Origin of the sequence: Streptomyces sp. NBC_01003 (genome assembly GCF_045162695.1) — a bacterium.
In the GTDB taxonomy this organism is placed as follows: Bacteria; Actinomycetota; Actinomycetes; order Streptomycetales; family Streptomycetaceae; genus Streptomyces.
Map to the genome: position 1 here is coordinate 1,536,913 of NZ_CP108707.1, position 56,618 is coordinate 1,593,530.

Annotated in this window: 49 protein-coding genes and 1 pseudogene (2 of these 50 only partly in view); 23 read left to right on the top strand and 27 right to left on the bottom strand. The window is 70.7% G+C overall.

The features are described 5' to 3' along the window. The 6 genes and pseudogenes from OG698_RS07185 to OG698_RS07210 all read right to left on the bottom strand — a co-directional run. A protein-coding gene (locus OG698_RS07185) for a peptidoglycan-binding protein (RefSeq protein ID WP_406102131.1) crosses the window boundary here: on the bottom strand, window positions 1-227 show its beginning. Its footprint begins 1,357 nt before the window's first position; 227 of the gene's 1,584 nt are visible here — the first part of the coding sequence; it begins with the start codon at window positions 225-227; the stop codon falls past the left edge of the window. Between the two features lie 11 nt (window positions 228-238). Beyond that, window positions 239-610 (bottom strand): hypothetical protein, encoded by a 372-nt coding sequence (locus tag OG698_RS07190; RefSeq protein WP_406102132.1) that lies wholly within the window; start codon window positions 608-610, stop codon window positions 239-241. A 67-nt stretch (window positions 611-677) separates the two neighbouring features. Further along, entirely contained in the window at window positions 678-830 is a 153-nt protein-coding gene (locus OG698_RS07195; RefSeq protein WP_406102134.1) for a hypothetical protein, read from the bottom strand. A 230-nt stretch (window positions 831-1,060) separates the two neighbouring features. After that, window positions 1,061-2,284, bottom strand: coding sequence for a cytochrome P450 (locus tag OG698_RS07200; RefSeq protein WP_406102135.1), 1,224 nt, complete (start codon window positions 2,282-2,284; stop codon window positions 1,061-1,063). Beyond that, window positions 2,281-2,541, bottom strand: a pseudogene (locus OG698_RS07205) (ferredoxin); the annotation flags it as partial. The pseudogene OG698_RS07205 and the gene OG698_RS07200, both read right to left, overlap by 4 nt. 204 nt (window positions 2,542-2,745) lie before the next feature. Then, on the bottom strand, window positions 2,746-5,175 hold the full coding sequence (locus tag OG698_RS07210) for a SpoIIE family protein phosphatase (RefSeq protein ID WP_406102136.1): 2,430 nt from the start codon (window positions 5,173-5,175) through the stop codon (window positions 2,746-2,748). 113 nt (window positions 5,176-5,288) lie between these two features. On the opposite strand from OG698_RS07210, the gene OG698_RS07215 reads away from it, so the two are divergent. Next, complete coding sequence (locus OG698_RS07215; RefSeq protein ID WP_406102137.1) at window positions 5,289-5,861, top strand: acyl-CoA dehydrogenase family protein; 573 nt, start codon at window positions 5,289-5,291, stop codon at window positions 5,859-5,861. 48 nt (window positions 5,862-5,909) lie between these two features. Here OG698_RS07215 and OG698_RS07220 read toward each other — a convergent pair whose 3' ends face one another. Then, on the bottom strand, window positions 5,910-6,875 hold the full coding sequence (locus OG698_RS07220; protein ID WP_406102138.1) for an antibiotic biosynthesis monooxygenase: 966 nt from the start codon (window positions 6,873-6,875) through the stop codon (window positions 5,910-5,912). Between the two features lie 120 nt (window positions 6,876-6,995). Here OG698_RS07220 and OG698_RS07225 point away from each other — a divergent pair, with 120 nt between their 5' ends. Together OG698_RS07225 and OG698_RS07230 are read left to right on the top strand one after the other, a co-directional pair. Further along, window positions 6,996-7,823 carry an FAD binding domain-containing protein gene (locus tag OG698_RS07225; protein ID WP_406102140.1) on the top strand — a complete coding sequence of 276 codons (828 nt, stop codon included), beginning with the start codon at window positions 6,996-6,998 and terminating at the stop codon, window positions 7,821-7,823. Next, window positions 7,820-10,537, top strand: coding sequence for a molybdopterin-dependent oxidoreductase (locus tag OG698_RS07230; protein WP_406102141.1), 2,718 nt, complete (start codon window positions 7,820-7,822; stop codon window positions 10,535-10,537). The genes OG698_RS07225 and OG698_RS07230 overlap by 4 nt, the downstream gene beginning before the upstream one ends. Window positions 10,538-10,596: 59 nt before the next feature. On the opposite strand, the gene OG698_RS07235 is transcribed toward OG698_RS07230, so the two are convergent. Beyond that, window positions 10,597-11,883 (bottom strand): MFS transporter, encoded by a 1,287-nt coding sequence (locus OG698_RS07235; protein ID WP_406110890.1) that lies wholly within the window; start codon window positions 11,881-11,883, stop codon window positions 10,597-10,599. 332 nt (window positions 11,884-12,215) lie between these two features. On the opposite strand from OG698_RS07235, the gene OG698_RS07240 reads away from it, so the two are divergent. Continuing rightward, window positions 12,216-12,821 (top strand): dihydrofolate reductase family protein, encoded by a 606-nt coding sequence (locus tag OG698_RS07240; protein WP_406102142.1) that lies wholly within the window; start codon window positions 12,216-12,218, stop codon window positions 12,819-12,821. Window positions 12,822-12,901: 80 nt separating this feature from the next. Beyond that, on the top strand, window positions 12,902-14,350 hold the full coding sequence (gene argG / locus OG698_RS07245) for an argininosuccinate synthase (RefSeq protein ID WP_116506170.1): 1,449 nt from the start codon (window positions 12,902-12,904) through the stop codon (window positions 14,348-14,350). Window positions 14,351-14,433: 83 nt separating this feature from the next. Here argG and OG698_RS07250 read toward each other — a convergent pair whose 3' ends face one another. Next, window positions 14,434-16,311: an ABC transporter ATP-binding protein gene (locus tag OG698_RS07250; protein WP_406110892.1), complete on the bottom strand. Its 1,878-nt coding sequence runs from the start codon at window positions 16,309-16,311 to the stop codon at window positions 14,434-14,436. Between the two features lie 143 nt (window positions 16,312-16,454). Here OG698_RS07250 and OG698_RS07255 point away from each other — a divergent pair, with 143 nt between their 5' ends. Then, entirely contained in the window at window positions 16,455-17,219 is a 765-nt protein-coding gene (locus OG698_RS07255; RefSeq protein ID WP_406102143.1) for a crotonase/enoyl-CoA hydratase family protein, read from the top strand. A 30-nt stretch (window positions 17,220-17,249) separates the two neighbouring features. Here the strand turns inward: OG698_RS07255 and OG698_RS07260 are convergent, their stop codons facing one another. Then, complete coding sequence (locus OG698_RS07260) at window positions 17,250-18,305, bottom strand: metallophosphoesterase family protein (protein WP_406102144.1); 1,056 nt, start codon at window positions 18,303-18,305, stop codon at window positions 17,250-17,252. 167 nt (window positions 18,306-18,472) lie between these two features. After that, the gene (locus OG698_RS07265) at window positions 18,473-19,393 is read right to left on the bottom strand and encodes a GNAT family N-acetyltransferase (RefSeq protein ID WP_406110894.1); all 921 of its coding nucleotides are present in this window, start codon (window positions 19,391-19,393) and stop codon (window positions 18,473-18,475) included. Window positions 19,394-19,556: 163 nt separating this feature from the next. Here OG698_RS07265 and OG698_RS07270 point away from each other — a divergent pair, with 163 nt between their 5' ends. From OG698_RS07270 to OG698_RS07280, 3 genes are all read left to right on the top strand, one after another. Next, a complete protein-coding gene (locus OG698_RS07270) occupies window positions 19,557-20,360 on the top strand; it encodes an SAM-dependent methyltransferase (protein ID WP_406110896.1) in 804 nt (267 codons plus the stop codon). Window positions 20,361-20,480: 120 nt separating this feature from the next. Beyond that, the gene (locus OG698_RS07275) at window positions 20,481-21,491 is read left to right on the top strand and encodes an SPFH domain-containing protein (RefSeq protein ID WP_406102145.1); all 1,011 of its coding nucleotides are present in this window, start codon (window positions 20,481-20,483) and stop codon (window positions 21,489-21,491) included. Continuing rightward, window positions 21,488-22,387, top strand: a complete 900-nt coding sequence (locus OG698_RS07280) for a hypothetical protein (RefSeq protein WP_406102146.1) — start codon at window positions 21,488-21,490, stop codon at window positions 22,385-22,387. Before OG698_RS07275 ends, OG698_RS07280 begins: the two co-directional genes overlap by 4 nt. A gap of 33 nt (window positions 22,388-22,420) precedes the next feature. On the opposite strand, the gene OG698_RS07285 is transcribed toward OG698_RS07280, so the two are convergent. Then, complete coding sequence (locus tag OG698_RS07285; RefSeq protein WP_406102147.1) at window positions 22,421-23,332, bottom strand: YceI family protein; 912 nt, start codon at window positions 23,330-23,332, stop codon at window positions 22,421-22,423. A 360-nt stretch (window positions 23,333-23,692) separates the two neighbouring features. Between OG698_RS07285 and OG698_RS07290 the strand changes: the two genes are divergently transcribed. Then, entirely contained in the window at window positions 23,693-24,883 is a 1,191-nt protein-coding gene (locus OG698_RS07290; RefSeq protein ID WP_406102148.1) for a hypothetical protein, read from the top strand. Further along, window positions 24,880-26,133, top strand: a complete 1,254-nt coding sequence (locus OG698_RS07295; protein WP_406102149.1) for a hypothetical protein — start codon at window positions 24,880-24,882, stop codon at window positions 26,131-26,133. Before OG698_RS07290 ends, OG698_RS07295 begins: the two co-directional genes overlap by 4 nt. Before the next feature lie 15 nt (window positions 26,134-26,148). Here OG698_RS07295 and OG698_RS07300 read toward each other — a convergent pair whose 3' ends face one another. Beyond that, the gene (locus OG698_RS07300) at window positions 26,149-27,624 is read right to left on the bottom strand and encodes an NAD-dependent succinate-semialdehyde dehydrogenase (RefSeq protein ID WP_406102150.1); all 1,476 of its coding nucleotides are present in this window, start codon (window positions 27,622-27,624) and stop codon (window positions 26,149-26,151) included. 20 nt (window positions 27,625-27,644) lie between these two features. Beyond that, on the bottom strand, window positions 27,645-28,904 hold the full coding sequence (locus tag OG698_RS07305; protein WP_399974640.1) for an aspartate aminotransferase family protein: 1,260 nt from the start codon (window positions 28,902-28,904) through the stop codon (window positions 27,645-27,647). 235 nt (window positions 28,905-29,139) lie between these two features. Between OG698_RS07305 and OG698_RS07310 the strand changes: the two genes are divergently transcribed. The 8 genes from OG698_RS07310 to OG698_RS07345 all read left to right on the top strand — a co-directional run bounded on the left by OG698_RS07310 (window position 29,140) and on the right by OG698_RS07345 (window position 37,304). Then, a complete protein-coding gene (locus tag OG698_RS07310; protein ID WP_406102151.1) occupies window positions 29,140-30,291 on the top strand; it encodes an ROK family transcriptional regulator in 1,152 nt (383 codons plus the stop codon). Between the two features lie 37 nt (window positions 30,292-30,328). Then, window positions 30,329-31,600 carry an ABC transporter substrate-binding protein gene (locus tag OG698_RS07315; protein ID WP_406102152.1) on the top strand — a complete coding sequence of 424 codons (1,272 nt, stop codon included), beginning with the start codon at window positions 30,329-30,331 and terminating at the stop codon, window positions 31,598-31,600. Further along, entirely contained in the window at window positions 31,600-32,568 is a 969-nt protein-coding gene (locus tag OG698_RS07320; protein WP_406102153.1) for a carbohydrate ABC transporter permease, read from the top strand. The genes OG698_RS07315 and OG698_RS07320 overlap by 1 nt, the downstream gene beginning before the upstream one ends. Then, window positions 32,561-33,394: a carbohydrate ABC transporter permease gene (locus OG698_RS07325; protein ID WP_406102154.1), complete on the top strand. Its 834-nt coding sequence runs from the start codon at window positions 32,561-32,563 to the stop codon at window positions 33,392-33,394. Before OG698_RS07320 ends, OG698_RS07325 begins: the two co-directional genes overlap by 8 nt. Before the next feature lie 42 nt (window positions 33,395-33,436). Beyond that, window positions 33,437-34,453 (top strand): Gfo/Idh/MocA family protein, encoded by a 1,017-nt coding sequence (locus tag OG698_RS07330; protein ID WP_406102155.1) that lies wholly within the window; start codon window positions 33,437-33,439, stop codon window positions 34,451-34,453. Beyond that, entirely contained in the window at window positions 34,450-35,460 is a 1,011-nt protein-coding gene (locus tag OG698_RS07335; protein WP_406102156.1) for a Gfo/Idh/MocA family protein, read from the top strand. Before OG698_RS07330 ends, OG698_RS07335 begins: the two co-directional genes overlap by 4 nt. 29 nt (window positions 35,461-35,489) lie before the next feature. After that, window positions 35,490-36,005 (top strand): NUDIX hydrolase, encoded by a 516-nt coding sequence (locus tag OG698_RS07340; RefSeq protein WP_383089773.1) that lies wholly within the window; start codon window positions 35,490-35,492, stop codon window positions 36,003-36,005. 225 nt (window positions 36,006-36,230) lie between these two features. Beyond that, on the top strand, window positions 36,231-37,304 hold the full coding sequence (locus tag OG698_RS07345) for a mechanosensitive ion channel family protein (RefSeq protein WP_406102158.1): 1,074 nt from the start codon (window positions 36,231-36,233) through the stop codon (window positions 37,302-37,304). A 77-nt stretch (window positions 37,305-37,381) separates the two neighbouring features. Here OG698_RS07345 and OG698_RS07350 read toward each other — a convergent pair whose 3' ends face one another. The 5 genes from OG698_RS07350 to OG698_RS07370 all read right to left on the bottom strand — a co-directional run bounded on the left by OG698_RS07350 (window position 37,382) and on the right by OG698_RS07370 (window position 45,215). Then, on the bottom strand, window positions 37,382-39,505 hold the full coding sequence (locus tag OG698_RS07350) for a PQQ-dependent sugar dehydrogenase (RefSeq protein ID WP_406102159.1): 2,124 nt from the start codon (window positions 39,503-39,505) through the stop codon (window positions 37,382-37,384). A gap of 53 nt (window positions 39,506-39,558) precedes the next feature. Continuing rightward, on the bottom strand, window positions 39,559-40,632 hold the full coding sequence (locus OG698_RS07355) for a LamG-like jellyroll fold domain-containing protein (RefSeq protein ID WP_406102160.1): 1,074 nt from the start codon (window positions 40,630-40,632) through the stop codon (window positions 39,559-39,561). Between the two features lie 418 nt (window positions 40,633-41,050). Beyond that, window positions 41,051-42,310: an NAD(P)/FAD-dependent oxidoreductase gene (locus tag OG698_RS07360; RefSeq protein WP_406102161.1), complete on the bottom strand. Its 1,260-nt coding sequence runs from the start codon at window positions 42,308-42,310 to the stop codon at window positions 41,051-41,053. Next, window positions 42,307-43,704 carry an FAD-dependent oxidoreductase gene (locus OG698_RS07365; protein WP_406110898.1) on the bottom strand — a complete coding sequence of 466 codons (1,398 nt, stop codon included), beginning with the start codon at window positions 43,702-43,704 and terminating at the stop codon, window positions 42,307-42,309. Before OG698_RS07365 ends, OG698_RS07360 begins: the two co-directional genes overlap by 4 nt. Before the next feature lie 38 nt (window positions 43,705-43,742). Further along, window positions 43,743-45,215: an FGGY family carbohydrate kinase gene (locus OG698_RS07370; RefSeq protein WP_406102162.1), complete on the bottom strand. Its 1,473-nt coding sequence runs from the start codon at window positions 45,213-45,215 to the stop codon at window positions 43,743-43,745. A 129-nt stretch (window positions 45,216-45,344) separates the two neighbouring features. Between OG698_RS07370 and OG698_RS07375 the strand changes: the two genes are divergently transcribed. Further along, window positions 45,345-46,883 (top strand): amino acid permease, encoded by a 1,539-nt coding sequence (locus OG698_RS07375; RefSeq protein WP_406102164.1) that lies wholly within the window; start codon window positions 45,345-45,347, stop codon window positions 46,881-46,883. An 88-nt stretch (window positions 46,884-46,971) separates the two neighbouring features. Here the strand turns inward: OG698_RS07375 and OG698_RS07380 are convergent, their stop codons facing one another. Further along, on the bottom strand, window positions 46,972-47,634 hold the full coding sequence (locus tag OG698_RS07380; protein ID WP_406102165.1) for a TetR/AcrR family transcriptional regulator: 663 nt from the start codon (window positions 47,632-47,634) through the stop codon (window positions 46,972-46,974). A 151-nt stretch (window positions 47,635-47,785) separates the two neighbouring features. Between OG698_RS07380 and OG698_RS07385 the strand changes: the two genes are divergently transcribed. From OG698_RS07385 to OG698_RS07395, 3 genes are all read left to right on the top strand, one after another. Continuing rightward, a complete protein-coding gene (locus OG698_RS07385; RefSeq protein WP_406102166.1) occupies window positions 47,786-48,991 on the top strand; it encodes an acyl-CoA dehydrogenase family protein in 1,206 nt (401 codons plus the stop codon). Beyond that, a complete protein-coding gene (locus tag OG698_RS07390) occupies window positions 48,988-50,016 on the top strand; it encodes a phosphotransferase family protein (protein ID WP_406102168.1) in 1,029 nt (342 codons plus the stop codon). The genes OG698_RS07385 and OG698_RS07390 overlap by 4 nt, the downstream gene beginning before the upstream one ends. A gap of 74 nt (window positions 50,017-50,090) precedes the next feature. Further along, window positions 50,091-50,849 (top strand): SDR family NAD(P)-dependent oxidoreductase, encoded by a 759-nt coding sequence (locus tag OG698_RS07395; RefSeq protein ID WP_406110900.1) that lies wholly within the window; start codon window positions 50,091-50,093, stop codon window positions 50,847-50,849. 62 nt (window positions 50,850-50,911) lie between these two features. Here OG698_RS07395 and OG698_RS07400 read toward each other — a convergent pair whose 3' ends face one another. The 7 genes from OG698_RS07400 to OG698_RS07430 form a co-directional block, all read right to left on the bottom strand. Next, a complete protein-coding gene (locus tag OG698_RS07400) occupies window positions 50,912-51,952 on the bottom strand; it encodes an MBL fold metallo-hydrolase (protein ID WP_406102170.1) in 1,041 nt (346 codons plus the stop codon). Between the two features lie 111 nt (window positions 51,953-52,063). Continuing rightward, window positions 52,064-53,554 carry a class I adenylate-forming enzyme family protein gene (locus OG698_RS07405; protein ID WP_406102171.1) on the bottom strand — a complete coding sequence of 497 codons (1,491 nt, stop codon included), beginning with the start codon at window positions 53,552-53,554 and terminating at the stop codon, window positions 52,064-52,066. 66 nt (window positions 53,555-53,620) lie between these two features. Next, a complete protein-coding gene (locus tag OG698_RS07410; protein WP_329566866.1) occupies window positions 53,621-53,941 on the bottom strand; it encodes an EthD family reductase in 321 nt (106 codons plus the stop codon). 45 nt (window positions 53,942-53,986) lie between these two features. Then, a complete protein-coding gene (locus OG698_RS07415) occupies window positions 53,987-54,385 on the bottom strand; it encodes a hypothetical protein (protein ID WP_406102172.1) in 399 nt (132 codons plus the stop codon). 24 nt (window positions 54,386-54,409) lie between these two features. Beyond that, window positions 54,410-54,769, bottom strand: a complete 360-nt coding sequence (locus OG698_RS07420) for a nuclear transport factor 2 family protein (protein ID WP_399974585.1) — start codon at window positions 54,767-54,769, stop codon at window positions 54,410-54,412. Window positions 54,770-54,824: 55 nt separating this feature from the next. Beyond that, window positions 54,825-56,015, bottom strand: a complete 1,191-nt coding sequence (locus OG698_RS07425) for an ABC transporter substrate-binding protein (protein ID WP_406102174.1) — start codon at window positions 56,013-56,015, stop codon at window positions 54,825-54,827. 177 nt (window positions 56,016-56,192) lie between these two features. Continuing rightward, window positions 56,193-56,618: the 3' portion of a TetR/AcrR family transcriptional regulator gene (locus OG698_RS07430; protein ID WP_356281419.1), read on the bottom strand. The gene runs 195 nt beyond the window's last position; the window shows 426 of its 621 coding nt (coding positions 196-621); its start codon lies beyond the right edge, outside the window — the gene reads right to left on this strand; it ends in the stop codon at window positions 56,193-56,195.

A 56,618-nucleotide genomic window follows, 5' to 3' on the forward strand; every position in this document is an offset into this window, starting at 1 on the left:
TCGACCTGGTCGAAGACGCTGCCGACGTGGTCGAGCTGGCCACGGTAGAGACTTGCCAGGCCCTCCAGCACGCCCTGGTCGCCGCCCGGTTCAGGCACCGAGAGGGCGTCGTCGATCAGGTCGAGGACCTCGTTCTTGCTTCCGGCACCGAGCATCTTCTTGGACAGCCCGGCGAGCCACGCGAGGCGGAAGGAAGGGGAGTTGAGGGGAGAGGAGAAGAAAGACACCGGCCCGTTCCTCAGTAGCTCGACAGGGCCGAGGCGCGCCCGCCCTGCGTCGATGTGTCGGTGAGGTTGCTCGTGCCGCCGACGGGAACGCTGTCCGCGTGCGTCTTCACCAGGCCGTCGGTGCCGTGGTAGGTCTTCTTGGCCAACTGCACCTTGCCACCGAGCTCGTGCAACGCCGATGCCAGTGTCTTGGTCTCCGCCTCCCACGCCTTGACGAACGCGTTCAGCGCCGACGCGGCGTCATCGCCGCCGACATCGCCGTACGAGTAACTCGTACGGGACTTGACGGCCGAGCTGACGCCGTCCATCTCCGTGCCGGCGTCGTCGAGTTGCTGGGCCTGGCCGGTCATTCCTGCCTTGACCTGGTAGCCATCCGAGCCCATCGCGCCTCCCCCGTGTGCATTCGATCGCGACCGCGGGCAGGCTAACACGCACTGTTTATATGAAGGATCACACGTCGTCCGCCACACACACCTCCTCCACATCGCCCGCGCCACGGCGCGCCTGGGCGCTCATCCCGGCCCAGGCGATCGGTTGCAACTCGCCGTAGCGCGCACCGCGTACGAGGAAGGACCCCATCCCACGGGCGAGCTGTCGAGCCACGCATCGAACCTTCCGAGCGGGCGCAGGGCGGCACGGCAGGCCCCTGGCAGACGCAAGTCAGCAACGCGGGCCAACGCCCGGTCCGACGCTGACCGCTTGCCGAGTCTGCTGATGCCGTGTCAGTCCGGGACTGAAGACTGTTTCAAGGGTCTGTGACAGTGTGGTCCGCCGGCAGGCGATGGCCTGAAGGGCCGCAGGGCGTACGGCGCCGAGGCGTTGCCGCAGTGGCGTCAGGTGGTGAGGCCGTCGATCGCCACGGGAAGGTGGCGGGGGCCGCGCAGGACGGGGTTGGCGCGGTAGGGCGGCGGGTCCGCCAGTAGCCGTGGGTTTCTGATCCGGCGGAAGAGCTCGGGCAGGGCGAGCTGCGCCTCGATCCGGGCCAGCGGGGCGCCGAAGCAGTAGTGGATGCCGGTGTAGAACCCGAGGTGCTGGTTGTCCTCACGGTCGGGATCGAACCGGTCGGGGTCCTCGAAGCGCTTCGGGTCGCGGTTGGCCGACGCCAGCAGCAGCCGGACCGACGAACCCTTGGGGATGGTGGTGCCGGCGACGTCGATGTCGGCCAGGGCGGTGGTCCACGGTATGAACTGGACCGGCGGCTCGTATCGCAGCACCTCCTCAATGAGCGGATCGACCAGGTCCGGTTCTGTCCGGAACCGTTCGAGGATGTCGGGGTGGCGCAGCAGTGTGAGCGTCGCGTTGCTGATCAGGTTGACGGTTGTCTCATGGCCTGCGATCAGGAGCAGTATCGAGGTGGCCACCAGCTCCGCGGTCGACATGCTGCCGCCGGGGCCCGTTTCGCGGGCGAGGGGGCCCAGGATCCCGGTGCCCGGGTGGTGGCGCTTGATGTCGATCAGGTCGGACAAGTAGGCGCCCAGCTCGCCGCGTGCCTTGTGTGCCTTTTCCAGGCCGCTTTCCCCGACGCTGGGATCGATCCCCGACGCCACGGTGTCGGCCCAGCCGTGGAAGCGTGCTTCGTCCTCGCGCGGCACTCCCAGAACCTTGCAGATGGCCGTGACGGGAAGGGGGTAGGCGAAGTCGTCGACGACGTCGATCTCGTCCTTGCCTTCGAGCGCGTCGACCAGGTCGGCGACGACCGCGGCCAGCTCTCCGCGCATGTCGTGGAGGAACCTGGGGCTGTGCGGGGGTCCGAAAGGCCGCATCGCCGCATTGCGCAGCCGGTCGTGTGCGGGCGGGTCCAGAAGCAGGAAGCTGGGCGGCAGACCGGGGTCCTCCTCGGTCACGGCGGGGTCGTCGGCGCCGGGGGTGCGCTTGCGCGGGTCGTTGCTGAGCCGCGGGTCGATGGCCAGGCTGCGCACCTCGTAATAGGTGCTGACCAGGTACGATCCGTCGTCCTGAAGGGTTACCGGCGACTCGCGCAGCGCGGCGTAGAGCGGGTACGGATCGGCGCGATTCGCATAGTCGGTGATCTGCGCGAGCATGGTGCCCAGAGTCATGGTGTCTCCTGAGGGGCCGGCGGTCGGGGGCGATGGTCAGGCGCGTGCCGCGACGAACTGGCGTCGGGTTCGTCGGAGAAGTCGACGAGAACGGCCTGGACCGGACAAGCGGCCGCAGCCTGTTCCACCTGCTCACGTAGTGCCTCGGCGAAACGGGAGGTGAGGAGCAGCGCCTCCCCGCCGTGCAGAGCGGAGACGTCCGGGGCGAGAAAGGCGCACTGCGCGAAGCCCCGACACCGGTTGAGATCGACGACGAGCCCTCATCTGGAACCCCGCTCCTTGCTGGGGTTGCGATGACCGCCGGCCCCGCAGCCCCTGTGGGTTCGGTCCGCTCGATCGGCTGGTATGCCTTCTCTCCAGGATCAGCTCGGCGGGATGGCCTCGCAACGTGAGAGCCGTGCAGTGGCGGCCCTGCGGACGTCCGTCCCGACTCGGGTTCGAAGATGGCAACGGCAGCGGCGTCAGACGTAGTCCTTGCGCTGCACGATGCCCACGGCCGGGGCGCCCAGTGGGATGGTCGGGCTCACCGAACAGGCGTCGGGGCTGCACCACGTATGGGACTGCGGACTCCTGGCCGGGCCGGGGATCGAACTCACGGCTCCAGGAGCAGGTCCAGTGGTACTTCCTGCCCCAGCCCGATCTCGGCCCAGATCGTCTTGCCCTGGCGGTCGTAGCGCGTGCCCCACATGGTGGTCAGCTGCGCCACCAGGAAGAGGCCCCGCCCTCCTTCGTCCTCGTCGCCGGCGTGGCGGAGATGCGGAGAGGTGTGGCCCCCGTCCGAAACCTCGCATATCAGTGTGCGGTCGACGTCCCGAAGCAGGGCGCAGAGAGACAGGGGGGCGGCCGTATCGGATGGCGTTGGTGACGAGTTCACTCACGACCAGTTCTGAGACGAACGCCGCCTCGTCCAGCCCCCAGTCCTCCAGTTTCTCTCGGACGAGTGCACGGACGCCGGCCACCTGGGCCGGATCGGAGGCGACGTGCCACGAGGCCACGCTGTCCACGGGGAAGGCGTGGACGCGCACCAGCAGCAGCGCGGCATCGTCATCGGCGGACCCCTGGGCAGACAGGGAGATGACCTCATCGCACGCTTTCTGCAGGGACCCGGCCGAGGCGTCCAGGGCGCCGCACAAGTCCTTCACTCCCTCGTCCACGTCCCGGCTGCGCGCCTTGACGATTCCGTCGGTGAACAGGGCGAGCACAGCACCCTCGGCGAACTCGAATTCCACGCTCTCGAAAGGCAGTCCACCGATGCCCAGCGGGGGACCTGTGGGCAGGTCGAGCGGTTCGGCCTGCCGGGTGCCTGTCCCACGGCCGGTGGCGACCGGTGGGAGGTGGCCCGCGCTGGCCATGGCGCACGTGCGGGAGGTGGGGTCGTACACGGCGTACAGACAGGTCGCCCCGAGCGCCCTGTCCGTCCCCTCGTCGCCCGGCGTCCGGTGTATTCCAACTCGTGCCTGACCCACCAAGTCGTCGAGCCGGGTCAGGAGTTCGTCCGGCGGCAGGTCCAGGGCGGCCAGTGCCCTCACGCTCGTGCGCAACCGTCCCATGGTGGCCGCGGCGTCCACCCCGTGCCCCACCACGTCACCAACCACCAACCCGACGCGGGCGCCCGACAGCGGAATCACGTCGTACCAGTCGCCCCCGACACCGAGCGGACCAGTAGTGGGGATGTAGCGGTGCGCAAACTCGATGCCACTCGGTTGCGGCAGTTCTCGCGGGAGGAGGTCACGCTGCAGTTTCAGCGCCGTGGCGTGCTCGCGGACATAGCGGCGAGCGTTGTCCACGCACACCGCGGTGCGCGACGCCAGTTCCTCGGCGAGGGCGCGGTCCTCCTCGGTGAACGGAGCACGGGGCGGCTGCCGCAGGAGCGTGACCGTGCCGAGCGTGGTGCCCCCGAGGAGCAGGGGCACGGCCAGCAGGCGTTGGTCCGCGGTCATCGGCCGACTGCCGATGACACCCAGCAGCGCATCACTTTGCGCAACGGACGGGGCGCTCCTGGTCCGCTCTGCCATGAGCCGTAGCCCCGTCGGTGCACCGGAGACCGAGGACGGGGCTTCTTCTCCGGCCAGGACCGACTCCGCGACCTCGATCCGTACGGAGTCGGCGAGATCCGGAACCATGAGCCCCGCGAGTTCCTCCGCCGTTTGCCAGACGTCGAGCGTGGTACCGATCCCGCTGGCTCGGCTGAGCAGCGCCAGGCGAGTCTGTGCCTCGTAGCGATCGGTGACATCGACGGACGCCTCGCAGACGCCCAGGGGGTGGCCCGCGTCGTCCTGCAGGCGGAAGTACGAGCACGAGTAGACCCGGTGGTACGCGCAGACCGCGGGGGTGGGCCCGCGCCAGTGGACGTCGAGCACGGCTTCGCCGGTGCGCAACACTTCCTCCAGTACCTCCTCCGTCTCGTGGTAACGCGGAGGGGACAGGATGGTGCCGTGCGGATAGAGCACGCTGTTGGCTTGGCCCTCCCATTCACCGGCGCGCCAGCCCATGACCTGCTGCACGACGTCGTTGGCCCAATTGAGGTGGGCGTCAGGGCCGTAGATGCTGAGCCCCACGGGAGCCTGAGTGAAGAGCCCGGACAGCATCGACTGGTCGGTCACCCACTCCTGATAGCGGTCGCTTGCCGCCGCCATCACGACCCAGGCGGGCCTCCCCCGGTCCTGCTCCACCGGAAAGATGCGCAGGGCCGTCTCCACCAGCGCCCCGTCCGGGCGTCGAACGGTACGTCTCTCGGTCCGGGCGTCCTCGGGTGCCCCCACTGCCCCGAAGCCCTGCAGCGTGTCACGCCGGGCGCGAACATCGCGCAGAACCTCGCTCGCCGAGCGACCGAGCACATCTCGGGTGTCGGCCCCGTAGAGATTGCGGGCTCCAGGACTCCAGCCAGTCACTCTCCCCTGCGCATCCAGCACGATCATCGCTGCTGTGGTCGTGTCGAAAGGGTTCTGATGACCGGTCTCGCATGATGCATGCATCGTGGCCATGCGACCTGCCCAGTACTGGAATGTCTGAATTCAAGGCTACGCCTGGCCCCCGCGGCACGGCGTGGCCCCAGGTCACCGCCACTGCGACCGCAGGACATCGAGCATCCCCTTGCCGGCCGGGGGAAACGGCGTCTTCGGATGACGCCCTGTGCGGTCACGGCCTGTGCCACTCGCAGGAACCCGGCCAGATCGGCGCCGAGCACGTAGTCGTCGAGGTCGCCGCCGTACGCCTCGGCAGTGGCGCGGCACCGGGTGTGTTCCTGATGGCGGAACGGGCCGCCGTGATCGAGAACGCTCGCACGCTGTACCTCAAGGCTGCGCTACGTCGCGACGCCGGAGAGATCTTCTCGGAGCCCGAGGCAGCGATGGCGAAGCACTACGGGATCCGACTGGCGGTCGACATGGCCCGCCGTGCCGTCCGGGCCTTCGGCGGCCTCGGCTTCCCTCGCGAGCCCAGCGCGGACGGTACGCCGGGACCTGTCGAGGCGATCTACCGCGACAGCAAGATCGGCGAGAATCCACGAGGGAACCAAGGAGATCCAGAAGTGGATCACTGCCCGGAACATCGTCTCGGCAAGGAGATCACCGGATGAGCGTGGCAGGCCGCACCCTGCCCCTGTCCGCGGGAAGGAACGCGGGCGTCAGCCCGTCGTCAGGCCGAAGATGAGGACGGTGAGGGCCCAGCACAGGGCCACGAGCGCCGCGCCCGCCACGTCGACGCGGACGGTGCGGGTCCGGCCGGGGCGGAGCCAGAAGGCCAGGACGCGGTTCACCAGGGGCATGAGCAGCCAGGTCAGAATGCTGACGCTCAGTATGTTGCCCAAGAACAGGCCGAGGTATCCGGGGACGCCCAGGACGTCGAATTCATGACCCACGGTCAGATTCAGGACCATGACGGTGGGATAGAGGGCCAGCACCACGGTCATCGCTTGTTTCCAGCTGGGAGGGACCCGCTCCTCCTCGTCCGAGCCGAACCTGAACCAGCCGCCGAACGCCGTCCCCACCTTGCGGACGTCGTAGGACGCGAAGTAGTCCCGCCCTTCCTTGAGGAGGTGCTCCCTGCTGCTGGAGTCCAGCCAGGCATCGAGATGTTCATGGGTGTCGTACCGGAAAACGATCACCCAATTGTCCTGGATCCCCTCGACGGGCCGGAAGAATTCGGTCCCCATGAAGCCCGGATACTTCTCCTGCTCTCTCAGAATCTTCTCCTGCCAGCGCTCGAAGTCCTCTTCCCGGCCCGGCCGTACGTCGTGCGAGACAACTGCCGTGACACCCTCCACCCGGTCCGGTACCTCGATGTGGCCACCGGCAAGGACTTCCTGGGTAGGGCTTCCGTCCAGCAGCCAACGGCCTTCGGCGAGCAACTCCCGGCGGGCGGTCGAGTCCAGCCACGCGGTGAGCTGGTCCGTGCCGGCGAAGCGGAACACCACGACCCATTCGCGTTCCTCGCCGAATCCTGGGGGATAGGTCTCCGTGGCCTCGAATCCGTCGAAGTCCCGAACGGCCCGGTTCACCTTCCCCTGCCAGCGGTCGTACTCCTCGTCGAGCCCTTCCCGCACCTTCTGGGAGGTCACCACGGTCGCACTGCCGCTTGCACGGATACCCATACGGCGTAGTCTAGTTCACAGGGAATTATGACGGCATTCGAATTCACCGGGAATTCGGGGAACATCCGCCGCACGAATTATCGCGCGAGAGAATCAGCCTCCCGCGAGAGATCAGTCTCCATGGACCTCAACACCGTCACGGAAGTCGTCCGGCGTCCGCTCGATCCGCCCGGCGCGGACTGGCGCGAAGGTGATGCGTGGCTTGCGGGTGGTACGTGGCTGTTCTCCGTGGAACAGCCGAGCCTGCGGCGCCTGGTCGACCTTACGGCGCTACGCTGGGATCCCCTCGTCCCGGGCCGCGCGGGACTCGAAATCGGTGCCACGTGCACGATTCGCGATCTCCATTCCTTTGCTTTTCCGGGCGACTGGATCGCGGGCACCCTTTTGGCGAAAAGCTGCGATGCCTTCCTGTCCTCTTTCAAGGTATGGAATTCAGCGACCGTCGGCGGCAATATCTGTCTGTCCCTGCCCGCCGGACCCATGATCACGCTGACGGTCGCCCTGGAGGCCCGGTACGAGCTGTGGGCTTCCGACGGGTCCACGCGCACCGTCGATGCCGTCGACTTCGTGACCGGCGACCATCAGAACGTTCTCGGCCCCGGGGAAGTCCTGCGGCGCATCGACATTCCGGCCCATGCCCTGAGGAAACGCGCCGCGCACCGCCGCTTCACGCTGACCCGCCTCGGCCGCTCGACGGTCTTCCTCATCGGCACTCGAACACCGGGCACGAACGACCTGTTGCTCACTGTCACGGCAGGCACGACACGCCCCGTACGCATTGCTTTTGACGCCCTGCCCGATGCCTCGACTCTGCGGCGGAGCATCGACGCCGTCCCCGCCGGCCTCTGGTTCTCGGATCCCAATGGGACCCCGGATCACCGTCGCCATCTGACGAAGCACTTCGCCGAAGAGATTCGTCGCGAGCTGTCGGCCGGTGACCTGCCATGACGTACGTCGTGAACGGCAGGAGTTTCGAGGAGGAGCCTGGCCCCGGCCAGTGCCTGCGGACCTTCCTGCGGTCGCTCGGGCACCACGGCGTCAAGAAGGGGTGCGACGCGGGCGATTGTGGTGCGTGCACGGTGTGGCTCGACGGCGATCCGGTGCACAGCTGCATCACCCCCGCGTTCCGCGCGGAGGGCCATGAGGTGACCACGATCGAAGGGCTCGGATCTCCCGGCCAACTGCACCCGATGCAGCAGCAGTTCCGTGATGCGCCGGGGTTCCAGTGCGGCTTCTGCACCGCAGGGATGATCATGACCTCGGCGACCTTCACCGAGGCCCAGAAGGCGGACCTGCCTCGCGCCCTGAAGGGCAACCTCTGCCGCTGCACCGGCTACCGGGCGATCGAGGACGCCGTGAAGGGCGTCGTCGGCGTCGAGACCGCCGCGCCGGGAAAAGCCGTCGGGACGAGCGCCGGCGCCCCGGCGGCCGACGAAGTGGTGACCGGGCGCGCCGAGTTCACGATGGACACCGATGTCGACGGCCTGCTCCACCTCAAGGTGCTGCACTCCCCGCACCCGCACGCCCGGATCGTGTCGGTCGACAAGACCGCGGCGCTCGCGGTGCCGGGCGTGCATCGCGTCTACACCTGGGAGGACGTGCCGCGCAGGCGGTTCTCCACGGCGATCCACACCGACCACCTCGTCGATCCGGACGACACATACATCCTCGACGACACGGTCCGCTTCGTCGGCCAGCGCGTCGCCGCCGTCGTGGCCGACACGGTCGGCGCGGCGGAGGAGGGCTGCCGAAGGGTCGAGGTGGAGTACGAGGAGCTGCCGGCGGTGTTCGATCCTGAGGCCGCGATGGCCGAAGGGGCTCCCCAACTGCACCGTACGGACGACCCGTTCGTCCGCGATGCCGTCCACAACATCCTGCTGGAGATCCATTCGCACATCGGCGATGTCGACGCGGGGTTCGCCGAGGCGGACGTGATCCATGAAGGAACGTACTCGTCCCCCCGGGTGCAGCACGCGCATCTCGAGACCCACGGATCCATCGCCTGGGTCGAGAACGGCCGGTTGAACGTGCGGACCAGTTCGCAGTCGCCGTCGATCGCGAAGGTCAAGCTCGCGCATCTCTTCGCGCTGCGCCCGGACCAGCTCCGCGTGTTCTGCAAGCGGGTCGGTGGCGGCTTCGGCGGCAAGCAGGAGGTCATCTCGGAGGATCTGGCCGCGCTCGCCGCCCTGGACACCGGGCGGCCCGTCTGCTTCGAGTACACCCGCGAGGAGGAGTTCACGACGGCCTCGCCGCGGCACCCGATGACGCTGACGGTCAGGCTCGGCGCGAAGGCGGACGGCACCCTGACGGCATTTCAGGTCCGCAATGTGTCGAACACGGGCGCCTACGGCAATCACGGCGGCGAGACCCTGTACGCAGGCGGCGCGGCCGTCATGATCTACCGCTGCCGCAACAAGAAGTACGACGGGTTCTCCGTCTACACGAACACTGTGCCGAGCGGGGCGTTGCGCGGCTACGGAATGACGCAGCCGGCGTACGCCGTCGAATCCGCGATGGACGAACTGGCCCGCGCCCTGCACCTAGATCCGCTCGAACTGCGACGCCGCAACATCGTGCGGCCTGGCGATCCGCTCGTCGCCATGCACGACGGCCCCGACGACGTGATGTTCAACGAGAACGGGCTCGGCAAGTGCATCGATCTCGTGGATCACGCCATGGCTCGCGCTGTCGACGAGCCGCCGCCCGGGCCCGGTTGGCTGGTGGGGTCCGGGGTCGCGAGTTCCCTGCACGAGACCGCGCCCCCGACCGAGCACCTCTCCGAGGCCTGGGTCACGCTCGGCGACGACCTCGTGTACGAACTGGCCGTCGGTACCGTCGAGTTCGGCGAGGGCACGTCGACCGCGCACGTCCAGATCGCGGCCAACCAGCTGAGTACGACGCCCTCACGCATTCGCCTGGTGCAGTCGGACACGGACCGCACGGGATTCGACACCGGCGCCTTCGCGAGCGCGGGCCTCTTCGTGGCGGGCAACGCCGTGCTCCGAGCGTCCAATGCCGTACGCGACCGCATCCTCGAATTCGCCGCCGCGCACACAGGCGTCCACATGGTCATGTGCTCGCTGGGCGACGGGGAAGTCGTCTGCGGGGACCGGCGCGTGCCGCTGGCCGAACTCGTCTCGCTGGCCCGGGCGCGCGGAATCCGGTTCACCGCCGCACGCAAGGCCTACGGCTCGCCACGAAGCGTCGTGTCCAACACGCACGGATTCAAGATCGCGGTCCATCAGGTGACGGGCGAGATCCGCATCCTCTACAGCGTTCACGCCACGGACGCGGCCGTCGTCATCAACCCCGCGCAGGTCCGGGGTCAGGTGGAAGGCGGGGTCGCCCAGGGCATCGGCTTCACGCTGACCGAGAACTACCAGGTCGACGCGGGCGGAGCCATGGCCAACCCGAACCTGCGCAACTACCGCATCCCCACCTACGCCGACGTCCCCCGCACCGAACTACTTCTGGTGAAGTCGGCTGACTCCTTCGGGCCCATGGGGTCGAAGGGCATGGCGGAATGCTGCATCAACCCGGTGGCCCCCGCGCTGGCGAACGCGCTCCACGACGCCACGGGCGTCCGCTGTCGCGCACTGCCCCTGACGCCGGAGCGCATCTACAGCCGACTCAGGGAGAACCGGTCCATACGGACGGCCTGAGCCCCGCTCGCATCCAGGAATCGGGTCGGCGCCCCGCCCATGGATACCTGACGGCAGCATCAGTCCCGGAGAACCCCCCGGGCCGGAAGCGTCCGTCCCAGGCGGGCCAGCGGGGACAGCGCCATCAGCAACGGGGACAGCAGCATCCCTGCCGCCGTCACCGCAATGCTGAGGCGCAGCCCCCACTCGTCCGCGAGAAGACCGCCGAGCAGCGAGCCGAGCGGGGTCAGGCCCATGCCGACGAACGTGACGGTCGCCGCCGCGCGGCCTTGCATCCCGTCCGGGGTCAGGGCCTGCCGGACGCCCATCACCGTGACGTTCACCAGCTGGCCGAAGGTCCCGAACACGAGACTGACCGCGACGAGGGCGAGAACCGTTCCCGTTGAGGAGCCGTGCAGCGCGGGCACGAACAGGAACGCGCCGTCGCCGAGGGCCGCCGCGGACACGAGCACCACGCCGTGCCCGAACCGGCCCGGCAGGCGCGCGGCCAGCAGCGAGCCGAGGAGCGCGCCCGGCCCCGTGGCCGCGAGCGCGAGACCGATCTCCGTGCCGGACAGCTGCAGTTCCCGCGGCAGGAAGAGCAGGTAGACGGTCATCATGGCCGCCAGCGAGAACTGGAAGGCGGCCGAGGCCAGGCACACGGCCCGCAGCGAGGTGTCGCCGACGACGAAGCGGAGGCCCTCGCCGATCCGCCGCCAGACCCGCGGGGGACGCCGCTGGGGGTCTTTCGTGGGCTCCGGGGGACGCCGCGAGCGCTCTTGCCTGGACTCGGGGATCGACTCACTGCGGCGGATCCGTCGGATCGACAGGAACGACATCGCGAAGAGGAGGGCGCCGGACGCGGCAGCGATCGGTGCTGCCAGGACCGAGACCAGCGCCCCGCCGAGTGCGGGGCCGGCGATCTGGGCGGCGGAGCGGCTGCCCTCCAGTGCGCTGTTGCCCGGCACCAGTTGATCGCGTTTCACCAGCCGTGCGAGAGACGTCTGGTAGGCCACGTCGAAGAACACGGAGAGGGCGCCGACGGCGAAGGCGGCCACGAGCAGCGCGGGCAGGCCCAGCGCGCCGAGGAGCCCTGCCACGGCGGTCGCCCCCAGGGCCAGCGCCCGGCCCGCGTCCGCCAGCACCATCACCGTGCGCGTGCGCCACCTGTCCACCCACGCGCCGGCCAGGAGCGAGAGCAGCAGGATCGGCGCCTGCCCCACCGCGCGCAGGACACCCAGCTCACCGGCGTCGGCGTCGAGCGTCAGGACGGCGCAGAGCGGCAGAACGACCAGAGTTGTGTGTTCACCGAGTTGGGAGACCGTCTGGCCCACCCAGAGTCGGCGGAAGTCGCGGTCGCGCCACAGGCTTGGGGAAGCAGGCCGGCCGGAAGCGGATCCGGCGGAGGAAGCGGAGGAAGCAGAGGAATCGGAGGGATCGGCGGAATCAGACGAAGCAGAGGACGCGGAGGGCACAGGGATCCCTTGCAGTGCGGACGACGAGGCCCGTCACCGGGCGCGCAGAGGGCGCACCGCCGGTTCGGGCAGGAGAGGGCTCGCTGTGCCACGTGACAAGGGCAGCACGCGATGACGGGCCGATCAGGGCCTACGGCGTCACAGCGTGCTCGTACGACCGGGCATCTCTCACTCCTAGCAGTTCACTCGCCGCCCGACCCTAGCCCGTACCGAAGGAGACCGACATGGGAAAAATCGTCATCAGCGAGAACGTCTCGCTCGACGGCGTCGTCCAGGACCCGACCGGTGAGGAGGGGTTCCGGCACGGGGGCTGGTTCGGCCGGATGGCGGACAAGGACCGGCTGGAGTGGACCAAGGTCGAGTTCGACGAGGCGCTCGGCACGGAGGCGCTGCTGCTCGGGCGGCGGAGCTACGAGTGGTTCGCGGCCCGGTGGCCGTCCCGGAGCGGCGCGTGGGCGGAGCGGCTGAACACCCTGCCCAAGTACGTCGTGTCCTCGACCCTCGTCGACCCCCAGTGGAACAACTCGACGGTCCTCGACGGCGAGGTGGTCCCCGAGGTCTCGAAACTGAAGCAGGAGCTGGACGGGGACATCGTCGTCTACGCCAGCCGCCGGCTCGTGCGCACGCTGCTTGCGCACGGCCTGGCCGACGAGCTGCGGCTGATCGTCCACCCGGTCGTGCTCGGGGCCGGCGAGCGCCTCTTCGGCGAGACCGGCGACGGGCTGTCCCTGCGCCTCCTCGACACCCGCACGGTCGGCGACAGCCTCGCGGCGCTCACCTACGGGATCGTCCGGGACGCCCAGGAACAGGCACCGTCACTGAGCACATGAACACTTGCGCACCGAAGCACCTGAAGACTGATACACCCGCCCCCTTTGCATAATCATTCTCTAGGATGCATACTCTTCCTATGTCTAAGGTTCTCACCTCCCTTCCCGCCGGCGAGCGCGTCGGCATCGCCTTCTCGGGCGGCCTCGACACCTCCGTCGCGGTCGCGTGGATGCGCGACAAGGGTGCCGTCCCGTGCACCTACACCGCCGACATCGGCCAGTACGACGAGCCCGACATCGCGTCGGTGCCCGGCCGTGCCAAGACCTACGGCGCCGAGATCGCGCGCCTGGTCGACTGCCGTGCGGCGCTGGTGGAGGAGGGCCTGGCCGCGCTCGCGTGCGGCGCGTTCCACATCCGCTCGGGTGGCCGTGCCTACTTCAACACGACGCCGCTCGGCCGTGCCGTCACCGGCACGCTGCTGGTGCGGGCGATGCTCGAGGACAACGTCCAGATCTGGGGCGACGGCTCGACGTTCAAGGGCAACGACATCGAGCGGTTCTACCGTTACGGCCTGCTGGCCAACCCGCACCTGCGCATCTACAAGCCGTGGCTCGACGCCGACTTCGTGACGGAGCTGGGCGGCCGCAAGGAGATGTCGGAGTGGCTGGTCTCCCACGACCTGCCGTACCGCGACAGCACCGAGAAGGCGTACTCGACCGACGCCAACATCTGGGGCGCCACCCACGAGGCCAAGACTCTGGAGCACCTCGACACCGGTGTGGAGACCGTTCAGCCGATCATGGGCGTGCGGTTCTGGGACCCGTCGGTGGAGATCGCCGCCGAGGACGTGACGATCGGCTTCGAGCAGGGCCGCCCGGTGACGATCAACGGCAAGGCGTTCGCCTCCGCCGTCGACCTGGTCATGGAGGCGAACGCGATCGGCGGCCGCCACGGCATGGGCATGTCCGACCAGATCGAGAACCGGATCATCGAGGCGAAGAGCCGCGGCATCTACGAGGCCCCGGGCATGGCGCTGCTGCACGCCGCGTACGAGCGCCTCGTGAACGCGATCCACAACGAGGACACCCTCGCGCAGTACCACAACGAGGGCCGGCGCCTCGGGCGGCTGATGTACGAGGGCCGCTGGCTGGACCCGCAGGCGCTGATGGTCCGCGAGTCGCTCCAGCGCTGGGTCGGCTCGGCGGTCACCGGCGAGGTGACGCTGCGGCTGCGGCGCGGTGAGGACTACTCGATCCTCAACACCACGGGCCCGGCGTTCAGCTACCACCCGGACAAGCTGTCGATGGAGCGTACCGAGGACTCGGCGTTCGGCCCGGTGGACCGGATCGGGCAGCTCACCATGCGCAACCTCGACATCGCCGACTCGCGCGCCCGGCTCGAGCAGTACGCGGGCCTCGGCATCGTCGGCACGACGCACCCCGAGCTGATCGGCGCCGCGCAGGCGGCGGCGACGGGCCTGATCGGCGCGATGCCGGAGGGTGGCGCCGAGGTCATCGCCTCCCGTGGCGAGGTCTCCGAGGACGACGAGCTCCTGGACCGCGCCGCGATGGAGTCCGGTACCGACTAGACCGACTGACACCGTCGGGCAGGACGAGGAGGAGGGGGTGGCCGCTGCGGCCACCCCCTCCTCCTCTCGCTGTGCTTCTGCCTCTACGCGGCTTCCACCACGTCCGTCGGGTTCGCGAACTGCGTGCGGTACAGCTCCGCGTACCGTCCGTCCTCGGCGAGGAGCGTCTCGTGAGTGCCGCGCTCCACGATGTGGCCGTCCTCGACCACGAGGATCTGGTCGGCGGACCTGATCGTGGACAGGCGGTGGGCGATCACGACGGCCGTACGGCCTTCGAGTGCCTCCGCGAGCGCTTCCTGCACGGCCGCCTCGGACGTGTTGTCCAGGTGGGCGGTCGCCTCGTCGAGGATGACGACGCGCTGCCGGGCGAGGAGGAGGCGGGCGATGGTCATGCGCTGGCGTTCGCCGCCGGAGAGGCGGTAGCCGCGCTCGCCGACGACGGTGTCGAGGCCGTCGGGCAGGGAGTGGACCAGGTCCTCCAGACGGGAGCGGCGCAGGACGTCCCACAGGTCCTCCTCGCTCGCTCCGGGCCTGGCCAGGAGGAGGTTGGCGCGGACGGAATCGTGGAAGAGGTGGCCGTCCTGGGTGACCATGCCGAGGGTCTCGCGCAGGGATACGGCGGTCAGGTCACGGACGTCGACCCCTCCGATGCGTACGGCGCCCTCGTCGGTGTCGTACAGGCGGGGCATGAGCTGGGCGACGGTCGACTTGCCCGCGCCGGAGGTGCCGACGAGGGCGACGGTCTGGCCGGGTTCGGCGCGGAACGAGATGCCGTGCAGGACCTCGGCTCCCCCGCGGGTGTCGAGCGAGGCGACCTCTTCGAGGGAGGCGAGGGAGACCTTGTCGGCGGACGGGTAGCCGAAGCGGACGTCGTCGAACTCCACGGCGACCGGGCCCTCGGGCACCTCACGTGCGTCCGGCTTCTCGTCGATCAGCGGCTTGAGGTCGAGCACCTCGAAGACGCGCTCGAAGCTGACGAGGGCGCTCATGACCTCGACACGGGCCCCGGCCAGGGAGGTCAGCGGCGCGTAGAGGCGGGTGAGGAGCAGGGCGAGGGTGACGACGGTGCCCGCTTCGAGGGTGCCCTCGATCGCGTAGTAGCCGCCCATACCGTAGACGAGGGCGAGGGCGAGGGCCGAGACGAGAGTGAGGGCGGTGATGAACGCCGACTGCGCCATGGCCGTGCGGACACCGATGTCCCGTACGCGGCTGGCGCGGGCGGCGAACTCTGCGGACTCGTCGCCGGGCCGGCCGAAGAGCTTGATCAGCGTGGCGCCGGGCGCCGAGAACCGCTCGGTCATCCGGGTGCCCATGGCCGCGTTGTGCGCGGCGGCCTCGCGCTGGAGCCGGGCCATCCGCGTACCCATGCGCCGCGCGGGCACCACGAACACCGGCAGGAGCACCAGGGCGAGGAGCGTGATCTGCCAGGAGAGCGTGAGCATGACGACGAGGGTCAGAAGCAGGGTCACGACGTTGCCGACCACGCCGGAGAGCGTGTTGCTGAACGCTCTCTGCGCGCCGATCACATCGTTGTTGAGCCGGCTCACGAGGGCGCCGGTGCGTGTCCGCGTGAAGAAGGCGACGGGCATGCGCTGCACATGGTCGAAGACCGCCGTGCGCAGGTCGAGGATCAGGCCCTCGCCGAGGTTGGCCGAGAGCCAGCGGGCGACGATGCCGAGCCCCGCTTCCACGAGGGCGATCACGGCGATGAGGAGGGCGAGGCGGATGACGGTGCCCTCGTCCTTGCCCGCGACGATGGCGTCGACGACGTGCCCCGCGAGGACGGGGGTCGCCACCGCGGTCAGCGCGGTGACCACGCTCAGGACGACGAACTGGGCGATCCTGCGCCGGTGCGGTCGCGCGAAGGCGGCGATGCGGCGAAGGGTGGCGGGGGCGAAAGGTCGGGTGTCCTGCTGGGCGTTCATGACGCTGTGCAGCTGCGTCCACGCCGTGGTCTCCATGCTCATGAAGTAGACGGTAAGACCTCAAGCAAGCTTGAGGTCAACGGGATGCCTTAATTAGAGGTGGGTGGACCTCTGGGAGGGGCGCGGCCGGCGTGCCACGCTGAACATCCACTCAGCGATGATCACTCAGGAGGGTTCGGATGCCGGTCCGCGTCGAGCGCCGAGGGCATGTCACCACGGTCGTACTGTCCCGCCCCGAGGTCCGCAACGCGGTCGACGGGCCCACGGCCGCCGAACTGGCCGCCGCCTTCAAGGAGTTCGACGCCGACGAATCCGCCCGCGTCGCGGTGCTCTGGGGTGAGGGCGGCACGTTCTGCGCGGGCGCCGACCTCAAGGCCATCGGCACGGAGCGCGGCAACCGGGTCGCCGAGGAGGGCGACGGGCCGATGGGCCCGACCCGGCTGCGGCTGTCCAAGCCGGTGATCGCCGCCGTGAGCGGGCACGCGGTGGCCGGCGGCCTCGAACTGGCGCTCTGGTGTGATCTGCGGGTCACCGAGGAGGACGCCGTGTTCGGGGTGTTCTGCCGGCGCTGGGGCGTACCCCTCATCGACGGCGGCACGGTGCGCCTGCCCCGGCTCATCGGCGAGAGCCGTGCCATGGACCTGATCCTCACGGGCCGTCCGGTGCCCGCCCCGGAGGCGTACGCGATGGGGCTGACCAACCGGCTCGTGCCGCCCGGCCGGGCGCGCGCCGAGGCGGAGGAGCTCGCGGAGCAGATCGCGGGCTTCCCGCAGGCCTGCATGCGCGGCGACCGCGCCTCCGTTCTGGACCAGGCGGGGCAGGGCGAAGAGGCGGCCATGGCGGGTGAACTGCGGTACGGGACTGCCGTGTTGGAGGAGAGCCTGAAGGGTGCCGCGCGGTTCGCGTCGGGGGCGGGGCGGCACGGGTCGTTCACCGACATGTGAGCCGGCGCCGCGCCCGCCCCCGGCGAACGGTCAGTCGGAGGTGTGCAGCGGCACCGTCATCTGCTTGATCCAGGTGCCGGTGGTGAAGTCGCGCGCCTTGATGACGACCGAGCGGGGGCCCACCTCTACCTGGAGGCCCTGGTTGAACGCGCCGCCGAGCGAGACCTCGCCGCCCTTGCCGTCGTCCATCCAACCGACCTGTACGGCGGCGGTGTTGACGACGGTGAACCCTTCGAGGTTCGCGGTGCCGGGGACGACGCGGCGCACCACCCAGTCGGACAGGTTGAGGTCCCAGTGGGTGTGCCCGGAGAACAGGAACACGTCCTTGTGGCGGCCCAGGACCGACAGGAGCCGGTCGGGCTGGAGGTAGTCGCTCATGTACAGCTTGTTGTGCGTGCCCGACACGGTGTTGGGCAGCGGGTGGTGGGTCAGGACCATGACGGGACGGCGGCGGCGCGCCCAGTAGGCGAGCCGGTCCTCGAGCCACGCGAACTGCTCGTCGCTGATCCACACCTCGTCCCACAGCTTCGCGTCGTGGTAGTGGGAGTAGCGCTCGGTGCCGAGGCTGAGGACGGGCACGCCGCCGAACGAGGTCTCCGAGTAGACCTTGCCCCGCTCCGCGAAGTTGTAGAAGCTGCGGAAGAGGGAGTCCTCGGTGGTGCCGTTGGGCCAGGTCGCCTGGGCGAGGGTGTTCGGGTCGCTGTACTTCGGCACGTAGAACTCGTGGTTGCCGATGGCCCACGCCACGTTCTTGGGGTGCGGGTGCTTGTCCAAGGTCTGGCGGACGGCCGCGTATTCGAAGTCGTAGCCGCGCGGGGTGATGTCGCCGGCTATGCCGAGGCCCGCGCTGTGGGGGTTGACCGAGTGCAGGTCGTCGAGCGCCTTGCCGAAGTCGGTCAGGTCGCCCTGGATGTCGCTGATGATGTTGAACCGCACGGTCCCGCCGTCGCCGTGGCGCTGTGCCGCGGGCTCGGCGGCGGGCGCGGCGCCGGCCGCGGGCGCGGAGACCAGGGAGCCGGTCGCGGCGAGCGCGCCGCCCGCGAGCGTCGCGCGCCCCGTCGTGGCCATGAACGATCTGCGATCCATCGGTGTTTCCTCCAAAGCGACTCCCCCGTGTACGGGTGGTTGGTCGCCCCGAGCGTTACGGATCGCGATGGCCTGACGACGTACCGGAGGTGACCGGAACCTTAAAGATGGTCTAGCCCAGTTACCTTTTCGAGATATCACTGCTGCCAATGTGCCCTGGTGAGCCTTTAGCCCAGTTCGAGGGTGGTGATGCCGAAGATCCTTTCCTGGGCGAACGGCCGGACGGGGCCGGTGTACATGCGGGCCGTGGCGAACCCGGGGGTCAGGCCGTACGACTCGGCGAGTGCCACCGCGGCCGGGTTCGACTCGGGGACGTCCACGGCGACCGGGGCCCGGCCGACCGCCGCGATGAGGGCGTCGAACAGCGCGCGGGCGTCCTGCGGGGTGTCGGCGAACAGCGGGCCGACGCGGAACGTGTCGAGGGCCGGGCGGATGACGCCGTAGCCGGTGACGCGGCCGTCGACGACGCGGGCGAGCGCACGATGCCCGTCACCGGCGAGCCAGGAGGCGAGGAAGCGGGGCCGGTCCGCGGGGTAGCAGGCGCTGTCGTACAGGGCGACGGACTTGAGGCCGCCCGCCTCGGCGACGGGGATGACGGTGCCGGGCGCTGGATCGCCTTCGGCCGCGCGCGGGGCCTGCGGGACGCCCGCGTAGCGGACGGTCGTGTGGGCCGACTCGAAGCCGGACTTGCGGTAGTTGTCCTGCTGGGCGGGGACACCGTCGAGGCCTACGGTCCTGCCGCCCGCGTGCGTGAGGGCCGCCTTCCAGGTGGCGATGCCGTAGCCGCGGCCTCGCAGGTCGGGCCGTACGAGGTAGAAGCCGAGGAACGCGTAGTCGTCGCCGTAGTTGACCACCGAGATCGCGGAGACAGGCTCGCCGTCGACCCGGCCGATGAAGAAGCCGTCGGGGTCCTGGGCGAAGAAGCTGCGGGCGTCGGCGAGGCCCGGGTTCCAGCCCTCTGCCGCCGCCCAGCCGCTGATGACGGACCAGTCGTCGAGCGTGGCCCGGGTGATGTCAAGCCGCTCGGGCACCTCGGGGGTGCCGGCGGTCCGGTGGTTGCCGGAGGTGTGGGGGTCCGGTCGCGTCATCGTCGCCTCTCCGTTCCTGCGCGGCGCGCCGCCCAGGGCCGCCGCCTTGATCCATGCCGTGCCCATCCTTCCCGATCACCTCCCTCCGCCGCGACCACTGAGGCACGATGATCGGACCTGACCGAACTGAGCCTCTTCACAAGGGAGTTGCCGCATAGGGGAGATCACGCCGCCGTCCGTCGCCCGGATCGACACCGGCAAGCCGCATCCCGCGCGCGTCTACGACTGGTTCCTGGGCGGCAAGGACAACTACCCGGTCGACGAGGAGCTCGGCCGGCAGATCGTGGCCCTCGAACCGCAGTCCAAGTACGCCGCCCAGCACAACCGTTGGTTCATGCAGCGCGCCACACGGCATCTCGCCGGGGCGGCCGGCGCGCGCCAGTTCCTGGACATCGGCAGCGGCATCCCCACGGAGCCCAACCTCCACCGCATCGCTCAGGGCGCCGCGCCCGACGCCCGTGTCGTGTACGTGGACAACGACCCGATCGTGCTCGCCCACGCGGGGGCACTCCTGCGCGGCACTCCGCAGGGCCGCACCGAGTACCTCTCGGCGGACGTGCGGGAACCGGAGAAGATCCTTGAACTCGCGGCGAACATCCTGGAGTTCGACCGCCCGGTGACGCTGTCGCTCATCGCACTGCTTCATTTCATCCCGGACTCGGACGGCGCCCACGACCTCGTACGCACCCTGGTGGACGCGCTGCCGCCGGGGAGTCATCTGGTCCTGTCCCAGCTCGCCGGCGACTTCGATCCGGAGCGGACGAGGGAGGCCGTGGCGATGTACGCGGCGGGCGGGGTGACGCTCGTGCCGCGCTCACGCGAGGAGATGGGCCGCTTCTTCGACGGGCTCGACCTGCTGGACCCGGGGATCGTGTGGCTGCCGGACTGGCACCCGGAGCTCGGCGTCGACGAGATCAGGAACGAATCGCCGGTGCCGCTGTACGCAGGGGTGGCACGCAAGCCGTAACCCTCGGACACACCCCCCGAAAACCCTCATACACACCTCCCGAATCTTTATGGTCACCTTGACTATATTCAAGGTGCGCCATATCGTCGCCATGACGAAAACGACTAGGGGGTTCCTGCCATGGCCGACATCAAGCGACGCTTCGGACTGCACCACTTGCGCTCCGCACCGACCGCCCACATCCGTCACCACAAGCGCGGAGCGCTCGCCCACGACGGCACGGGCCTGAGCTTCTGGTTCCGGGCGCTGAGCGCGGCACTGTCCGAAGTTCCCGTGGACGACCGGGAGTTGGCGGTCACATTCCATGCCCGGACCGCCGACTTCCAGGACGTCGCCGTGCAGGCCTCGGTGACGTACCGCATCAGCGACCCCGCGCTCGCCGCCGCCCGGCTCGACTTCTCGCTCGACCCGGACACCGGCGCCTGGCGCGGCACGCCCCTGGAGCAGCTGTCCGCCCTGCTCACGGAGACGGCGCAGCAGCACGCGCTGGATGTTCTGGCGCGCACCCCGCTCGCGGAGGCCCTCGCGGACGGTGTCACGGCGGTGCGCGAACGGGTCGCGGCGGGTCTCGCCGCGGAGCCCCGGCTGCCCGCGACCGGCGTGGAGGTCGTCACCGTGCGCGTCGTGGCCCTGCGCCCCGAGCCCGAGGTGGAGCGGGCGCTGCGCACGCCGGCCAGGGAGCGGATCCAGCAGGAGGCCGACCGGGCGACGTACGAGCGGCGCGCGGTGGCGGTCGAGCGGGAGCGCGCCATCGCCGAGAACGAGCTCGGCAGCCGCATCGAACTGGCCCGGCAGGAAGAGCAGTTGGTGGAGCAGCGCGGCACGAACGCACGCCGCGAGGCTGAGGAGAACGCGGCGGCGGACGCGGTACGCGCCGAGGCGGAGGCGGCGCGGGCGGTGCGCCTGGCGGGCGGCGAGGCGGAGGCGGCACGTGCGGTCGGCGAGGCGCGGGCGCACGCGCAGGAGGCGTGGCTGCGGGTCCACTCCCAGGTGGACGCCGCGACCCTGCACGCCCTCGCCGCCACCCAGCTGGCGCAGAACGTGCCGCGGATCGAGAACCTGACCCTCTCCCCCGACGTGCTCACAGGTCTGCTCGCCCGGCTCGGCCACGACCGCGGTGAGCGGTCGTGACGCTCGCACCGCGCGCGGTACTCGTCCACCGGACCACGGAGTACGAGGAGTTGCTGGCCCGGCACGGCACACACGGCCAGGCCGCCTTCTTCCTCTCCTCGCGCGGGCGCTCCGTCGAGGAGGTGGCCGAGCGCCATCACCGTACGGCGCGCGCCCTCGCGGAGGTCGCGGCGGCCGTACCGCTGTCGTGGCGCAGGACGCGTCTCGAGCGCGCGGATCTGGACCGGTTCCTGTTCGGCCCGGAGGACGTGGTGATCGTCGTGGGGCAGGACGGTCTGGTCGCGAACGCGGCCAAGTACCTTTCGGGGCAGCCGGTCGTCGGCATCGACGCGGAACCGGGACGCAATCCGGGGGTGCTGGTGCGGCACCGCGCGGCCGACGCGGCGAAGCTGCTTCCGGCAGCCGTCTCGGGCCGAGCCGCCGCCGACGAACTCACCATGGTGGAGGCGGTCGCCGACGACACACAGCGGCTGCTCGCGCTCAACGAGATCTACCTCGGCCCGCCGTCGCACCAGACGGCGCGCTACCGGATCGGCCCCGACGACGACACGCACGCACCCGAGGCCCAGGCGTCCTCGGGTGTCCTGGTCGGCACCGGGACCGGCGCCACCGGCTGGCTGCGTTCGCTGTGGCAGCAGCACGCGAGCACGCTCCCGCTGCCGGGCCCGGCGGAGCCCCGGCTGCTCTGGTTCGTGCGGGAGGCCTGGCCTTCACCCGCCACCGGCACGTCCCAGGTGGAGGGCTCCCTCGGCCCCGGCGACCGGCTGCGCGTCACGGTCGAGTCCGACCGCCTGGTGGCCTTCGGCGACGGCGTGGAGAGCGACGCGCTGGAACTGACCTGGGGTCAGACGGTGTGCGTGGGACGGGCGAAGGAGCAGCTGCGGCTGATGACGTGAACCCCCGGCGCCGCGGTCACTCCGGCGGCGTGGTCACTCCGGCGGCGTGGGTGTGTCGTGGCTGTGGTGCATCGCCTGGATGTCGAGCTCCAGCTTCACGGTGGGTCCGACCACCGCGATACCGCGGGCCAGCATGCTCCGCCAGTCCAGCGTGTAGTCCTCCCGGTGGAGTTCGGCCGTGGCGAGGGCCGCGCAGCGCAGCTCCTCCGCGTAACCGCCGTTGACCATGCCGAGATAGCCGGTGTCCAGCTCCACCGTGCGGCTGACGCCGTGCATGGTGAGGGCGCCCTGGATCGTCCACTTGGTGCCGCCGCGGTACAGGAAGCGGTCGGAGGAGAAGTGGATGTACGGGTAGCGCTCGACATCGAGGAAGTCGGCCGAACGCAGGTGATTGTCCCGGGTCTTGTTGCCCGTCGTGATGCTCGCCGCGTCGATCTGCACCTCGACCCGCGAGTCAGCCATGTCGTTCGCGACCTGGATGCCGCCGTCGAAGCGGGTGAACCGGCCGTGGACGTGGGCCATGCCGACGTGCTTGGCGATGAACCGGATCGCGGTGTGCGGCGGGTCGAAGAGCCAGGTGCCGGGCTGCGGCAGCTCCGGCGGGCGCCCCATGTGCAGCTGCACCGAGGTCAGCGGGAGCGTTTCACCGGCGACGACGTCGAGGGTCTGCTGGTGGGGCTGGAGGCCGTCGGCCGCGATCAAGACGCCGTACCGGCCGGGCGGCAGCGTGAGGAAGACGAGGCCGTACGGGTCGCTGGTCACCTTCGCCACGACGCGGCCGTTGGCGACCCGCGTCACGGTGACGTCCGCCCCCGACATCGGCTGCCCCATGGGGTCGGCCACCTCGCAGTGGAAGGCGCCGGCGCCTTGCGGCACGGGGTGCACCAGTCCCGCCCCGCGCGGGTCCCGTCCGGACCGGCTCCTCCTGAACAGCGCGAGGGGCATGCAGATCACCTTTCAGACTCGGCCGCAGAACCTCCGCAGCGGGCTCGCACATACGATCCCATGTCTGCGATCTCCGCTGATCAAGGGCGCTAAGGGTTACCGGCGGCAACTGCGTGGTGAATACATGGGAAACCGACATTCCGCCGCCGGGGCGTGTCAGATTCCACAGTCCCCTCACCTTTCACCCACTGCTCGACCATGCGCGCGCTCCTCCCGTCGGGGCTCCCGTTGCGGTGCCGGGCGGGCCAGGGCGGGCCGGGTTGGACCCCTGGGACTCAGCGCCACTTCCGCGCCATATGTCTGCCGATTCCGGGTCAACCGTTGACTCGCTCGATCGCGCTCTGACAGATTCTCGACGCCATGAATGCGACAGAGCCCGACCTCTCCGCCAGGTGGAAACGGTTCGCCGAAGCGCACTGGGGCAGGGAGCCCGCCGCGGTCCCGTTCGCCACGGGCCTCGGGCCGGAGCAGGTGCACGGGGCCGTCGCCGCCTCCTGCGCACCGCCCGCCGAGGACGCGGCCGGCGTCCGCTTCGCCACCGCGGCACAGGGCCGATTACGTGACGCGGGCGCACTGCTGCCCGGCCGGGACGACCCCGGCCCGGACGCATACCGGGACCGACTCGCTCGTCAACTCGCCGGATCCGGCTGGCTGTTGAGTGTGCACCAGCCACTGTGGCGCGACTTCGACCTCTGGGCACGTGTACGCGAACTCGTCTCCGGGCTGTGGCGGGCGGTGGGCTGGCCCACTCTGCCGGTGACGGTCGAACTCGCCCTCGGAGAGCACTGCACCGGCCCCGACGCACCCGCACCGCGCCCCGGCTCGTTCACGCTCACTTGGGTACTCGCCGGGACGATGACGGTCAGGCTCTGGCCCGAACACACCGGCACCGAGTACCAACTCGCGGCTGGAACAGGGGACTTGGTGTACTGGCCCGCCGGCTGCCGTCACCTCGATCACTACCTCGACCGCTGCACCACGTTACGGATCGTCGTCCCCGCGCGCCGTGCCGCCGCCCTCACCCACGTACGGGGACTCCTCGCGGACCGGATGCAGGAGGACCCCGTCTACGCGGGCGCCCCCGGCGTCCTGCCGTTCCCTCCCCCGACGGACCCCGACGGCGAGATCGGCGCGGCGGAACCGGTCGCCGCCGCCGCGCGGCTGTTCGCCGGGCTCGCCGCCGGCCCGGGACCGGCCAGGGAGTTGCGCGTGGCGTGGGCGGCCCGCAGATCGGCGGCGGGGCTCGAACCGGCGCCTCCGCCACGGCCCGCCGTAGCCCTGGATCCCGGCCTGCGCGTACGGGCCTCGGCCGAGCTCCTCCGAACACCGGACGGACCCGGACGCGCCGTGTGGGCCGCGAACGGGCACACCCTGGCGGTCGAGGGGGCCGGAGCCGAACGCGTCAGGAACCGGTTGTGGTCCGAAAGAACTTTCACCATAAGGGAGTTGGGGCGCGGGTCGCGGATGCCTGCGGAGTCACTGATCCCGCTCCTGTCCGACCTGCATCACATTCGCGCCATCGAACTGGTGGACGGAGACGGGGCGGAATGAGGGAGGATCCCCGCGCCGCCCGGCCCGCAAGCTGCGCTGCCGCCCGTGTCGAGCAGGGGCAGCAGTGTCCGCTCGACCGACTCACCCGGCTCGACTGGCAGGTCTTCGGCGAGCGGTACTGGGACCGGCTACCCGTGCTGATCAAGTCCGTCGCCCCCGCCCCCTTCGACGCCCACGAGGTGTTCGAGACCGCCGTCGCCGCGGCGCACCGCGGCGGGCCGTTCGGCGTGCCGCCCTACGCGGGGTTCGCGGTCGGCGGCGAGCCCCAGACCGACCCCGGTGACTTCCTGCCGCAGCCGAGGGACGGCTCGTTCGCGGGCTACCACCAGCGGCTCGTCCGGCAGCTCTCCGGCGAGCCGTACTCCCTGTCCCTTCAGGCGTTTCACGCGTTCCACCATCCGCTGTGGGCGCGCGAGCGCGCGTTCTTCGCCGGGCTGTGGGCGCGGGTGGGGCAGCCCGTGCCGAGCGCCTTCACGACGCTGGTCCACGGCACGTACGAACAGCCGCTCGCCGAGGCGCTTCCCGGGCAGCGTGTCGCGACGTTCCTGTTCGTGCTGGGCGGGCGGCAGCGGATGCGGTTCGGTGCGGCGGACCGGGGCGCGTCGTTCACCGTCGAGGCCGATCCGGGCGACCTGCTGTACTGGCCGTCGCACCTCTCCCCCCTCGCCGACCCCTACGCCGGCTGGGCGTCGACCGGCGTGCGGGTGAGCGTCGTACGGGAGGGGCGGCAGGCGGCGTCCGAGCTCTACGACCTGCTGCATGACGTGACTCCTGAGACGCTCCTCACGCCGGACCCGGATCCCTCCGGCGCCGCTCCGCCCGGCGAGGAGGGTCTGCTCGTGCCCGATGCCGAGGCCGGGGCGGAGTTGCCCGCACCCCTGGAGCGCGCGCTCGCGCACTTCCGTGCGGCGGGCGCGCGCGGGCCGCTGGAGGAGCGCGTCGCCCGGCAGTCCCTGCGGCACTGGACAGCCGGGGGTTTCCGGCCCGTGCCGCCGCCGGCGCCGCGCGGCAGGTTCGGCGACGATGACATCGTGCGCGCCACGGAGCGCGTGTTGTGGACCGAGGCAGCCGGCCGGCGCCTGTTCTCCGCATGCGGCCATGTGGCGGCCACGGAGCTGTCGGCCGCCGACCTGTCCGCCGTACTGCGGGTCCTCAACTCCGGACGACCGCTGCCCCTCCGTGAACTCACGCCCGCAGCAAGAGGGTTGCTGGCGGAGCTGACGGCGTTCCGCGCGCTGGAACGCCTCTGAGGAGCCGCCGGTCCGTCACTGCCCCGGCGCCGGGATCGCCAGGTACTTGTACTCCAGGAACTCGTCGATGCCGACCCGGCCCCCCTCACGTCCGATGCCGGACTGCTTGACGCCGCCGAAGGGTGCGGCCGGGTTGGAGACGAGGCCGGTGTTGAGGCCGACCATGCCGGTCTCCAGGCGTTCCCCGACGCGCAGCGCCCGGTCGAGGTCGCAGGTGAAGAGGTAGCTGACGAGGCCCCATTCGGTGTCGTTGGCGGCGCGCACCACCTCGTCCTCGTCGTCGAACGTGAACAGGGCGGCGACAGGTCCGAAGATCTCGGTCCCGGTGAGACCGGCGTCGCGCGGCACCCTCACGAGGACGGTCGGCGGGTAGAAGTAGCCTTCGCCGTCCGGGAGTTCGCCTCCGGTGAGGACCTTCGCGCCACGGTCCACCGCGTCGCGCACGAGCCGGTCGACCTTGTCCCGCCCCGCCGCGTCGATGAGCGGCCCGACGTTCGTCCCGGGTTCGGTGCCGGGGCCGACGGTGAGGGCGCTCATGCGCGCGGCCAGCCGGGAGGCGAACTCGTCGGCGACGGAGCTGTGCACGAAGATGCGGTTCGCGGCCGTGCACGCCTCTCCCATGTTGCGCATCTTCGCCACCATGGCGCCCTCGACGGCCGTGTCGAGGTCCGCGTCGTCGAAGACGATGAGCGGCGCGTTCCCGCCGAGCTCCATCGAGGTGCGGACGACGGTGTCGGCGCACTGGGCCAGGAGGATCCGGCCGACCTGGGTCGACCCCGTGAAGGACAGCTTGCGGATGAGTCCGCCGCGCAGCAGCGGTTCGACGAGGGCGCCGGCGTCCGTGGTGGTGACGACGTTCAGGACGCCGTCGGGCAGGCCCGCCTCGGTGAGGATCCCGGCCAGGGCCAGGGTGCACAGGGGTGTCTGCGGCGCGGGCTTGAGGACCATGGTGCAGCCCGCGGCGACGGCCGGGCCGATCTTGCGGGTGCCCATGGCGAGCGGAAAGTTCCAGGGGGTGACGAGCAGACAGGGGCCGACGGGCCTGCGCATGATCAGGTGGCGGCTGCGGCCGTCGGGCGAGGGCGCGAACCCGCCCTCGATCCGTACGGCCTCCTCGGAGAACCAGCGGAAGAACTCGGCTGCGTACGTGACCTCGCCGCGCGCCTCCGCGAGGGGCTTGCCCATCTCCAGGGTCATGAGGAGGGCGAGTTCGTCGGTGCGGGCGATGATGATCTCGTAGGCGCGGCGCAGGATCTCGCTGCGGGCGCGGGGCGCGGTGGCGGCCCATGACTCCTGTGCGGCCGCGGCGGCCTCGGCGGCGCGCCGTCCGTCGTCGGGCCCGGCATCGGCGACCTCGCACAGGCTCTGGCCGGTGGCAGGGTTGTCGACGGAGAAGGTGCGGCCCCCGGCCGCGTCCTGGAGACGGCCGCCGACGAGGAGCTGCTTGGGGACGTCCTCGACGACTTGGGGCGTGGGGTGGGTCGTGGTCATGCGTGTTCCTCCGTCGCTGGTCAGCGGGTTGCCGTCGCGGTCTCCACGGCCGCGGCCCAGGCCCGCAGGCCGTCGTCGATCTGCCCCCCGTCGACGATGAGCGCGGGGATCATCCGCACGACGTTGCCCCAGGGGCCGCAGAGCAGGAGCAGCAGCCCCTCGTCGGCGGCGGCCTGTTGGGCGCGTACGGCCGTGGCCGCGTCGGGTTCGCCGTCGGGGGTGGTGAACTCGCTGGCGAGCATCAGGCCGAGGCCCCGTACGTCGCCGATCGCCTCGGTCTTCGCGGCGATGTCCTCCAGGCCGGAGCGCAGGCGGGCGCCCATGGCGGCCGCGTTGGCGACGAGGCCTTCCTCCTCGACGACCTCGAGGGTGGCGACCGCGGCGGCGCAGGCGACGGCGTTGCCGCCGTAGGTGCCGCCCTGCGAGCCGGGCCGCGCCTTGTGCATCAGCGCCTCGGGGGCGGCGATCCCGGAGAGCGGGAAGCCGCTCGCGAGGCCCTTGGCGGTGATGACGATGTCGGGGCGTACACCGAAGTGGTCGTGGCCCCAGAAGCGTCCGGTGCGGCCGACGCCGGTCTGTACCTCGTCGAGGATGAGCAGGATGCCGTGGCGGTCGGCGCGCTCCCTGAGCCCTTGCAGGAAGGCGGAGTTGGCGGGAACGTAGCCGCCTTCGCCGAGGACGGGTTCGACGAGGATCGCCGCGGTGTCGTCCGGGTCGGAGACGGTCTGGAGGAGGTGGTCGAACTCGCGCAGCGCGAACCGCGTCGCGGTCTCCTCGTCCCAGCCGTAGTGGTAGGCGTTCGGGAAGGGCGTGATGGCGACGCCCGCCATCAGCGGTCCGAAGCCGGTACGGATCTTCGTGCCGGACGTGGTGAGGGAGGCGGCGGCGACGGTGCGGCCGTGGAAGCCGCCGTGCGCGACGACGATGTTGGGCCGGCCGGTGGCCTGCCGGGCGAGCCGCATGGCCGCTTCGACGGACTCGCTGCCGGAGTTGGCGAAGAAGAGGCTGTCGAGGCCTTCGGGCAGCACGGATCCCAGCTTCTCGACGAGGCGCTGAAGGGGCCGGTGCAGAACGGTCGTGTACTGGCCGTGGATGAGGGTGGCCACCTGCTCCTGGGCGGCGGCGACCACGCGCGGATGGCAGTGGCCGGTGCTGGTGACGCCGATCCCGGCGGTGAAGTCCAGATAGCGGCGGCCGTCGGTGCCGTAGAGATGGACGCCTTCCCCGCGTTCGGCGACGACGGGGGTGGCCTGGCGCAGATGCTCGGACAGTCGCGTCATGCCTCCACCCTCGACGCTGAGCCGAAAGGACGTCAATGGGCCACCTGTGACGATCCGCCCCCTGGGGGCCACGGGTCACCCGGGTGGCCTCAACGACCCTCGGCTCCGTCACCCGTCGCAGGCCCGCTCACCCAATTCGCAAGAGTTCTGCGTAACCGGCTCAACCGGCAGGGTTCCCAAGGGAGTCGGGTTATGCAACAGTCCTGCGCAACCCGATGTGAGGGAGCGGTTCGGCATGGCTGGGGCACGGGGGCATGACCTTGCGGCGTTGCGCGGGCTCAATACGGGCGTTGTCCTGCGGGCGCTGCGCAGGGAGAGTCCGCAGACCGTCAGCCAGCTGACGGGTGCGACCGGCCTGTCGCGGCCGACGGTCGAGGCGCTGGTCGACGAGCTCGTCTCGCAGGGCTGGATCGCCGAGACCGATGCTCCGCCCGCCGGGCGCGCCCCCGGTCGTCCGGCCCGTCGGCTGCGATTCCGGTCCGAGGCCGGGCACGTCGTCGGTGTCGACATCGGGCTGCGCAAGATCGTGCTGGTGCTCGCCCGGCTGGACGGCGAGGTCGTCGCGTGTGAACGGGAGGACCTTGCCGAGAAGTTGAGCGGCACGGAGCGCATCGAGCTGCTGCGCGGGCGGCTGCGGCGCTTCCTCGTCGAGCAGGGTCTGCGGGCCGAGGCCGTCTGGGCCATCGGCATCGGCGTGCCGGGCATGGTCGACGACACCGGCCGGATCCGGTCGGTGATCGTCCCGGAGTGGACCGACCTGGATCTCGCGCGCCGACTCGCCGACGACTTCCCGGGCCGGATCCTCGTCGAGAACGACGTGAATCTGGCGGTGCTGGCCGAGCACTGGCAGGGCGCGGCGACGCTGGCGGACGACGTGGCGTGCGTGCTCGTCGGGCGGCGCATCTCCTGCGGCCTGATGATCAACGGCAAGCTGCACCGAGGCCGCCGGGGCGGCGCGGGCGAGCTGGGCATCCTGCCCCAACTCGGCCTGGACGCCGCGGAGAAGTGGCTGGCATGGGACGGCGAGCGGCTCCCGGGCGAGTCCGAGACGGACGCCCTCGCGCGGGCCGTGCGGACCGGGGACGCCGGGGCGCGGGCCGTGCTGGACGGCTATCTCGCCGGGGTCGCTCCGGGGATCGCCGCACTCGTCCTCGCTCTGGACCCCGAGCTCCTGGTCCTCTCCGGCGCGCTCGCCCCGGTCGGTGAGCCGCTCGGACCCCTGCTCACGGAGCATCTGCGGCCCCTGACGCTGCACGTGCCGCGCATCGCGGTCAGCGCGCTCGGCCGTGAGGGCGTGGCACTCGGTGCGATACGCCGCGCGCTGGACGCTCTCGACTCCCATCTCCCTTACGGAACGGGCCCGTTGCGCCCCGCTCCCGCCCTCTGACCTCGCCACCATCCCCCCTCACCCTCCGGAGGCGCGTATGCGCAGGAGAACGCTTCTCGCCGGTGCGCTCGCGGCCACGCCCCTCGTGGCCGCGTGCGACAGCGGCGGCGGGGCTTCCGGTTCCACCTCGTCGGGCGGCGGCGGCCGCACCACCATCTCGTACGGCATCTGGGACCCGGCCCAGCTCGCGGGCATGCAGCAGATCGTGAAGGCGTTCGAGGCCAAGAACCCCGACGTCTCCGTGGACATCCAGGTCACGCCCTGGTCCTCGTACTGGACGACGCTCAGGACGTCGATGCGCGGCGGGACCGCGCCCGACGTGTTCTGGATGAACGCCGTGAACATCCAGCTGTACGCGGCGAACGGCGTCCTGGAGCCGCTCGGCCCGTACGCGGCCCGCGACCGCACCCCGCTCGGCCGGCACCCCGAGGCGCTCGTCAAGCTGTACGCGTACGACGGCAAGCAGTACGGGATTCCGAAGGACTTCGACACGGTCGGGCTCTGGTACAACAAAGCCCTGTTCGACAAGGCCGGTGTCGGCTACCCGGACGCCTCCTGGACCTGGGACGACCTACGGGACGCGGCACGCGAGCTGACGAACCCGCGGACCCGCGTGTACGGGATCGCCGCCGAGATGGACCGGCAGAAGAACTTCTACCCGTCGATCTTCGGCGCGGGCGGCTACGTCCTGCGCGGGGGGCGATCCGGCTTCGGCGACGAGCGCTCCGTCGAGGGGCTGCGCTTGTGGACCGATCTCGTCGACCGCGGCTGGTCACCGCCGCAGAGCGCGATGGCGGACGTGAAGGGCCGCAATCTGTTCCTGTCCGAGCAGGTCGCCATGAACTACGACCTGTCGGCAATGGCGTCCTTCATGCACGCCACGCCCGCGATCAAGGACCACGGCGGTGTCGCCGTGCTCCCCAAGGGCCGGGAGCGGGCCACCGTCATCCACGGTCTCGCGAACGTGGTGAGCGCCAAGTCCCGTAAGAAGCAGGCTGCCTGGAAGTTCGTGGACTTCCTGGCGCGGCGCGAGGCGGCCCAGATCCAGTCGAAGGGCGGCGTCACCATCTCCTCGTACACGGGAACACAGGACGCCTGGCTCAAGTCGATGCCCGAGTTCGACCTCAAGGTCTTCATCGACATGCTCGACCACGCGGTCCCGTACCCGAGTTCCAGGAACACAGCCGTGTGGGAGGACCTCGAATATCTGCTGCTCGGCGCGCCGTTCAGCGGCAAGGGCAGCATCGAGTCGGCCGCGCGGACGCTCGGCCGGCAGATGGACCGGGCGCTCGACGAGGAGGACAAGTGATGGCCGTTTTCCCGTCGACCGCCGCCGCCGAGGCGGAGGGCCGGATCAGGAAGCCGCGCACGAAGGCGGGCCGCGACGGCACCGCGCGGGGCCCCAACTCCCGTACACAGAAAGCGGCGTACGGGTTCATCGCGCCGATCGCCGTCGGGTTCCTCGTCTTCTACATCTGGCCGATGATCCAGACCTTCGGCTACAGCTTCACGTCCTTCGGGCCCTTCGGCGGCAACTCCTGGGTGGGCGGCGACAATTACGCGCGCGTCGTCCGCGACGTGACGGTGTGGCGGGCGCTCGGCAACACGCTCCTGTACGGGGCGATCGGCCTCGTCACGCTGCCGATCTCGATCACCGTCGCCGCCCTCCTCAACCGACGCGGCCTGCGGGGTGTCGGCGTCTACCGCGCCCTGTACTTCATCCCGTTCGTCACCCTGCCCGTGGCCGTCGGCCTCGTCTGGAACTGGCTGTACAACGGCAACTTCGGCCTCCTGAACGAGATCCTGTCGTGGTTCGGCGTCTCCCGGCACTTCTGGGCGTCCGACCCGTCGTCCGCACTGTGGGCCATCGGGCTCGTCCTGGTGTGGCAGAGCATCGGCTACTACTTGATCATCTTCATCGCGGGGATCAAGGCCGTCCCGCAGGACTACTACGAGGCCGCGGAGCTGGACGGGGCGGGCCCGGTGCGCCGCTTCTTCCGGATCACGCTGCCGCTCCTGAGCCCCAGCATCTTCTTCGCCGCGGTCATCTGCGTGATCAACTCACTGCAGCTCTTCGACCTCATCTACGTGATGATGAGCCCCACGAACCCGGCACTCGGCTCCACGCAGTCCGTGGTGAGCCTCTTCTACCAGTGGGCCTTCCAGCAGAACAACCAGGGCGCTGCGGCCGCCCTCGCGTTCGTCCTGATGCTGCTCACGGCGGCGCTGACCTACGTCCAGTTCCGGCTCCAGAAGAAGTGGGTGCACTATGCCTGAGCGCTCCCGGGTCCGCCCCGGCTCCGTCGCCACGCACGCACTGCTGTCGCTGGGCGCCCTGGTGATGGTCTTCCCGTTCCTGTGGCAGCTGCTCACGGCGCTGAAGACCCTGCCGGAGGCGGTCCATGTCCCGACGACCTTCTTCCCCGAGCACATCAACTGGGCTTCCTTCAAAGACGTCTTCACTGCCATGCCGTACGGTGAGATGCTCGGCAACAGCGTGGTCAACACCGTGGCCCGGACGGCGGGACAGCTCGTCTTCTGCTCGCTCGCCGCGTACGCCTTCGCCCGCATGCGGTTCCGCGGCAAGAACGTCCTCTTCGCGCTGTTCCTGTCGGTGCTGCTCGTACCGTCGTCGCTGCTGATCCTGCCGCAGTACGACATCATCCAGCGGCTCGGCCTGCTCAACACGACGCCGGCGCTGTTCCTGCCCGGCATGTTCAGCGCCTTCGGGACCTTCCTCCTGCGGCAGTTCTTCATGGCGCTGCCGAGGGAGCTGGAGGAGGCGGCCCGCATCGACGGCGCCGGGTCCTTCCGGATCTTCTGGTCGATCATGCTGCCGCTGATCCGCCCGGCGCTCGCCGCCCTCGCGGTCATCACGGCGATGTGGTCGTGGAACGACCTCCTGTGGCCGCTGGTCGTGAACACCGATCCGGCGAAGATGCCGATCAGCGCGGGCCTGACGTCCCTGGAGGGCCAGTTCGAGACCAACTACCCCGTGATGATGGCGGGTTCGCTCATCGCGAGCCTGCCCATGATCGTCCTCTACCTCTTCCTCCAGCGGCACTTCGTGCAGGGCATCGCCCAGAGCGGCACGAAGGGCTGAGTCGCAGGCAGGGCTGAACCCCCGTCTCCAGAAAGGAACGACATGACACGCCTCGATGTGGGTCTGATCGGCGCGGGCGGCATCGCCCGGGCCCATCTGCCCGCGTGGATCGAGCTGGGCGCACGCGTCACCATCCTGTCCACGGACGGGAACGCGGAGAAACTCGCCGCGAAATACGCCGAGTCCGGCGTGAGCGCCACGCACAGCCTGGCCGGTCTCCTGGACCGCTCCACCGTCGTCGACATCTGCACGCCCACCTTCACGCACCGGGAACTCGCCCTCGCCGCGATCGCCGCCGGCAAGCACGTCATCTGCGAGAAGCCCCTCGCGCTCACCGCATCCGAGGCCGCCGAGATGGCGGACGCGGCCGAGGCGGCGGGCGTCCTGCTGTTCCCGGCGCACGTGGTCCGCTATTTTCCCGCGTACGCGGCGATGGCCGGGTCCGTCGCCGATGGCGCCATCGGGACCCCTGCCGTACTGCGCTTCACCCGCTCGGGCGCCTATCCGGTGTGGGCGCCCTGGTTCTCCGACCCGGCGCTGTCCGGCGGCATCCTGATGGACCAGATGATCCACGACCTCGACTTCGCGCGCATGCTCGCGGGCGACGTCGTACGCGTCCACGCCCGGCTGCGCGGGCGCCAGGAGCCGGGCGCGAAGCCTGGTGACGTCGCGGTCGGCACGGCGGTGCTGACCCACGCGTCGGGCGCGATCAGCCATGTCCTCGGCGTGTGGGGCCTGCCGGATCTCCAGTTCCGTACGACGTTCCGCGTCGCGGGGCCCGACGGGATCCTGGAGCACGACTCGACGGCACTGCCCGGGTTCCGCATCCTCGCCCAGGGCACGCGCCCGCCCGGCGAGGGCATTCCCGGCAGCCCGATGACGGAGAGCCCGTACCTCACCGAGCTGCGCGAGTTCGCCGGTGCCGTGGAAGGCGGGCCCGCTCCCCGGGTGACGGCCCGCGACGGCGTCGAGGCAGTACGGATCGCGGAAGCGGCGGCGGCCTCGGCCTGTACCGGCGAGCCCGTGGAACTCAAGATCTCCGAGGAGGCGGCCCGATGAAGGTCGGAGTGCTGTCGTTCGCGCATGTCCACGCGGGCGGGTTCGCCCGCCTGCTCGAAGGGATGGAAGGCGTCGAGGTCCTCGCGGCCGACCCGGACACGGATCTGGCGGCGCCCGGCGAGGTCCGCGGCCGGGAGTTCGCCGACCGGCTCGGGGTGGCCTACGCGGACTCGTACGAGGAGCTGTTCGCCTGGGGCCCCGACAAGGTCGTCGTCTGCTCGGAGAACGTCCGCCACCGGCCCCTCGTCGAGCTGGCGGCGGCGCACGGCGTGGACGTGCTGTGCGAGAAGCCCCTCGCGACGACGGAGGAGGACGGCGCGGCGATGGTCGAGGCGTGCCGCGCGGCAGGCGTGCGGCTCGCGGTGGCGCACCCCGTCCGTTTCAGCCCGGCCTACACGGCGGTCCGCGCCGCCGTGCGATCGGGCACGGCGGGCGGTGTCCTCGCGGTGTCAGGCGCCAACAACGGCTATCTGCCGGCGGCCCGGCGCCGCTGGTTCGCCGACCCCCGACTCGCGGGCGGCGGAGCCCTGATGGACCACACCGTGCACATCGCGGACCTCCTGGACGACCTCTTCGAGGCGTCCCCGGCGACCACGGTGTATGCACAGGTCAACAACGTGCTCCACGAGGGCCAGGTCGACGCGGACACCGCGGGGCTCGTCACGGTCGAGTACGCGAACGGCGCGGTCGCGACGATCGACTGCAGCTGGAGCCAGCCCCAACACCACCCGGCCTGGGGCGGGTTGCAGATGCAGGTGATCGGCGACCGCGCGACCCTGGAGATGGACGCCTTCGACCAGAAGGTCCACGGCTTCAGCGAGTCGTCCCGCGCGCCCTTCGAACTGCCCTACGGCGTCAACCTGGACGCCCTGATGCTCCACTCGTTCCTGTACGGGGGCGACGGCGGGACGAGCGTGACGGACGGCGAATCCGGGCTGCGTTCCCTGCGGATCGTCACCGCGGCGTACCGGTCCGCGGCCGAGGGGAGGGCAGTGCCGGTGCGGTGACGTCCGGCCGCGTCTGCCATCGTGGCCGTATGAGCGAACTGGTGGACCGCGTGGACGAACAGGACCGCGTACTCGGCACGGTGGACCGGGGCGCGGCCGTCCGCGAGGGGTGGCTGCACCGGGTGGCGACGGTCGTGTGCCGCGACCCGGCTGGGCGGATCCTGGTGCATCGCCGGGCGCCGCACGTCTCGCGGTTCCCCGGGCGGTACAACTGGCTGATCGGCGGGGGTGTCGACGCGGGCGAGTCGTACGAGGCCGCGGCGGCCCGCGAGCTGTCGGAGGAACTCGGGGTCACGGCGCCGGTCCGCTTCGTCTTCAAGTACCTGTGCCGCGGGGAGATCAGCCCGTACTGGCTCGGGGTGCACGAGGTCACCGTCGACGGTCCGGTCGCGCCGCTCCCCTCCGAGATCGTCTGGCACGACTGGCTCACCGAGGCCGGCCTGACGAACGCGATGCGTCAGTACCCGTTCGTGTCGGACTCCCTTGAGGCGCACGCGCGGTACGTCGCGCTGGGCCGAGAGAACGGGCCGGGGACGGCGCGCTGACGGGTGGCGGCGCGTGGCGCAAGGCCGGGCGTCCGCCCCGTTGACGCAGGTGAGGGTCATCCCCCGCGCGCGTGCACGTCGACGCGTGCGGCAGGATGTCCCGGCGCGTCGGTGCAGGCGCGGCAGCACCACTTACGGACAAGCAGGTAGCAAGGTGACGACTCATCACATACGGCCGCTCCCGGCGGCGTACGACGACCTCGGTCACGGCGCGGGAGGCCGCCGGTGAACCGCACGATGACGCCCGACGATCTGATCGTGGCCGGGATCGCGATCGCCGCGGGGCTCGCGGCCGGGCTGCTCCTGCGCATGATGCTGCGCTGGCTGGGCGTGCGGGCCGACCGGACGCGCTGGGGTGGCGACGACGTCATCGTGGACGCGCTGCGCTCCCTCGTGCCGTGGGCGGCGGTCGCCGCCGGTGTCGCTGTGGCCGCCTCCGCGCTGCCGCTCACCACCCGGACCCGGCACAACGTCACCGTGACGCTGACGGCGCTGCTGATCCTCGTCGCCACGTTCACCGCGGGCCGGGTGATCTCCGGGCTCGTACGGTCCGTGGCGCAGTCGCGGTCCGCGGTCGCCGGGTCGGCCACCATCTTCGTGAACATCACGCGGGTCGTGGTGCTCGCGGTGGGCTTCCTCGTGGTTCTGCAGACCCTGGGCATCTCCATCGCCCCGCTCCTGACCGCCCTGGGCGTCGGCGGTCTCGCGGTGGCGCTCGCGCTTCAGGACACCCTCGCGAACCTCTTCGCGGGCGTGCACATCCTGGCCTCCAAGACCGTGCAGCCCGGCGACTACATCCGGCTCAGCAGCGCCGAGGAGGGTTACGTCGTCGACATCAACTGGCGCAACACGGTGGTGCGTCAGCTCTCCAACAACCTGGTCATCATCCCGAACGCCAAGCTCGCCTCCACCAACATGACGAACTACAGCCGCCCGGAGCAGGAGATGACGCTGCTCGTCCAGGTCGGCGTCGGCTACGACAGCGATCTGGAGCACGTCGAGCGGGTCACGGCCGAGGTTGTCGAGAGCGTCATGGTCGACATCACCGGCGCCGTCCCCGACCATGAACCGGCCATCCGCTTCCACACGTTCGGGGATTCCAGGATCAGTTTCACGGTGATCCTGGGCGTCGGCGAGTTCAGCGACCAGTACCGGATCAAGCACGAGTTCATCAAGCGCCTGCACGCCCGGTACCGGGACGAGGGCATCCGGATACCGGCGCCCACGCGGACGGTGGCACTCCAGCAGGGCGCGGTGGCCATCCCGCACCAGCGCGAGGGCGCACCGCCGATTCCGTAACGACGGCACAGCCAGGGGGAGCCGGTCCGTCCGGACAGCGGACCGGCTCCCCCACACGTGCTCCCGACCCCGCCGGGTCAGTCGCGCGCCACCGTCCCCGTGACCTTCAGGTTCCGGATCCGGCCGTTGTTGTCGAACGAGCCGAAGCCCACGCGGCCCGAGGAGAACACCGGGTCCGTGCCCGTGATCAGCGGTGTGCGGCTGCCGTCCATGTAGACGGCCGTCTCGCCGGTGTCCGCGCAGTGCGTGAGACGGACCTTGTGCCAGGCGGCGTCCTTGATGGCCGGGGGCGCGCCGTAGGTGCCGTTCCACTGGTCGTCGATGCGGAGGCGGTCCGCATTGTTGACGGTGAACAGGCCGTTGTGCGGGTAGATGCTGTTGTCGCTGGACAGGTGCGCGTACTGGAACTGGGTATCCGAGTTGTAGTCCCAGACGACGATGACGTCCCGGTTGGTGATGTCGACCGGGGTGTCGATGCGTACCTCGGCCTCGATCGTCACGTCCGAGTAGCGCGGGCCCGCGGTGAGGACGGCGTACTCGAAGGGGCGGCGCGGGCCGGGGCGGGAGACGCCCGGCTCGGTGAGGACGGTCTCTCGCCGGGTGAACTCCCACTTGGCGGGGGTGACCGGGGCCCAGTTGTCCGCGCCGGTGGTGTGCGTGGTGGGGGTGTTGCCCACCTTGCAGTCGGCGAAGGTGCGGGTGCCGGTGACCTTCCAGACCTTGCCGTTCGCCTTGGAGACGATGTACAGGTCACCGGCGAGGTCGGTGCCGAAGCGCAGGTCGACGCGCTGGTCCCCGGCGAGGTCGCGCATGGTGACCTTCTTGCCGGTGGCCTGGTCGAACAGCATCAGCGACTTGAGGGGCGCGAGACCGGCGCCGCGGCGCATGTCCTGCGTGTCGGCGGCCAGGATCCGCCCGTCGACGAGGTCCCCGAAGATGTATGTGCCGCGCAGCTCGGGCGCGTCCTTGCCGCGGTAGACGAAGCCTCCAGCGATCGCGCGGCCCACGTCGGAGCGGCAGTCCCAGTCGGCTCCGGGGTCGTGGTCGTACGCGGCGACGGGGTACGTGTACCCGTACTTGGCGTCGTCGGCGGGCAGCGGCGCGATGCGGGCGCACGGGTCGGTGGTCTTCTTGTCGAAGAGGAACGGGCCCTCGCGTTCGCTCCAGCCGAAGTTGTCGCCGGCCTTCACTTCGTAGACCGACTCGATGGCGTGCTCGCCGATGTGGCCGAGGTACATGCGGTGGCTGCCGCCGGTGTCCCAGCTGAAGCGGTGCGGGTCGCGCATGCCGACGGCGTAGATCTCGCCGAGGGCGCCGGGCGTCGAGACGAACGGATTGCCGGCCGGGATGCCGTACTTGCCGTTGGCGCTGTTGCGGCCCGCCGGGTCGATGCGCAGGAGCTTGCCGTGCGGGAGCGCCATGTTCTGCGGTTCGCTGTTGCCGACGCCCTGGCCGCCGTCGCCGACGGCGAGGTAGAGCAGCCCGTAGTCCTTGTCGTGGGGCCCCGCGGTCGGGTTGAAGTCGATCTGCTGGATGCCGTGCACCTGGCCGGTGAAGCCGATGCGCAGGACCTCGCGGTGGGTGCCGTGGAAGACGGCGGCCTTCGGGTCGTCGGCGGTCCACTCGGTGATGACACCGTGGTAGGTGGTGGTGCCCGCCTGCTTGAAGTCGGGGGCCTGCGTGACCTGGGAGGCGAGCTCGGTGTGGATGGTGTAGAAGCGGCCGTTCTCCCCGAACTGCGGGTGGAACGCGGCGTATCCGAAGCCCTGGCCGAGGCCTCGGCCCGAGAAGAAGTTCGGGAAGGCGCCCTTCACGTCGAGGTACGGGTGCGGGGTACCGCCGGTGTCCGCGCCGGCGCTGCCGGGGTCGGTGAGGTAGAGCGTCCCGTTGAGGTCCGGGGTCGCCATCCGGCCCGAACCGTCGGGGAGTTCATTGATGGTGTTGATCCTGGCGTGCCGCATCAGACGCGGGTCCGTCGGGGCCGGGACCGGCTCCGACTTGGGGAACTGGGCGTATTCCGTCAGAACGAGGCCGGTCCTCGACTGGGCGGGCTTGTCCGGGATCGGGTCGCTGAGGCCCGCGGTCGCGGCGGTGGGAGCGGGCTCGTCGGCGTGCGAGGGCGCGGCGAGTGCGCCGAGCGCCAGGGTTGCGGTGACGGCGAAGGCCGCCCAGAGTCTTGGATTCTTGCGTCGTGCTGCCATGCGGGTCCCTTCGAATGGCGAGTACGGCTGGGAAGAAGCGGGGGTACGAGGCGTCAGTGGCCCCTCGTCATGCGGCGGTACTCGGCACCGACCTGACCTGCCGTCACTTCTCGGTCCAAGAAGAGGAGATCGTCCATGCGGCAGTCGCAGGCGTTGTTCTCGCGTGTGTTCTGCGGGAAGCTGCCGCCGATCTTGATGCCGCGCGGGTCGGTCGGCGAGGCGCGGTGCGGCGCCGGTGTGGTGGTGAGCTCCCAGGGGTCGCCCGGCGTGACGTAGAAGCCGTCGAGAGGCTTGCCGTCGCGGTACAGGGCCATCGTGCCGTCGCGGAAGTCGAAGGTGGCGGCCAGATGGACCCACTCGCCTCGGGGCAACACCTTCTGCCAGTCGGCGGAGGCGGCGAAGGTCTGGGAGGCGCCGCTGTCGAGGCGGCGGCCGAGCGCTACGAGCTTCAACTCGCCATTGACCTGGATGAGTTCGAGCAGCGCGCGCACGGCGTGCCCGTCGCTGGTGCCGGACAGCACCCCGGCGAGTCCGATCGCTCCGTAGCGGTCGGTGGGGTTGGCGGTGTTGGAGTTGAGGGTGGGGTTGTCGCCCGTCATCTTGAACCAGCCCATGACGGTGGCGGCCTTGGCGCTGTTGAAGGCACCGAGGGAGCCGACCCCGGACTCGTTCCAAGTACCCGCTTTCCAGTCGTCGTTGCCGGCCGTGGCCGGGTTCTGCTGACGCACCTGGAGGGCGGGTGAGCTGCCCGGGTAGGCCTCGTCGGCGACGCGCATCGCGGCGCCGCCGTTGATGAGCGTGAGCGGGGTGCGGGAGCGTCCGAGGTCCCGCTCCTTCGCGGGATCGGCGGGATCGGGGTGCCCGAAGTCGTAAGCGGCCACTGCGTGGGAGCGCAACGGTCCATGTTCCGCACGCCCGTTGGCCTGCGCGGGGACCTTGGCGGCGGGGCCGCTCGCCTGCGCGGGAAGCGCTGCGGCGGCGAGAACGGCGACCGAGGCGAGGGCCACGGCGGTGAGTGCGGTGCGTCGGGTGCGACGGGGGGATCGGGTGCGCCGGACGCGTGGTTCGGGCGGGGCGCCGACGGCGGTTCGGGCAATGGCGGTGCGTCTGGTGCGGGGCAGTCTCATACGGCCTCCGAGCGGCAACGAAGGGGGCTGCCGACCGGGGTCCCCCGACCGACAGAAAGCGCTTTCGTCACGTGCGGGCACCATGTAACTCCCTCACCGCAACCCTGACAATGGGCGTGTCCGCGCCATTTTTCAAAGGTCGGTCCGAGCGGGTTCTTCGCGACGTGCGCTTCGGGGGCGGGGGTGACCGGGGACGTGGCGCTCAAGCGCGCGGCGTCGAGGCGGGGCCGACGCCCGAGCCGCCGGCACCCCGGCAGGGCGATGCCTGAAGCAGGCCCAACACCCAAGCCCTCACCCCGCCGACGCGACGCCCGAAGCGGCCCGGCACCCAAGCCACCACCCGGCTGACGCGACATCCGAAGCCACCCCGGTGCCCGAGCCGGTACCCCAGCCCCCGTACGTCATGAACCGACGCACATCACGCCGAAGACGCCCCGGCCCGATGTCCCCTGCGCCCGCCCACCGTGATCCGGACCGGTCCGCCCGTGGCGTCGACCTTTCCCGTCCATGCGCCCGCCAAGTGCAGGCTGCGATGGGGGAGCGCGCCGCGCGGTACGTACTGGCGGTGCAGTCTGCGGCCGTCCTGCGTGACCACCAGGACGGGCCGTGCCAGCACCTCCGCCGTCCGCAGGACGAAGCCGTCCACCGGCACCTGCGGGGCCACCCGGTTCGGCGCCACCCAGCGCAGGGGCGCCGCGACCTCGATCGCGGGTCCGCCCGGCGCCGGGCCCGCACCCTCCAGGAACTCGCGTACGGTGTCGGCCGCGAGAGCGCCCTCGCGGGCCGCCCACAGCGCCGGCTCCACCGCGTGCAGGACATTCCCCACGGCGAAGACACCCTCGACGCCGGTACGGAACGCTCCGTCCACGGCGGGCCCCCGCGTCCCGGGGTCGAGTGCCACTCCCCCGCGCCGCGCCAGCTCGTGGTCCGGCACGAAGTCTCCGGTGAACACCACGGTGTCGCAGTCGACGGTCGTCAGCCGGCCGTCACGATGCCGCAGCCGCACACCCGATACCCGCCCCCTGCCCAGGAGTTCGGCCACGGTCGCGCCGGTGAGTACGGGGACGCCGTGACCGATACGGGCCGCCGCCGCCCGCGCCCGGCCCAGCTGGTGGCGCGGCTCCTCGGTGGTGAGCGCGGCGACGGTGACATCGGCGCGGCGCAGGGCGGACAGGGCCGCGTAACTGACCGGTTCGGCGCCGACGACGACCGCGCGGCTGCCGACCGGCTGTCCGTGCAGGTGGACGGCCTGCTGGAGCTCGCCGGTGGTGAGCACTCCGGCGGGCCGTGTGCCGGGTACGAGGCGTGCGCTGCGCGGGCGTTCGCGCGCACCGGTGGCGAGGACGACGGCGCGTGCGGTGATGCGTTCGAGCCCGAGCGGGCCAGTGGTGTCCAGGGTGAGCGGCCCCGCCCAGCCGGTGGCGGTGACGCCGGTCCGCACGCGTGCGCCGGAGCCGAGCGCGGCCTCGACGGTCCTGGCCGCGTACTGCGGCCCGGTCACGCCCCACCGACCGAAACCGCGGTGGTGGCAGTGCCGCGGCACGCCGCCCGCCACCGCCTCCCGCTCCAGAACCTCGACCACCCCCACGCCGTCCTCGGCAAGACTCCGGGCGACAGCGAGCCCGGCGGGCCCCGCGCCGACGACGACCACGTCGACGCTCCGCTGTCGCCGCGTCATTCCGGCCCCCACTCGCCCCGCCCCTCATGAAGTGCGCGCACGGCCGCCCCGCAGTAGAACCCCTGACACCGGCCGCCCCGCGCCCGGGTCCTGCGGCGCAGGCCCTCCAGGGACGCGGGGGGGACCGTGCTGATCAGGGCGTCCCTGATCTCGCCCCGGGTCACGCGCTCGCAGTGGCAGACGATGGTGCCGTACGCGGGGTCGGTCGCGATGAGGTCGGCGCGCTGGTAGGGGCGGGGGAAGGCCTCGCCCAGGTTGGGCATGTGAACGGGCGTCAGGTCGACCGGCTCCTTGAGGCCGAGACCGGGGTCCGCCTCGGCGATGAGGCCCGCGACATGCGCCGCGATCGCCATCGACGCGGTGAGCCCGGTCGAGCGGATGCCGCCCACGGTGACGTAGCGCCGCTCCTCGTGGCAGCGAATGCGGTAGTCGTCGTGCTCGGTGGCAGCGCGCAGGCCCGCGTACACGGCAGTGACCTCCTCGTCGACCAGGGCCGGCAGGATGCGGCGCCCCTTCGCGAGGAGCCCGTCGACTCCGTCCGCCGTCGTGCCGGTGGCCGCCTTGTCGTCGAGGTCCTCGGCGGTCGGGCCGAGCAGTACGTTGCCGTAGACGGTCGGCGCCACGAGGACGCCCTTGCCGAGCGCGGTCGGCACCGGAAGCAGGATGTGCCGGACCAGGTCGCGGGCGAGTTTGTCGAAGACGATGAGCTGGCCGCGGCGCGGGGTGACGGTGAAGTCCCGGCGCCCAAGGACGAGCCGGTCGAGAACGTCGGCGTTCAGCCCCGCGGCGTTGACGAGGAACCGCGCCCGGAGCGCGCCGCGCGACGTGGCCAGAATATGATCAGCGCCGTCCGAACCGACCGCCTCCACCCGCGAGTTGAGGTGCAGGTCGACACCGGACCGCACCGCTTGGGTGGCGTACGCCAATGTGGTCGTCCAGGGGCAGATGATGCTCTCGCCCGGGACGTCGAGAGCGCCGAGGACTCCGGGGCCGAGCTGCGGTTCGCGGGCCCTGGTCTCGTCGGCGCCGATGATCCGCGCTGCGTCGTATCCATTGCGCCGGGCCTTCTCCAACAAGCCGGGTTGTGCGTTCAGTTGGTCGTCGTCCCAGGCGACGAGCAGGGCGCCGACGGGCTCGACGGGGATTCCGGACTCGGCCGCGTAGGCGGAGAGGAGCCGCTGGCCCTCCCTGACGAGGCGGGACTCCAGGGAGCCGGGCACGGCGTCGAAACCGGTGTGCAGGATCGCCGTGTTGGCTTTGGATGTGCCGTCGCCGACATCGCCGGACGCCTCCACGAGAGCAAGGCGCAGGTGTGGGTGGCGGGCCAGTTCGCGGGCGATGGCGGTACCGACGACGCCGGCGCCGACGACCGCCACGTCGTAGGGCGCGGGCATCTGCCCTTTGGGGGACAGCGGCCCCTTCGTGGTGACGGTCACGGGGACCCCGTCGGCGTGCGGTCGAGGAGCGTGGCCACCGCCGAGCGGAACCCGTCGAGGCGTTCGGCTGCCTGCGCTGCGTCGATGCGCGGCTCGTACACGGCGGCGGGCCGCCCGCGCGGGACCGTGTCCCGCACGGTGAGCGCGGGATCGAGCCCGAGCCGCGCGACGACGCCCACGCCGAGCGCGGTCGCGTCGGGCAACTCTGCCACCTCCACGGGAAGTTGGAGAAGGTCTGCCTGGGTCTGCATCAGCAGGGCCGACCGGGTCAGGCCGCCGTCGACGCGCAGGGTCCGCAGCGGCTCGCCGAGGTCGGCGGCGACGGCGTCCGCGAGCGAGACGACCTGCGCGGCGATCCCCTCGCACAGGGCGCGGACGAGGTGCCCGGAGGTCGTGTCCAGACCGAGGCCCGTCAGAGAGCCGCGCAGGTCGCCGCGCCACCAGGGCGCGGCAAGACCGGCAAGGGCGGGCACGAAGGTGACACCGCCCGTGTCGGGCACGGCCGATCCGACCGGGTCGATGTCCTCGGCCCCCGCGATCACCCCGAGGTCGGTGAGCCAGCGGACGGCGGAGGCGGCGGTGTAGACCTGCCCGTCGAGGCAGTAACTGCTCCGCCCCGCAAGCCTCCAGGCGACGCAGCTCACCAGTCCCGAGCCGCCGCGGCGCGGGCGGTCGCCGGTCGGGGCGAGCAGGAACGCCCCTGTTCCATAAGTGCACTTGGCGGTTCCCCGCTCGGTCACGTCCTGGGCGAGCAGCGCGGCCTGCTGGTCCACGAGGAGCCCGGTGAGGGGAAGTTCGGGGCCGAACGCCTTGGTCGTCCCGACGGGCCCCGCGGCGTCGACGACGTCCGGCAGCCGCTCGCCGCCGAGGCCGAAGATGTCCAGGGCGCGGGGCGACCACGCGACAGTGTCCAGGTCGAGGAGCTGCGTGCGTCCCGCTGTGGCGGCGTCGGTGACGAACGCGCCGGTCAGCCGGTGGACGAGCCAGGCGTCGCTGGTGGTGACGACGCCGTCCCGGGTGAGGTGGCGCCGGATCCAGGCCATCTTCGGGGCGGCGAAGTAGGGGTCGAGCGGCAGCCCCGTAAGATCCCTCAACTCGTCGCCGTGATGGGCGAGTTCTGCACACAGCGCTTCCGCCCGCCGGTCCTGCCAGACGATCGCATCCGTGAGCGGTCTGCCGGACGCGGGGTCCCAGGCGAGGACCGTCTCGCCCTGGTTGGCGAGGCCGACCGCGTGGACTGGCTCGCCCGCGGCGGCCAGCGCGCGGCGCCCCGCGTCGACGACGGAGGCGAGCAGCGCGGCCGGATCGACCTCGACGACGCCGCCCGGGAGGTAGCGCGGACGTACGGGCGCGCTGCCCGAGCCGATCATGCCGCGGCGCGGGCAGACGACGAGGGCCTTCGTCCCCGACGTGCCCTGATCGATGGCGAGAACGGTCCCCTCATGCGGCCCGCCGGCATTCGTGATCACCGCGGAAGCCTGCTACAGCCTCCGCGAGAGCGTCAAGGGTGCCCCTTCCTCCTGTCCCTACACTGATCATCCGTCAGACTCCGTACCAGGCATGCGACTTCACGCCTCCCCCACACACAAGAGGAGCTCATGTCCACACCGGAAATAGGCACCACCCCGTCAGGCCCTGTCGAGTCCGGGTCGGCCGGGCAGCCGGCGGACGAGGAGGCCAGACTCAGGGAGCTGGGCTACCAGCCGGTCCTGGCCCGCCGCATGGGCGGCTTCGGCAACTTCGCCATCAGCTTCTCCGTGATCTCGATTCTGTCCGGCTGCATGACCCTGTACGGATTCGGCCTCGGCACGGGCGGCCCCGCCGTGATGCTGTGGGGCTGGGCGGGCGTCGGCCTCTTCGTCCTCCTCGTCGGCCTCGCGCTCGCCGAGGTCACCAGCGCCTACCCCACGTCGGGCGCGCTCTACTACATGGCCGACCGGCTCGGCGGCCGCCGCTGGGGCTGGTATACGGGCTGGCTCAACCTCCTCGGTCTCCTAGGCGCGATCGCGGGCATCGACTACGGCGCGGCGCTGTTCACCGGCGCGTTCCTGAACCTGCGGTTCGACTTCGCCCCGACGCCCGGCTCCACATTCCTGATCTTCCTCGCCATCCTGGTCGTGCACGGCGCCCTGAACCTCTTCAGCGTCCGTCTGGTCAGTGTGCTCAACTCCATCAGCGTGTGGTGGCACCTGGCGGGCGTGGCCGTGATCGTCGGCGTCCTCGCGATCGTCCCGGACCACCACCAGTCGCCGTCCTTCGTGTTCACCGAGTTCGTCAACGACACCGGCTGGCACAACCCGCTGTACGTCGCCGCGATCGGGCTGCTCCTCGCGCAGTACACGTTCTCCGGCTACGACGCCTCGGCCCACCTCTCGGAGGAGACGTCAAACGCCTCCGTGTCCGCGGCCCGTGGCATCGTGCGGTCCATCTGGGTCTCGTGGATCGCCGGTTTCGTACTGCTGGCCGGTCTGACGTTCGCGATCCAGGACTACGCGGGTACGCAGAACTCCGCGACGGGGGTGCCGCCCGCGCAGATCATGATCGACGCACTCGGCACGTCGGGGGCCACGGCGCTGCTCCTGATCGTGATCGTGGCGCAGCTGTTCTGCGGCAACGCCGAGGTGGCGGCGGCCAGCCGCATGGTGTTCGCGTTCAGCCGCGACAACGCGCTTCCGGGCTCCGGGCTGTGGCGCAAGGTGAGCGCCCGCACCCGGACCCCCGTCCCCGCCGTGTGGCTCTCGGTCGTCCTCGCCGCGGTCATCGCGCTGCCGTCCCTGTACTCGACGACGGCGTACGGGGCGGTGACGGCCATCAACGTCATCGGGATCACCCCCGCGTACGCGATCCCGATCCTGCTGCGCCTGCGGGCGGGCGACCGTTTCGAGCCGGGCCCCTGGAACCTGGGCCGCTGGAGCAGGCCGGTCGGCTGGGTGGCGGTGGCCTGGGTGGCCTTCGTGACGGTCCTGTTCTGCCTGCCACAGGCGTCACCGGTGACGGTCGCGTCGATGAACTACGCGTCGATCGCCCTCGCCGTCGTACTGGTCCTGGCGACGGTGTGGTGGTTCGTGGCGCGCGGCTCGTACGGCACCCCGTCGGCGGCACACCAGCCCGAGGATGCCGCCGCCACCGGCTCCTGAACACGCGTCAGGGGTCACCGGACTCCGGTGACCCCTGAGCAGGTGCGGGGCGGGTCCCTGTTCCGCGCGCACGTTCCGGGCGTCCACGCTAGTTGCCGCCGTCCGGCGCCTCCTGCTTGCCCACGCCCACGATGCGCAGCGCGATGTCCCCGTACTGGTAGGCGAGTTGGTCGACGGTGAACTCGCCTCCTTCGCGGAACCAACTCGCGACGCCGATGCCCATGTCGAGGATCGAGTACGAGGCGATCCTGGCCGACTGCACGCGGAAGGCGCCCTCGGCCACACCTAGCTCGATCAGTTCGCGGAAGCGGCGCTCGTAGTCGCTGCGGCCGGCGAGGACCCGGTCCTGGTCGGGCTGTTCGAGGCTGCCGATCTCGCGGTTGCCGACGAAGGCCTCCAGGCGGTGGCGCGCGTGGTAGCGGATGTGCGCCTCGACAGAGCGGCGCAGTTGTTCCCGTACGTCATCGGCACCCGCGACGGCCGCCGCGTTGTCGGCGATGAGCTGCTCCATCGTGCCGGTCATGATCTCGGCCAGCAGTTCCTGCTTGGACGCCACGTGTTTGTAGAGGCTCGGCCCGCGGATACCGATGGCGGCGCCGATGTCGGTCATGGTCGTGGACCGGTAGCCCTGCGCGGCGAAGAGCGTCAGCGCGGCCTCGCGGATTCCCGCCCGGCGGTCGGCCGCGAGGGCGCCTTCCGGGTGCGGTGGCCGGTGTGGACGCTCGTAGGCCTCGCTCGGCGATCCACTCACATGAACTCCCGTGCAGCTGTCGGAGATGCAGCTATCGAACATTAGCTGAGCTCGTCGCTCATTGGACGCAACTATAGCCCGGCCTCTTGACATTGAATCCAGTTCAGTCATCTCATGGCTAATGGTCAGTAGCCAAGATCAGGGGTGAGAAGTGTCCATCAGCTTCGAAATCGACGAACGGGTCGCCGGCATCGCTCGACGTACCACGGACTTCGTCCGCGACGTGGTGATACCCGAGGAACAGGCGTGCGGCGGCGGTGATGTGCACGCGGGTCCCGAACCGCTGCGGCGGCGGCTCCAGGAGGCCGCGCGGGCGGCGGGGGTGTTCGCTCCGCACGTCGGCGAGGAGTTCGGCGGGCTCGGGCTCGATCTGCGCGGGCAGGCCGTCGTGTTCGAGGCGGCCGGGCAGTCGCTGCTCGGTCCGCTCGCGCTGAACTGCGCCGCGCCCGACGAGGGCAACATGCATCTCCTCGAAGTGGTGGCCACCGAGGAGCAGAAGGAGCGGTATCTGCGGCCGCTCGCCTCCGGGGAGGTGCGGTCCTGTTTCGCGATGACTGAGCCGGCGCCCGGGGCCGGGTCCGATCCGCGCGCGCTGGCCACAACCGCGACGCGGACGGACGGCGGCTGGCGGATCGACGGCCGCAAGTGGTTCATCAGCGGTGCCGACGGCGCCGCGTTCGCCATCTGCATGGCCCGTACCAGCGGCACGCCGGGCGACGCGGGCGGCGCGACGATGTTCCTCGTCGACACCGACAACCCGGGGATGAAGATCGTCCGGAACATCGACACACTGGACCACGGCCTGTTCGGCGGGCACAGCGAGGTCGTCTTCGACGGCGTCGAGGTGCCGGACAGTGCCGTGCTCGGCGCGGTGGACGAGGGCTTCCGGTACGCGCAGGTGCGGCTCGGTCCCGCCCGCATGACGCACTGCATGCGCTGGCTCGGGGTCGCGCGCCGGGCTCAGGACGTCGCCCTGGAGCGGGCGGCGGAGCGCTCGGCCTTCGGCGGACGCCTTGCCGAACTGGGCATGGTGCAGCAGATGCTGGCCGACTCCGAGATCGACATCGAGACGAGCCGGGCGATCCTCTGGCGGGCCTGCTGGGAGCTGGACCAGGGCGGCACGGCCGCCCAGCGCACTTCGATCGCCAAGACGTACGTCTCCGAAGGGGTCAACCGCGTCGTCGACCGCGCCGTGCAGGTGTGCGGCGCCCTCGGTATCTCGGGGGACGCCCCGCTGTCGCGCCTGTACCGGGAAGTGCGTCCGTTCCGTATCTACGACGGCCCGTCCGAGACCCACCGCTGGGCGATCGCCAAGCGGGCGGTGCGGGCGGCGACGGAGCGGAGGGACGCCCGATGAGCCCGGCACACGCCGCGGTGGTCGGCGTGGACGTGGCCGCCCTGCAGCCCTACTTCGAACGTCATGTCCCGGAGTGCACGGGCGAGTTGAACCTGAAGCTGCTGCACGGAGGGCGCTCCAATCTCACGTACGAGGTGACCGACGGGACGCACCGATGGGTGCTACGTCGTCCGCCCCTGGGGGTCCTGACGCCGACGGCGCACGACATGGACCGCGAGTACCGGGTCGTCGCCGCACTGGGCGGAACCGGGGTGCCGGTCGCCCGCGCGGTGCTGTCGTGCAAGGACCCGGAGGTGATCGGCGCGCCCTTCTGCGTCGTGGACTTCGTCGACGGCACGGTGCTGCGCGACGGCACCGAGGCCATCGCCCTGCCGCCCGCCGAGGCCCGGCGCGCGGCGGACGCGCTCGTCGACGCCCTGGTGGAGCTGCACGCGGTGGACGCCGCCGCGGCCGGGCTCGGCGACTTCGGCCGGCCCGAGGGCTATCTGGAACGCCAGGTGCGCCGGTGGCGCGGCCAGTGGGACAAGGTCGTCACGCGCGAACTGCCCGACCTCGACGCCCTGCACGACCGACTCGCGCATTCCCTCCCCGCGAGCGGTGCCCCCACGGTCGTACACGGCGACTACCGCCTGGACAACACGATCCTCGCGCCCGGCGACCCCGGACGGATCGCGGCGATCGTCGACTGGGAGATGGCCACGCTCGGCGACCCGCTCGCCGACCTCGGGATGCTCCTCATGTACTGGGACCCGGTCTGCGAACCGGTCCTCGGCGCGCGTCACGTCCCGACGGCCAACCCAGGCTTCCCCACCGGCCGCGAGCTGGCAGAGCGGTACGCCGAGTCGTCCGGCCGGGACATCTCCTCCGTCGCCTGGTACCAGGCGCTCGGCTGCTTCAAGCTCGCCGTGATCGCGGAGGGCATCCACGCCCGCTATCTCGCGGGGCAGACCGTCGGCACGGGCTTCGAGCACGTCGGCGCGGCGGTGCCGGCGCTACTGCGCTCAGGAAGGGAACTGCTGTCATGACCGCGGTCCAGCGCACCACTGACCAGCACACCGATGTCCAGCGCGCAGATGTCCAGCACACCGAGGGAGCACGAGTGTCGAACCGCCTGTCCGGAGAGGTCTGTCTGATCACCGGCGCCACGGGCGGCATCGGCACCGCCGTGGCGCACCGCCTCGCCGCCGAGGGCGCCGCGGTGGCGGTGACCGACATGGACGCGGGCCGCTGTGAGGAGCTGGCCAAGGAGTTGACGGCAGGCGGAGCGCGGGCCCTCGGCCTCGCCCTCGACGTCACCGACGAGGAGGCGTGGCGCGGCGCCGTCGAACGGGTGACCGGCGAGCTGGGCGGCCTGTCCGTGCTCGTCAACAACGCGGGGATCGCCGAGATGCGGACTGTGGAGACGGAGACCCAGGAGTCCTGGGAGAAGGTCATCGCGGTCACCCAGACCGGTGTCTGGCTCGGCATGAAGCACGGCGGGCCCGCGATCGAACGGACCGGCGGCGGCTCCATCGTGAACATCGCGTCGATCTTCGGGACGGTCGGCGGCTTCGGCAGCCAGTTCTCGTACCACGCGGCGAAGGGCGCGGTCCGGTTGATGACGAAGAACGCCGCGCTGCACTGGGCGACGCGCGGGGTTCGCGTGAACTCGATCCACCCGGGGTTCATCGAGACACCGCGCTCCCGCGAGCTCTGGCGGGGCACGCCCCGGCACACGGCCATGGTGGAGGGAACGCCGATGGGCCGGCTCGGCAGCCCCGAGGAGGTCTGCGGGGCGGTGGCGTTCCTCGCCTCCGACGACGCGAGCTTCGTCACCGGTTCCGAGCTGTACGTTGACGGCGGCTGGACCGCCCGCTAGACGCCAACAGCACTGGGGGCGCGGCAGTTGCCGCGCCCCCAGTGGTTGGAAGAACTGCTGTGTCAGTTCACTCGCGTGTACTGATTGACATCCCCGACGCGCGCCACGGAGATCCGCCCCCGCAGCACCAGGACGTCCAGATGGGCCGCAGTCTCATTGATCGCGAGCATCTGGTTGAAGTCGCTGAGCTCGCCGAACGGCACTTCCCGGCGTGTCCAGCCGAGCTTGCGGGCGACCTCGTGCGCGTCGAGGGTCGCGTCGCCGAGTGCTTTCAGGCTCTGCGCGAGGCGGTTGTCGTGGTGGGTGAGCAGTTCGGCGACGCGGGTGTGCGCGCTGTCGGCGACGGGTCCGTGCGCGGGCAGCAGCTGTGTGTCGGCGTACCGGGTCATCAGGTGCAGCGAGTCCAGGTAGTCGGCGAGCGGTTTGCCGCCCGGCTCGGTGAGTTCGAAGCCGATGGACGGGGTGATGTGAGGCAGGACGTGGTCGCCGGAGAACAGCAGGCCGCGCTGTTCGTCCAGGAAGACCACGTGCCCCTGGGTGTGTCCGGGGGTCGGCACGACCCGCAGCTCCCCCGCGCCGAAGCTGATGGTCTCGGCGCCCAGCCAGCGGTCGGGGGCCTCCCAGACGCCGGGGTCGTAGCCTCCGTGGTCCAACTGCTCGATGCGGTCGGCGAGTTCCAGGGCCCCCGCGTCGCGCAAGGTCCGCAGCGAGCCGGCGGGCGAGTCGCTGCGCAGCCGGTCGAGCATCTCAAGGCCTGGCCGCTCCCCCGCCCCCAGATAGACGCGCGAGCCGAGGAGGCGGCGCAGTTCCACGGCGTTCGTGTAGTGGTCGCGGTGGATGTGGGTGACGAGGATGTGGCTGATGTCGGAGAGATCACGGCCGATGGCGGCCGTGGCCTTCTCAAGCGCCTTGCGGGCCTCTGGAATCGCCCAGCCGCCGTCGATCATGACGATGCCGTCGTCCTCGGCCAGGTTCTCCAGCAGATAGACGTTGACGGCGTGGAGTCCGTCGTTGGGCAGCGGCAGGGGGACGCGGTGCACTCCGGGCCGTACGGTCTGGACTCCGGCCGCGGCCCATGGACCCTGATCGAACCGCGCTGTCATGGTGCTCTCCCTCGCTCTGGCTGGTGTACCGCTGTGGATCAGGCGGGCATCGGCACGAGCGCCCGCCGCTGTTCAGGCGTCGGCGCAAAGTCGGCGCAAGGACGCCGCTGTTCAGGCGTCGGCGCGAAGGCTCTGCGCCAGTCGTCCGGCCGCCGACCGGTCGAGCTTGCCGACCTTGGTCTGGGGCAACTCCTCGACGGCGTAGACGAATTCGGGCCACTTGGTCTTGGCGAGTCCGAGGCTCTCCAGGTGTCCGGTGACCTCCCCGAGGTCCATGCCGGCGCCGTCCTCGGTGACGACGAGCAGCGCGACGCGTTCGCCGAGCACCTCGTCGGGCACCGCCGCCACACAGGCCCTGGACACACGCGGATATCCGGCGACGGCCCGTTCGATCTCGGTGATGTCGATATTGCGGCCGCCGCGGATGATGATGTCCTTCTCGCGGCCCATGATGGTGACGGTGCCGTCCTCGTGGGGCATCAGGAGATCGCCGGTGGGGAAGTAGCCGTCCTCGGTCAGCGCCGGCGGTTCGACCCGGCCCGCACGGGCGTACCCGAGGAAGAGGGACGGGCCGCGCACCTGCGCCCGGCCGGTCACCTCCGGACCGGCCTCGGCCTCGTCGGGGGTGAGGGCGCGCAGGTCCGTGCCGGGGAAGGGGCGGCCGTCACGGCCGAGCCGGACCTCCTCGGGCTCGTCGGGCCGGGGCGAGGTGTGCCCGAGGCACTCGGACATCCCGAAGACCCTGAGGATCTTCGTGCCGAGGGACTGCTCGGCCCTTGCCAGCGCGCCGCGGTCCATCGGCCCGCCGCCGACGGTGATCGCGCGCACTCCGGAGAGGATGCCGGAGCCCGCGGCCTCGGCTCCCATCTGCAGCGCCATCGTCGGTACGCACATGGTCCAGCGGACGGCGTTCTCGGCCATCCGCCGCATCGCGAGCGCCCGGTCCCACTTGGCCGTCAGGACGAGCGGGCCGCCGAGGACCAAGGAGAGGTGGACGCCGAAGCAGTACGCGGCGGTCGACGACAGCGGCACGATCGCGGCCACCGCGTCGCCGGGCCGCAGACCGTTGATCCTGACGGTGCTCTCGGCCGCGTAGGTCAGTGCCTCCTCGGACTGCACGACGCCCTTGGGCCGCCCGGTCGAACCCGAGGTGAGCCCGATGAGGACGCCGCCCGACCAGCGCGCCGCGTCGGGCCGTCCGGTGCCGCGATGCGCCTGCCACCCGTCGAGCACCGTGTCATCGGCGCGGCCCGGCAGCAGCCCGGCCACGGCCCACTCCGCCAGCGCCGAGGGCTCGGCGACGACGGCATCCGGCCGGATGTCCTCGAAGGCCGCCGCGAACTCGCCCTGTGTCGTGTGGCGGTTGACGACCGCGAGGACGCCGCCGTTCAGGCCCACGGCGAGGGCACCGGCCACCGTGCGCCACGAGTTGTCGGCCTGGAGCATGACGGTGCCGCCCCCGCCACGGGGGAACATCGCGTCCCTCAGCCGGGCCGCCTCGGCGAGCAACTCCCGTGCCGTATGGCTGCCTTCATCGTCGACGACGGCCACGAAGTCCGCCTGCCCGGCCCTCTGTCGGAACTCCCGCACTACCTGTCGCATCCGCTTCCTCGCTACGCCGTGCCGAACCCGTTGTCGAACGCTCCCGTGTCCAAGGCCGTCGGGGCCTCAGGCGGTGTACAGCTCCTTCTCGGAGCCCATGACCGCGATGCGGCGGCCCTTCATGTCCCCGACCTGCGCGACGGCGGCCGCCCATTCGGGGCTGGCGAGGGCCTTCTTCAGGTCCTCCGGGGAGTCGAAGCCGAGCACCGACATCCCGTCCCAGCCCTCCGAGCGCGGCTCCAGCGCCTGGTCGATCTCGGTGTGCCGCCAGGAGCGCAGACCGGGCAGCTTGTAGGTCAGCTCCGCGTGGTCGCCGCGCCACCAGTCGATGAACCGCTCGTGGGTCCACTCCGGGGGCCGGGCCGCCAGCAGGACGAGGTTGTACATGACGCTCCTTTGTACAAGGCCGGTGAAATCGGAAACGGGTCGTGCCTACTCGAAACGGATCTGCGAGGACCGGCCGATCAGCAGCCGCTCCAGCCGGCCGTCCGCGTTCACCCGACCGGCAGCGACGAAGCTCGCCTCGGGAACCTCCCCGCGCCGCACCTCGCCGAGGAACAGCTCGTCCTGGCCGAGGGTGGTCGCGGAGAGCCGGTGGTGGGTGCGCGTACCGCGCTCCCGCTGCTGCAGATAGCCGACCAGGGCGGCGCGGTCGCCCGCGAAGTCCGTGGCGTTGCCGTCGCCGGTGGAGAACAGGATGGAAAGGGAGAAGTCGTCGCTGATCAGGTCAAGAATCCGGTTGGGCTCGTCGCTGTCGAGGATCTCGAACCAGGCGGTGAGGAAGGGGGCGGGGGCCGCGGTGGTCCCGGCGCCCGTGGAGGTCTCGGTCATGTGCGCTTCCCTTTGCCTTGCTGTCTATTCCGGCAGGTCGATGAGGTCGTACGTGGTGGTGAAGTACGACTGGTAGCGGGCCATGTGCCCGTCGGGCGTGACCACGGCGGCCGACAGGAAGGAACCCACTGCCTTCCCGGACTCGATCACCATCCCGTACACGGTCTCCAGATCGCCGTCACAGCTGTGCCGGAGAATCTTGTGCACCCGTTCGACGGCGTTGCGGCCCGAGATGTAGGCGGCGAAGTCGTCCTTGGACCGTCCCGTCGCCTCGCGGCCCGGCAAGGCGATGAGAAAGCGGAATTCCGGTACGAGGAGTTCGAGCGCCCGCGCGGGGTCGTCACTGTCCATACGTGCCATGTAGGTGGGCAAGACGCTGGTCATGGTGTCCTTTCACAGGGATGAGAGGTGTGGACAACTCGCTCCGCGCGGGCGGCGGTCAGTCCCGGGTGGGCGGGGTGAAGAAGTCGCCCTGCGACTCCCAGCGGCCGTTCCTGACGACGACCTTCTGCAGGTCGCGTGTGCCGAGGTGCCGACCGGCGCCGTAGTTGAGGACCGGGCCCACGCCCGTGTCGACGTGGCGTGCGGTGCGGTAGGCCCGGGTCAGTGACTCGCTGGTCACGGGCCCGTCGATGGTCTTGGCGATCTCGACGAAGGCCTTGGCCGCTTCCCAGCCCCACAGGGTGATGAAGTCGGCGGGCTGCCCCCGCTCGTACTTCTGCATCGCCGTACGGAACTCCTTGATGGCCGGGTCGTCGTCGTTCGGCGACTTGACCAGCTGGAGCGCCTTGAGGCCTTCGGTCGCCCTGCCCCCCAGCGTCAGCGTGGCCTGTGCCGCGACGGGCGCGTAGCCGTACACGGGGGCGGTGACGCCCTGCAGCCTCGCCTCCTTGAGGTAGGAGGCGGTCTCCGCGGCGGTCAGGATCAGCACGACGGCGTCGGGCTTCGCGGCCTTGACCTTGCTGATCACCGGGCTGTAGTCGGTGGTCTGGTACTTCACCGACAGCCGCTTCACCCGGACCGACGGATCGGTCTTGCGGGCGGCGGGGCCGATCACCTTGGCCACGTTCACGAACGCCGCCGGGTCACTGTGTACGACGAGTACCTTTTTCGCCCCGTCCCGCGTCACCCAGTCCCCGAGCGCGGCCGCCTGGTCCTCGTACAGCGTCTGCAGACCGAACAGCCCGTCGCGGGCCGGCTCGTACCAGGAGGCATCGCCGCCCAGTGTGTTGAGGACCGGCACCTTCTTCTGCTCGAGCACGAAGGGGAAGGTGGCCTGGGTCTGGGAGGTGCCGTTGGTCGCGACGATCGCCACGACCCCGTCCTGGTCCACGAGCCGGCGGGCTATCTGGACGGTCTGCTGCGGATCGTTGGCGTTGTCCTTGACGACCCAGTCGATGGTGCGCCCGTTGATCCCGCCGCGTGCGTTGACCGACTTGAAGTATGCGTCGGCGCCCGCCCGTTCAGGGATGCCGAACGAGGCCAGGGCGCCCGTGAGCGGGTACCAGGCGCCTATTTTGATGACCTTGCCGTCCCCTGCCGAGGGGCTCTTGGTGCCGCAGGCATTCGCCGCCAGGGCGAGCATGGCGGCGAGTGCGGCGATGAACGTGCGTGTCGCGCGTCGTCGCATGACCCCTCCTCAACTCAAAAACTCAACCTGAGTTCAGTTCAAGTTGATTTTAATGCTGAGGAAACACGCCTGGCAATGGTCTGTCACCGCTGTCACGGGGCCGGGCACGAAAAGATCCCCTGCCGGGAGACCCGTCAGGGGATCGGTCACTGGATGTGCGCGCGGCGGATCGATCCGTCAGGAGGCGATCATCCGCACGCAGGCACCCTCGATCAACTCGCCGATCTCCGACAGCGGCGTCGGCCCGGACGGCCGGTACCACCGCCACACGCTGACGATCAGGCCGAGCACGCTCGCCCCGAGCAACTGGGCGTCCCGCAGCGGGAAGGCGCCCTGGGACATCCCCCGCACCAGCAGGTTGGTCCAGTCCCGCTCGACGACCTGGACGAGCTGGCGGGCGGCGATCCGCTCGGCCTCCTCCCGCTTGGACTTGCGGGCCCCGGACAGGAGATCCATGTGGTTCTGCAGGATGCGCATCTGCAGCACCTCGTGCTCCGAGACGTCGTACGCGGCACGGACGCCGGCGCGCAGCGCCTCCACGGGGTCGTCCGCGCCCTCGGTCGCCTCGACGAACCGGTCGTGGGAGCGCTGCAGCTCGAGCCG

Bases quoted from the DNA above. Each gene is read 5' to 3' on its own strand.
- OG698_RS07285 (WP_406102147.1), bottom strand. From the start codon at position 23,332: ATGCCCCTCGCGCTGTTCAGGAGGAGCCGGTCCGGACGGGACCCGCGC.
- OG698_RS07340 (WP_383089773.1), top strand. From the start codon at position 35,490: ATGAGCGAACTGGTGGACCGCGTGGACGAACAGGACCGCGTACTCGGC.
- OG698_RS07400 (WP_406102170.1), bottom strand. From the start codon at position 51,952: ATGACAGCGCGGTTCGATCAGGGTCCATGGGCCGCGGCCGGAGTCCAG.
- OG698_RS07200 (WP_406102135.1), bottom strand. From the start codon at position 2,284: ATGACTCTGGGCACCATGCTCGCGCAGATCACCGACTATGCGAATCGC.
- OG698_RS07365 (WP_406110898.1), bottom strand. From the start codon at position 43,704: ATGCCCGCGCCCTACGACGTGGCGGTCGTCGGCGCCGGCGTCGTCGGT.
- argG (WP_116506170.1), top strand. From the start codon at position 12,902: ATGTCTAAGGTTCTCACCTCCCTTCCCGCCGGCGAGCGCGTCGGCATC.
- OG698_RS07290 (WP_406102148.1), top strand. From the start codon at position 23,693: ATGAATGCGACAGAGCCCGACCTCTCCGCCAGGTGGAAACGGTTCGCC.
- OG698_RS07405 (WP_406102171.1), bottom strand. From the start codon at position 53,554: ATGCGACAGGTAGTGCGGGAGTTCCGACAGAGGGCCGGGCAGGCGGAC.
- OG698_RS07320 (WP_406102153.1), top strand. From the start codon at position 31,600: ATGGCCGTTTTCCCGTCGACCGCCGCCGCCGAGGCGGAGGGCCGGATC.
- OG698_RS07275 (WP_406102145.1), top strand. From the start codon at position 20,481: ATGGCCGACATCAAGCGACGCTTCGGACTGCACCACTTGCGCTCCGCA.
- OG698_RS07225 (WP_406102140.1), top strand. From the start codon at position 6,996: ATGGACCTCAACACCGTCACGGAAGTCGTCCGGCGTCCGCTCGATCCG.
- OG698_RS07255 (WP_406102143.1), top strand. From the start codon at position 16,455: ATGCCGGTCCGCGTCGAGCGCCGAGGGCATGTCACCACGGTCGTACTG.
- OG698_RS07375 (WP_406102164.1), top strand. From the start codon at position 45,345: ATGTCCACACCGGAAATAGGCACCACCCCGTCAGGCCCTGTCGAGTCC.
- OG698_RS07220 (WP_406102138.1), bottom strand. From the start codon at position 6,875: ATGGGTATCCGTGCAAGCGGCAGTGCGACCGTGGTGACCTCCCAGAAG.
- OG698_RS07260 (WP_406102144.1), bottom strand. From the start codon at position 18,305: ATGGATCGCAGATCGTTCATGGCCACGACGGGGCGCGCGACGCTCGCG.
- OG698_RS07300 (WP_406102150.1), bottom strand. From the start codon at position 27,624: ATGACCACGACCCACCCCACGCCCCAAGTCGTCGAGGACGTCCCCAAG.
- OG698_RS07240 (WP_406102142.1), top strand. From the start codon at position 12,216: ATGGGAAAAATCGTCATCAGCGAGAACGTCTCGCTCGACGGCGTCGTC.
- OG698_RS07330 (WP_406102155.1), top strand. From the start codon at position 33,437: ATGACACGCCTCGATGTGGGTCTGATCGGCGCGGGCGGCATCGCCCGG.
- OG698_RS07420 (WP_399974585.1), bottom strand. From the start codon at position 54,769: ATGACCAGCGTCTTGCCCACCTACATGGCACGTATGGACAGTGACGAC.
- OG698_RS07355 (WP_406102160.1), bottom strand. From the start codon at position 40,632: ATGAGACTGCCCCGCACCAGACGCACCGCCATTGCCCGAACCGCCGTC.
- OG698_RS07250 (WP_406110892.1), bottom strand. From the start codon at position 16,311: ATGGAGACCACGGCGTGGACGCAGCTGCACAGCGTCATGAACGCCCAG.
- OG698_RS07390 (WP_406102168.1), top strand. From the start codon at position 48,988: ATGAGCCCGGCACACGCCGCGGTGGTCGGCGTGGACGTGGCCGCCCTG.
- OG698_RS07310 (WP_406102151.1), top strand. From the start codon at position 29,140: ATGGCTGGGGCACGGGGGCATGACCTTGCGGCGTTGCGCGGGCTCAAT.
- OG698_RS07305 (WP_399974640.1), bottom strand. From the start codon at position 28,904: ATGACGCGACTGTCCGAGCATCTGCGCCAGGCCACCCCCGTCGTCGCC.
- OG698_RS07425 (WP_406102174.1), bottom strand. From the start codon at position 56,015: ATGCGACGACGCGCGACACGCACGTTCATCGCCGCACTCGCCGCCATG.
- OG698_RS07415 (WP_406102172.1), bottom strand. From the start codon at position 54,385: ATGACCGAGACCTCCACGGGCGCCGGGACCACCGCGGCCCCCGCCCCC.
- OG698_RS07360 (WP_406102161.1), bottom strand. From the start codon at position 42,310: ATGACGCGGCGACAGCGGAGCGTCGACGTGGTCGTCGTCGGCGCGGGG.
- OG698_RS07410 (WP_329566866.1), bottom strand. From the start codon at position 53,941: ATGTACAACCTCGTCCTGCTGGCGGCCCGGCCCCCGGAGTGGACCCAC.
- OG698_RS07295 (WP_406102149.1), top strand. From the start codon at position 24,880: ATGAGGGAGGATCCCCGCGCCGCCCGGCCCGCAAGCTGCGCTGCCGCC.
- OG698_RS07215 (WP_406102137.1), top strand. From the start codon at position 5,289: ATGTCTGAATTCAAGGCTACGCCTGGCCCCCGCGGCACGGCGTGGCCC.
- OG698_RS07325 (WP_406102154.1), top strand. From the start codon at position 32,561: ATGCCTGAGCGCTCCCGGGTCCGCCCCGGCTCCGTCGCCACGCACGCA.
- OG698_RS07350 (WP_406102159.1), bottom strand. From the start codon at position 39,505: ATGGCAGCACGACGCAAGAATCCAAGACTCTGGGCGGCCTTCGCCGTC.
- OG698_RS07335 (WP_406102156.1), top strand. From the start codon at position 34,450: ATGAAGGTCGGAGTGCTGTCGTTCGCGCATGTCCACGCGGGCGGGTTC.
- OG698_RS07265 (WP_406110894.1), bottom strand. From the start codon at position 19,393: ATGACGCGACCGGACCCCCACACCTCCGGCAACCACCGGACCGCCGGC.
- OG698_RS07190 (WP_406102132.1), bottom strand. From the start codon at position 610: ATGGGCTCGGATGGCTACCAGGTCAAGGCAGGAATGACCGGCCAGGCC.
- OG698_RS07315 (WP_406102152.1), top strand. From the start codon at position 30,329: ATGCGCAGGAGAACGCTTCTCGCCGGTGCGCTCGCGGCCACGCCCCTC.
- OG698_RS07230 (WP_406102141.1), top strand. From the start codon at position 7,820: ATGACGTACGTCGTGAACGGCAGGAGTTTCGAGGAGGAGCCTGGCCCC.